The sequence below is a fragment of the Meiothermus taiwanensis WR-220 genome, from assembly GCF_003568585.1.
GTDB classification, from domain to species: domain Bacteria; phylum Deinococcota; class Deinococci; order Deinococcales; family Thermaceae; genus Meiothermus; species Meiothermus taiwanensis.
On the sequence record NZ_CP021130.1, the window covers coordinates 2454660 to 2509820 of the forward strand.

Genomic DNA, 55161 nt, shown 5'->3' on the forward strand with positions numbered 1-55161 from the left:
TGTTAAGTGCTATGTTGATCGAGGCCGCATCGGTCTGCAAACGTTACGGGCGGGACTGGGTGCTGCGCAACCTGGATTTTCAACTGGCTAAACACGAAGTTGTCGCCTTGGTAGGCCCCAACGGCGTGGGCAAAACCACCTTGCTAAGGGTGCTGGCTGGGTTGGTACGGCCCACCCAGGGTTCGGTCAAGCTAAATGGAAGGGTGGGTTTTTTAGCCAATCCACCGGCTTTCCACCGCCACTTCACCGGAGCCGAAAACCTGCACTACGCGCTCCGGCTCGATGGAAAATCCGGCAGTCGCAAGGAAATTCGCGCTGCACTGGCCCAATTTGGCCTCCCCTACGACAAACCCGTACTCAGCTACAGCAGCGGTATGAAAAAACGCCTGGCCATGGCCAGGTTGCACCTGCAAAACCCCGATATCTGGCTGCTGGACGAGCCCGAAGCGGCCCTGGATGCACAAGGGCGGGGTTTGCTGGAACACCTGGTACAGCAAGCGCGCTCCAGAGGTGGTGTGGTGATCGCCACGCACGACAAAAGCTGGCTCTCCCTGGTAGACCGGGTGGTCGAGCTACAAAGCCCATGAGGCCAGCTCTGCGGCCTCATAGCAGATTCGGTCGGTTCACCGCCGGAAAGCAGCGAGCCCACCCGACCGAAGTTATCCGCGTAGCGGAGGGCCCTACCGCCCCTTGGAAGGGAAGGCCCTAGGATGCAAAAAGATAGCCCCTGGGGGTCTTTTGGGATCCGTATCGCTCTACAAAAACGCGCATCCTTCCCAGCCCCCTAAAGCAATCCCCGGACGGCCCCGCCTTCCACCATGATGGCCTGGCCGGTCAGGTAGCTGGCCCGGGCCGAGAGCAGAAAAACCGCCACATCGGCAATTTCCTGGGGGTGGGCCATCCGGCCAGCCGGTATCTGGGCAGTTTGCTGGGCGTACGCGGCTTCCAGGCTGATACCCTGCTGTTGAGCCCGGAAAGCAAATACCTCCTCCACCCGCTCCGTGCGGGTATAGCCCGGCCCCAGGGTGTTGACCGTGATACCAAAGGGCGCCACCTCCCTGGCCAGAGTTTTGGCATAACCGGTCAGGCCTGCCCGCAGGGCGTTGGACAGGGCCAGGTTCTCGATGGGCTCCTTCACTGCCAGCGAGGTGATGAACAGAATTCGGCCAAACTGCCTAGACTGCATGCCGGGAAGCAGCGCACTGACCAAAGCCACCATCGGATACCAAAGCTGCTCTGCGGCCGCCCGAATGTCCTGCACCTTCAAATCCCGAGCCGCCCCGGGCCGGGGCCCCGCTGTGTTGCCCAGAAAAAGCTCCACGGTACCTAGCTTTTGCGTCTCCACCACCAGGTGCTCGAGCGCACGGTCTTGCGTGAGGTCGGCTGCTATGGCGTGGGCCTCCCCCCCAGCAGCCCTAATTTCGCGCACCAGCTCCTCGAGCTTCTCACGGTTGCGGGCTGTTACCACCACTCGAGCCCCCTCCTGGGCCAGGGTGGTCGCGATGGCCCGTCCGATCCCCTGCGAAGCACCCGTCACCAGGGCCAGCTTGCCGGCAATACCAAGCTGCATGGACGTGCCCCCAACATCTACTTTAGATACTTTACATACCAGCTTAGGGTCGGGCCGCTGTCGCGCAGATGTTCAAAACCCACCCGTTCCCAGAAGCGCTTGGCCTGCTCGTTGTTGCCATACACCACGGCATATAACCGATCCATCCGGCCACTCAACTGGGCCTCGAGCTGCTCCACAGCGGCCTTGCCCAAGCCCTGGCCCTGCAGCTTTTCCTCGATTAATAGCAGGCTGATGGTAGCTGAGTGCAGATCGGGGTGGGCCACCTTATAGTCCAGGAAACCCACGGCACGACCCTCCTGCATAAGCAGCACCGCCTGACGCCGGGTGTCGTGACGGAGGGTCTCGAGCTCACGCTGGATATCGTTGAGGGTGGGCATATCCCCCCCAATCAGGGCAATGTAGGTGGGGCAATTCAAGTACAGGTTGTGCACAATTACAGCCGAATCGGTGGTCACAGGCAGGAAAGCGAGGCGTGTAGAAACTTTCATACTGTTCAACCAGATTGTAAGCAATAAGGCTGGGTTGCGTTGTAATTTTCAACCTGCCAGGGCCGTGCTTTCAACGATCAGCCGACTTTATGCCCAGGGCTTCCAGGGCTTTTTCAAAGGGCAGGTCGCGTCCGGTGTTGGCGAGCTGCTCGAGGGAGCTCTCTACCACAAAGTCTGGGATGGCCCGGGGCGGATAGGGTGTACCGTCGGCGAAAAAGGCCCGGTTGTAGGAGATGCTCAAAGCCCCACCATTGATCAGATTGAAGGGGCGGGTGGTGGTGTTGCCGATGCCCAGGGTGGCCACCCCAACCAGCGGCCCTACTCTGGCCCGCTGGATGGCCGAGGCCAGGTACTCCCCCCCTGAGGCGGTGTTCCCATCAATCAGCACCACCAGCGGCCCGCGCCAGCGAGCCAGGAAAGGGAGGTTGGCGGTCTCGGTCTGGCCGTTGCGGGTGATGGTGAGCCGCCCATCGCGGATGCGAAACTCGGTGCGCTCGGTATTGTAGCGGTCTACCAGGGCCACATAGGCATCGTCCAGGAAAGCGGCCGCCGTCAGTATCATCTCGTTGAGCAGGCCACCGCTGTTACCGCGCAACTCCAGCACCAGGGCCCGCACATTTTTCTGCTGGGCTTCACGCACCAACTCATGCACCCGGCGGCCCACCTGGCCCTGTGCATCAAAGTTGGGGATTTTGAGCACACCCACGCCATCGGGTCGTATTTTGAGGGAGGGGAAGCGGGCCAGGTTAATCTCGCGTCCGGTCAGGGTGATCTCGAGGCGCTGGCGCTCAGGGCCGCGCAGAATGGTTAAAACCACCGGACGCCCCGACTGCACCGACTGCGTCAAGAACTGAACGACCTGGTTATCGTCGGGGAACTCGCTCAGAAGCCGACCGTTAATGGCGATGATACGGTCGCCATAGGCCAGCCCGGCCTCGTCAGCTGGCCCCCCCTCCACCACATCCACAATGAGGCGGTCGCGGGAACCGGGTATGGGCAGGTGGCTTACACCAATGCGCAGCGTGCGGGAAGGAGCGTTACCCTGACGGCTTTCGCGGGAGCCCCGCAATTCCTCGGGACTCAGGTAGTAGGTGTGGTTGTCGTTGAGTTCCCCTAGCATCTGCTCGATGACGGGGACGGCTTGCTCGTAGGGGCAGGTGTCTTTCTGGGGTGCACAGGCACGATCCAGTGCGCTCTGGTAGCGCGCTGTCAGCTCTTTGAGGTTGAGCGTAGCCGGGCCGTTGTAATAAAACTCCAGATAAAAACTGGCCTGATCGAAGAGATCCTGGGCCGGTGAGGCCAGGGAAAGCGAGCCCAGCAGCAGGGCCAGGGTGGCAAACAGTTGGCGCATAGCATTCACCTATCGCAGCATTTCCAGGGCGCGTTCCAGCACCGGATCACGCCCAGCAACAAGGGCCTCGAGGTCGTCCTCCACCAGCACATCGGGGCTGACTTTGAGGGGGAAGGGCGAGCCATCCAGGTTGCGCATTCTAAGTGAAGAAACCGCGATAAAATCGCCGTTGATAAGGGGGCCCTCGGCGCTACCCGACATCCCCAGGGCACCAGCGGTGGGCTCACCCACCACCTTGGCCCGACCTGCCGCCTGCAGGAAGTAGGCCAGCATCTCGGCAGAGTTATAGGTATGGCGATTAACCAGCACCACCACCGGGATGCGGGCCAGGTAAGGCCGCTCGAGAGCGCTCTGCTCCTCCTTTTCGCCTCCCTCGGGTTGTACGTAGAGCCTGCCGTTTTCCACGGTGTGGGTCTCGTCCAGCCCCTGGAAGCGGCGGTCGTAAATGAACCCCCCCTTGCCAGTAAAGGCCGCCGCCGCCAGCAAGGCTTCCGAGTCGTAACCGGTCAGGGCATCGCGCAGGTCGATCACCATCCCACGAGCCCCGGCCTGCTCCGCCCGGCGCGCGGCCTCGTGGATGCGCTGGGCGGTGGAGTAGCTGTCCGAGCTGTAAAGGTGATAGATGCGCAGATAGGCGATGTTGTTGTTGATCTCCAGCCTGGGCTGCATGGTGGCCTCGGCCACCCGTGGGGTGAGGGTCGCGCTGCGGGCCGTACCCTGCCGGCTATAACGCAGGCTAAAGGGGCTGCGGGCTGCTTCAGCCGCACTCAGCCGGGCCAGGGTCGCGGGCTGGTCTGCAATCTGGGTAATCAGGTCGCCCCGGCGCAGCCCGGCCTCGTAGGCGGGCTCACCGGGAAAGGCCTCGCTCACCACCAGCCCCCTGGGAGTCTCGCGTACCCAGACCCCTATCCTGGGGGCCGCGGGCCCCAGGCCGGCCCCATAGCGCTCGTCATCGATGAGCTGATCTCGCGTGACCAAGACCGTAAACGGATCGGCAATATCCCGCACAATGCGCTCGATAACCTGTTTGGCTTTATCAAAACCGCAGCGGCTGCCTTCAGAAGCGCAGAGCCGATCGAGTTCCGGCTGGTACTGCCGCCGCAGCTCCCTGAAGGGGGGAACCTTGGCCGGGCCGTTGTAGTAAAAACCGATTAAGAAGGTGGCCTGGTCGAAAAGATCCTGGGCAGGCGAAGCCACCGCTGAACCCACCAGGGCGAAGGCTGCCATACCGCTTAATAGCGCATGTCGTAGGGCCATATTTCCTCAATGATACGCTAAAAAATGATAAGCGAATGGCAGCCGGGCCTGGCCTGTAATACCAGATTCGGTTAGTTCGGCGCCGGAAGGCAGCGAACCAGCCCGACCAAAGGGCATGCTCGCGAAGGGCCTGGATAATTATGAGTCCGGTATAACAACGAACCCCCGGCCTCGGCGATCCGCCAAAGCCTTCTGTAGGAGGCCCTGCCAATCGGGCCTGCCCGGCTAGACCCGCTTAAAGAGCAGGGTGGCGTTCATGCCCCCAAAGGCGAATGAGTTGGAGAGGGCGTAGTCTACCTGCCTGGCTCGAGGGGTGTTAGGCACATAATCGAGGTCGAGCTCGGGGTCGGGATCCTCGAGGTTGATGGTGGGCGGTAGAATGCCGCTGGCCAGCGCCTGCACGGTAGCCACAGCCTCGATGGCCCCCGCCGCGCCCAGCAGGTGGCCAATCATGCTCTTGGTGGAGGAGACCGCGAGCTTATAGGCATGGTCGCCGAAAACCTTTTTGATGGCCAGGGTCTCGGCCTTGTCCCCAACCGGCGTGGAGGTGCCGTGGGCGTTGATGTAGCCGACCTGCTCGGGGTCGGTTTTAGCGTCCTTGAGGGCCGCCCGCATGGCCAGGGCTGCACCCGCGCCCTCGGGGTGGGGCTCGGTGATGTGGTGTGCATCGGCGCTACGGCCAAAACCCACCAGCTCGGCGTAGATTTTGGCGCCACGGGCTTTGGCCCGCTCGTACTCCTCCAGCACCAGCACCGCCGCCCCTTCCGAGAGCACAAAGCCATCGCGGCTTTTGCTGAAAGGACGGCTGGCCTTCTCGGGTTCGTGGTTGCGGGTGGAGAGGGCCCGCATCACCCCAAAGCTGCCAATGGCCATCTCGGTGACCACCGCCTCGGTGCCGCCGGTGAGCATCACATCGGCCTCCCCCATCTGGATCACCCGGAAGGCGTTGCCGATGGCATCCGAGCCGGTCGCACAAGCGGTCACCACTGTGGAGGAGGGCCCCATGAAGCCATATTTCATGGCTAGTTGGGCCGAGGCCATGTTGGCGATCATCATGGGGATGAAGAAGGGCGATAGACGGGTGCCGCCCTTCTCGAAGAGCACCTTGCTCTGCTCCTGCCAGGTAATCATGCCCCCGATGCCGGTTCCAATCAGGGTACCGACGCGGGTGGGGTCTTCTTTCTCAACCTCCAGCCCTGCATCCTGCAAGGCCAGATGCCCGGCAATCAGGGCCAGTTGGGTGAAACGATCCAGGCGGCGCAGCTCGCGCTTGTCTATGTATTCCTCGGGGTTGACGTCCACCTCGCCCGCAATCTGCACAGGGTAGCTCGAGGCATCGAACTGGGTGATGCGGCGGATGCCCGACCGGCCCTCGAGCTGGGCTTTATGGAAGGCTTCGGCTCCGATGCCGTTGGGGGCCACCGGGCCAATTCCGGTAACGACGACGCGACGCATAAAGGTCATTATAGACCACTGCTGCAATTGTTCTAAGTCCAAGCGCTAAAGGCCTGTTGCAGACAAAACAGCTACCCAAGGGCAAACTGCTTTCCCTGGTGGGGGCTGACGTATACTAAGGAACGGTGATGTATGGCTGGTCATAGCAAATGGGCACAAATTAAGCGCAAAAAAGCCGCCAACGACCTAAAGAAGGGTAAAATCGTCAGCAAATACCTGCGTCTGATTGCCGCCGCGGCCAGGGCCGGGGGCAGCACCGACCCCGCGGCCAATGTTAACCTGCGCAACCTGATCGAAGCCGCCCGGGACGCCGATGTACCCAACGACAACATCGAGCGCCTTTTGAAGCGACTGGCCGGTGGCGACGACGAGGGGAGCAACTACGAAGAGATCGTTTACGAGGGGTACGCGCCGGGTGGGGTGGCCATCATCGTGCAGGCCCTCTCCGACAACCGCAACCGCACCGCCTCGGAGGTGCGCCACATCTTCAACAAGCACGGGGGCAGCCTGGGGGCTACCGGGTCGGTCTCGTGGCAGTTTGAGCGCCGGGGCTACATCTGGCTCGAGCCCAACACCGAGGCCGCGCAGGAAGCCGCCATCGAGGCCGGGGCGATTGATCTTCAGGAGAGTGAAGAAGGTCTGGAGATCTACACCGACCCCCAGGAAGTCTACGCTGTAGCCAACGCCCTCAAGGCCAAAGGCTTCAAGCCCGAGGACACCGAGATCACCATGGTGCCGCAAAACACCATGAGCCTGAGCCAGGAAGAGGCCGAGAAGGTGCTGCGCATGGTGGAGGCCCTGGAGGAGCTCGACGACGTGCAGAACGTGTACACCAACCTGAACCTCGAGAACGTCTCGATTGGGGCTTAGCTAAACCAATAGGCTATCGGCTCACAGCCGCCCTGCCCCAGGTGCATTAATCTTGGGTACTTAGAAGCTGACCTCTTGCTGCATAGTGTCGGCTGTGGGTTCAGGCCATGCTGCAAATCATCGAACGTTTTAGAGAAGATATCCAGGCCGTGCTCGAGCGGGATCCAGCGGCTCGCGGGCCTCTGGAGGCCTTTTTGTTCAGTCCAGGCATGCACGCCTTGTGGATGCACCGGCTCAACCACTGGCTCTGGCGGGCCAATTTCAAGTTGCTGGCCCGCATTCTGGCCCACTTTACCCGCCTGCTCACCGGGGTCGAGATTCACCCCGGCGCCCGCATTGGCCGCCGGGTGGTGATTGACCACGGCATGGGCATCGTGATTGGCGAGACCGCCGAGGTGGGCGACGATGTGCTGATGTACCACGGGGTGACCCTGGGCGGCACCGGCTTCACCCGCGAGAAGCGCCACCCCACCATCGGCAAGGGGGTGCTGCTGGGGGCCCATGCGGTGGTGCTGGGGCCAATTGTGGTGGGCGATGGGGCCAAGATTGGGGCCGGGGCGGTGGTCACCAAACCCGTGCCCCCCGGCGCAACCGCCATCGGGAACCCGGCGCAGATTATCGTTCGGGAAGAGGCGCTCGAGGCGCTCGAAGTCTAAAGGATCAGCATGGCATCGCCCAGGCTATAAAACCGGTAGCGTTCGGCCACCGCGGTCTGATAGGCCTGTTTCATCAGCCCGTGCCCCATAAAGGCCGAGACCAGCATCAGCAGGGTGGATTTGGGCAGATGAAAGTTGGTAATCAGAGCGTCTATCACGTTAAACCGGAACCCTGGGCGAATGAATAGCTGGGTCTCGCCGCTGCCCGCTCGCACCCCGCTTAGCTCGGCACTGTAGGCGGTCTCGAGGGTGCGCACCACTGTGGTGCCCACCGCGATCACCCGCCGCCCTTCGGCCTTGGCGCGGTTGATGGCCTCGGCGGTTTGGGGCGAAACCTCGTAGGGCTCCAAATGCATCACGTGCCGGTCGGGGTCGTCGTGGACGGGCTTGAAGGTGCCGGGGCCCACGTGCAGGGTGACGTAGTGAATATCCACCCCCAGCCCCCGCACCCTGTCCAGCAGTTCGGGGGTGAAGTGCAGCCCCGCCGTGGGGGCCGCCACCGAGCCGGGGGTCTTGGCGTACACGGTCTGGTAGCGGGCCGGGTCTACCGAGGCGTGGATGTAGGGCGGTAGCGGCATCTTCCCAATGTTTTCCAGGTGTTCCCAGACATTGCCGGAAAACCTGAGCAGCCGGGTTCCGTCTGCTTCGATGGCCTCCACGGTAGCGAAGAGCCCATCGGGAAAGGTCAGCCTGGAGCCTACCTTGGCCCGCTTGGCGGGTTTGAGCAGGGCCTCCCACAGCCCAGGGCTGGAGGGAATTTCCCGCACCAGCAGTACCTCGAGCGCCGTTCCGTGCGGATTGGTGGCAAAGGTGCGGGCCGGAATCACCTTGCTCTGGTTGAGTACCAGCACATCCCCCGCCCGCAGGTACTGGGGCAGGTCGCGGAAGATGCGGTGGGCCATCTGGCCGCTGCTGCGCTCAATCACCATCAGCCGCGAGGTGTCGCGGGGCTCGGCACCGCTCTGGGCTATGAGTTCGGGGGGTAGAGGGTAATCGAAGTCCTCGAGGTTCATGGAATGAGGGTTAGGACTCGCTGCGCGGTATGAGGGTTCGCTCCCGATCTTTGCTGGGCACAAAGGCATTCTCGATCTCGGGCAGGTGGATGAAGCGGTCTACCGCATCGATCAGCTTTTGCGAGGTGGTCTCCTTGAAGGCGATCACCTCAACCCGGATGCCGCGTTCCATCAGCACCTCCACGATGTCCACAAAGTCGCCGTCGCCACTGCCCAGCACCACCACGTCCAGGGTGTGCATAAGCCGCACCATATCGGCGGCGATGCCCATATCCCAGTTGCCTTCGTAGATGGGCTTGCCCTCGTCGGTGGTCTCCTTGAGGGTCAGGTTCATGCGGCGCACCCGGAAGCCAATGGTGGAGAGCTTATAGATAAAGGGCCAGGCCGAGGTGTCGTGTTCGCGCTCGACCACGTAGGCGGTGGCCCGCACCAGTTGGCGGTTGGCCACCGCATAGCGCATCAGGCTTTCGAAGTTGACGTTCTGCCCGTAGTAGTCGCGGGCCGAGTGGTAGAGGTTCTGGGTATCTACGAACAGGCCCACACGCTGATGGGGGCTCCAACCGGGGATACGGCTAAAAGGGTCGTTCATCAAAGCTCCTTTTAAAAATCGAGAACTGCAAAAGGGGGTTAGCCCGTGTGAAATTGTACCAAATCGTCTTCAAAAAAATGCGCGGGGCCCGGTTTTGCAAGGTTGTACAGGCCCCGCCTCGCTTTTTGAGTCCTAGAGCACTCCCTTACCTGGTATGAAAGGGATCCAGGCGCGGGGCTGCACAGAAGCAGCCCTCGAGCAAGCCCTAGCGCAAGGCCGCCAACTCGCGCCGGGCGCGCTCGAGGTCGAAGCGGTCGGCGGCGGTCTTGGGGGCAATGGCCAAAGCAGCCTCGTACTGCTTGCGGGCCTCTTCTTTCTTACCCTGGGCCGCCAGCACCCCGGCCAGCTCCACCTTGTGGATGATGGTCTGGGGCTCGAGCTGGATGGCCTCGTTGAACAGCGGCATAATCTGGTTGCCGTTGGCCCCGTACAGCCAGCCCACGTTCTTGGAGATGAGCGAATGGTGCCATAGGGCCAGCGCGACCCTGGCCCCGGCATGGCGGGGGTTCAGGCGCAGGGCCCTATCCAGGTTCTCTTTGATGCTGCTAGCCAGGCCCAGGCTTTCCAGAATGCCCCGGTACTGCGAAAGGCGGCCCTGGGCTCGAGCCAGCTCAAAATAGGCCTCGGCGTTATCCGCATCGGCCTGGATGGCCCGACGGGCGGCGGCTTCGGCCCGACCAAACCAGTCGGCTTTCTCGTTGTCTTTAGCCAGGTAGCCTGCAAAATAGCTGGCCGCCTTGGCCGCCAGCACAAGGCCCTCCGCATTACCCAGGCGTAAACCAGCCTCGTACGCTTCCTGAAACTTGCCGTCGTCCACCAGCTTCTCAACCGCTGCGACATTTTGGGCCAAAGCCAGCGACCAAAGCACCATCAAAACCAGCACCAGACTCCTCACAGTTTCCTCCCTGTATAACGGCACACAACCTACCACAAAGTCGCACGGATTGTACCGGATGTGCATCTGTGGGCGGCAACCCTGGATGTGCATGTTACACTACCCCCATGGTAGCGTTACGAGCGGTTCCTTTTGCCGTGGGAATCGCCCTATTTGCGTTTACGGCCTTGGCCCAGCTTGGCGCCGAAGGCTACTACACCCAGTGCAAGGCCCTATACGACCAGGGGGTGCGGGATAGCGCCAAGGCAACCTGTCAGCTCGCGCTGGTGGACAACCCCAATCACCTGCCCAGCATCAAACTGCTGGGACGCATCTACCTGGAGGAAAACAACCTGGGTGCGGCCCAGCCCTTCCTTCAGCAAATGAAGCAACTGGGCCCCCAAGACCCCGAGGTGGCCCTGCTGGAGGCTCGCTTTTTGCTGTTGGAGGGGCGGCCATCCGAGGCGCTCGAGCGCCTGCCCCGGGGGCTCAACACCGAAGCAGTGCTGCTGAGAGCCCAGGTACTCGAGGCCCTGGGCCGCTACGAGGAGGCCTACGCCACTTACCTCCGAATAACCGCCTCGGCAGAGGCTCGCTTAGGAGCCGCCCGGCTTGCAGAGCGTCTGGGACGGCCCCAAGAAGCCCTGGGCTTGCTGGGGAGCAGTCCTAAAGAACAGCTAGCGCAAGCCCGCTTAATGTGGCTTTCTGGCAATTCCCGCGCAGCAGCAGAGGCCCTTGAAGAAGTCCTACCCCGCCTGGGCCCCCTGGAAAAGGACTACATCCAGACCTTGGGTCTGCTGGCAATGGTCTATTACGGCCTGGGGGAGTTCGAAAAAGGCGCCCTGGTTTTGCGACAGCTGTCCTCGAGGGTCAGCCTGCCCAGCAGCCTGCTCAGCAAGGTCTGGCCGTGGCTGGCTGTATTTTTGGTTTACCTGGCGCTGGTGCTCTACGGTGAAAGCCGTATTGAACCGATGCGCACCGTGGAAATGGGCAACGAGCGGCGCTTTGGGCCCGGCTCGGTTCACCTGTGGCTCCTGCTGGCCATTGCTTTAGCGGGCTTGTCCAGTATAGGCATCGGACAGGTGCTTTATCAGAACTTACTGGCCCTGTTTACCCCTTTCCAGGGACAGGTTGTGCGCCCGGTGTTTTACTTCTTAATGGGTGCTTTCGCGCTGCTCATCGCCTATCGAATGGTAGGGCAGCCGGGCCTGATCCAGGCCCTTGGGCCGCGCTCGAGCTGGATAGAAGGCACCTGGGCGGGGTTGGTCTTGCTGGCCTTGCTGGGCTTGTACGCTTACATCGCCAAGCCCCTAGGCCTGAGCGGGCTTGGCACCATGTATCCCATTTTCTTCGGGCTGGCCTTTCTAGAGGTGGTGATTCGCGGGGTGGGGTATCCGATCTTTAAGGAGCGCTATAAGGAGCTAAGCGGCTTGATGATCCCGGCGCTGTATGCCCTGGCGATCCCCGGGCCCACGATTTTCTTCCTGATATCCAGCCTCTTTCTGGGCTGGCTTTACCTGCGTACCAAGGGGGCGCTGGCTGGGGCCACAGCCTGGGTTCTGGCCGGATTAATTCTGACCCTGGTTGCCAACCTACCTTGGGTGCGCACACTGCTCGTCTACTGATAGCGGATTCAAAAAGGTCGTCATCCACCTCCAGAGGCTATCTTTTTGAATCCCAGAGCACACCCCTCGCTACGCAGCCTATCCCTTCCAAGGGGCGGTATCGCCCTCCGCTACGCGGATAACTTCGGTCGGGATAGTTCACCGCCATTCGGTGACGAACGATCCGAATGCGCCTGCCTGCCCCCGGCTCGAGCTTTGGGAAGTGGCTGTGCAGGGCATTCTTTATTGTATAGACTTCGTGGGGATGCAGGAAATATTCTTTCTCTCCGATTTTGGCCTGGCCGACCCCTACGCTGCGGTGGTCAAGGCAGTCATGCGGCAAACAGCGCCGGGGGTGGTTGTTCACGACCTGGCCCACAACCTACCACCCGGCGACCTGAACCGGGCCAGTTACATTTTGTACGAATCGGTGCCGTACCTGCCCAAACACTCGGTGGTGCTGGCGGTGGTTGATCCGGGGGTGGGCTCCGCTCGCCGGGCCGTCCTGGTAATCGGCGAGCGCCTTTGTTATGTGGCCCCCGACAATGGCCTGCTCACCCTGGCCTACCTGCAAGACCCCCCGCGCCGAGCCTACCTGCTGGAGAACCCCACCTACCACCTGCCCCGCAAATCGGCCACCTTTCACGGGCGCGACGTGTTTGGGCCGGTCGCGGCCCACCTGGCCTCGGGGGTTGAACCGGCCCGCTTCGGCCCAGAGCTGCCGGTCGCCGAGCTGGTGCGCCTGCCCATTCATCTGAACTTTGGCAACCACGGCGAGATACTCACATTTGACCGCTTTGGCAATGCCATCACCACCCTGCTGGCCACCCCCGCCCAGATCCGTGGCAAAAAGGTGCGCATCCGCTACCACCACATTCCGGTAGCCTCCCATTATGCCGAGGTTCCGGTAGGAAGCGCCCTGGCCTATGTGGGCAGCGCCGGGCTTTTAGAGGTGGCCATCCATCTGGGTAATGCCCAGGAGCAGCTGGGCCTAAAGCAGGGGGATCGGGTGGAGCTTTTGGGTTGACCTTTTGAGCTTCAGCCTGTAGATTGGAGAACGGTTTGCCGAGCGCAACCCCACCCAGGGGTTGGTATTCCCAAAGGAAGTGACCCAAGATGGCCAAGCACCCAGTACCCAAGAAAAAAGTCTCCAAGTCCCGCCGGGATATCCGCCGGGCTGCGGTTTCCACCCTCACGGCTCCCACCCTCATCAAGTGCGCCAACTGCGGGGCTTTGATCCCACCCCACAGCGTCTGTGATAGCTGCGGCTACTACGCCGGCAAGAAAGTACTGGAAGTCCAAGCCTAAATCTGGCTGCAAAAATCCCCAGACCGGCACGATCCGTCGGCTGGGTTTGCTTTTTTCCCTTGCCGTGGCCATATCCGCCGGGCCTGCCGTCTAGACTTGGTTCAAACTGCATTCCGGCACAAGGGGGGGTCGGGGTGTTATCTTTGTTGAAGTGCCCTATGCTTTTGGGGCAGCTTTAGGAGGCAACGTTGAACATTGGTATCCTTGCCCTAGGCACCTACGCCCCCGAGCGGGTGATGACCAATCACGATTTTGAGAAGATCCTGGATACATCCGACGAGTGGATCGTCAGCCGCACGGGAATCCGTGAGCGGCGGCTGGCCGCCGAGGGGGAGTTCACCTCACACCTGGCTTTCCGAGCTGTAGAAGACCTCATACGCCGTCATGGGCGTAGCGCGCTGGAAGGGGTGGATCTGGTCATCGTGGCCACCAACACCCCCGACGCCCTTTTCCCGGCCACGGCTGCCCTGGTGCAGGATCGCTTTGGTTTGAGCGCCGGCGCCTACGACCTGCTGGCGGGCTGCCCGGGCTGGGGTTATGCCATTGCCCAGGCCCATGCCATGGTAAAAAGCGGGCTGGCCCGCAAGGTGCTGACCATTGGCTCTGAGACCCTCTCCAAAATCCTCGACTACACCGACCGCTCCACGGCGGTGCTGTTTGGCGATGGGGCCGGGGCAGCGGTCATCGGCCCGGTGCCAGAAGGGTACGGCTTCAAGTCGTTTGTGCTGGGGGCCGACGGTTCGGGGGGTAAAGAGCTGATGCTGCGCTGCATCGCCGACAAGCTGCCCGACGGCAGCCCCATGCGCCAGTACGCCTACATGAACGGGCGCGAGGTCTTCAAGTTTGCGGTGCGGGTGATGAACACCGCTACGCTCGAGGCCATCGAAAAAGCCGGGCTGAAACCCGAGGACATCAAGTACCTGATCCCCCACCAGGCCAATGCCCGCATCATCGAGGCGGCCCGCGAGCGCCTGGGGTTGCCCCCGGAGCAGGTCTGGGTCAACGTAGACCGCTACGGCAACACCTCCACGGCCTCCATGCCCATCGCGCTGCAGGAGGCCCTGGACGCAGGTAAGATCCACAACGGCGACCACATCCTCTTTGTGACCTTTGGCGCGGGCCTCACCTGGGCCGCCAGCGTGATGACCTGGTGGCAGCCGGACTAGGGCAGGCGCATTTGCAACACGCTGGAGGTGCAGCATGATGGCAGCTTTGTTCCCCGGACAGGGGTCGCAGGAAATTGGCATGGGCCGGGCGCTTTATGAAGGCTCGAGGGCGGCCCGCGAGGCCCTGGAGCGGGCCGAGGCCGCTTTGCCCGGTTTGCTTAAGTTGATGTGGGAAGGCCCGGAGGAGGAACTCAAACTAACCGCCAACCAGCAGCCGGCCCTCCTGGCGGTGGGCTACGCGGCCTTCCAGGCCTATCTGGAAATGGGCGGTGCGCTACCCAGCTTCGCAGCGGGGCACAGCCTGGGCGAGTGGACGGCCCATGTGGCCGCCGGCACCCTGAGCCTGGAGGACGGCCTGCGCCTGGTGCGCAGGCGCGGCGAGTACATGCAGGAAGCCGTGCCGGTGGGGGCGGGGGCCATGGCCGCCGTTTTGAAGGTTCCCGCCCAGACCATCCAGGAGCTGACCGCCGGCATTGCTGGGGTGGAGATCGCCAACTACAACTCGCCCGAGCAAACCGTCATCTCCGGCACGGCCGCGGGGGTTGCAGAGGCCGCTGAAGTGTTGAAAAGCCAACGGGCTCGAGTCATACCCCTGCCGGTCTCGGCCCCATTTCACTCCTCGCTGATGCGGCCTGCTCGGGAGCGTCTGGCCGCCGACCTGGCCCAGGTGGAGCTCTCCACCCCCCGCTTCCCGGTGTACTCCAACGTGCTGGCCCAGCCCGAGACCCGCCCCCCGGTAATTCGGGAGCTGCTGCTGGAACAGATCACCCATGCGGTGCGCTGGGTGGAGATTCTGCAGCACCTGAAAGAGCAAGGGGTGAGGGTGTACCTCGAGTTCGGCTCGGGTAAAGTACTCACCGGCCTGGTGGGGCGCACCCTGGAAGGGGTGGAGGCACGTGCGCTAACCAACCCACAAGAAATCGCCGAGAGCCTGGCCGTGTTGGGGCAAGGCTAACATCTGGAGGAAGTATGCGAAAAGCGCTGGTAACAGGTTCGTCGCGTGGAATCGGGAAAGCCATTGCCCTGGAGCTGGCCCGGCGGGGCTATGCCCTGGCGGTGCACTATGCCGGCAACCAGGCCGCCGCCGAGGCCACCGCCGCCGAGGCCCGGGCCCTGGGGGCCAGCCAGGTGGTGGTGCTGGGGGCCGACCTGAGCAGCGCACAAGCGGCTCAGAAGCTGGTGGCCGACGCCAACGCCGCCCTGGGTGGACTGGAGGTGCTGGTCAACAACGCCGGCATCACCCGCGACACCCTTCTGATCCGCATGAAGGACGAGGACTGGGATACGGTGATCGCCACCAACCTGAGCGCCATCTTCCACACCACCCGCGAGGCCATCAAGCTGATGATGCGGGCCAGATGGGGCCGGGTCATCAACATCAGCAGCGTGGTGGGCCTTCTGGGCAACCCCGGCCAGGCCAACTACGTGGCGGCCAAGGCGGGCCTGATTGGCTTCACCAGGTCGGTGGCCAAGGAGTACGCCGCCCGGGGCATCACCGTCAACGCCGTGGCGCCAGGGTTTATTGAGTCGGACATGACCGCCAAACTGCCCGAGCAGGTTGTGGCCGAGTACCTCAAGCAGATCCCCGCCGGGCGCTTCGGTAAGCCCGAGGAAGTGGCCAAGGCCGTGGCTTTTCTGGCCTCGGACGACGCCGCCTACATCACCGGACAGACCCTGTGTGTGGACGGCGGCATGACCCCGCACTAGAATGCTCGAGCCCCGCCTGGCCCCGAGGCCGGTTTTGATGTGGTAGAATCCCGCACGGTAGAATAAACCCTAACCTATGGAGGTTAAAACATGGCAATCCTGGACGATGTAAGAGAGGTAATTGTGGACAAACTCGGCGTGGATGCCGACAAGGTAGTGCCCGAAGCCCGCTTTATCGAAGACCTGGGCGCCGATAGCCTCGATACCGTGGAGCTGATCATGGGCCTGGAGGATAAGTTCGGTTTGGAGATCTCCGACGAAGAAGCGGAAAAAATCCGCACCGTACAGGACGCCATCGATTTCATCCAGAGCAAGCAAGCTTAGAAAAATTTAGTGCGGCGCGGCCCGGTTCTGCTCCAGGCGAACCAAGACGGTATTGCTTGCTTAAAGCAACGAGCCGGCCCACAAAGAGCGAGGGAGGGGCCGGGGCCCCTCCCTCCAGGTTGGTTACCTTTAGAAACGCTTGGCCGGCTCAACCACGCTCACATTTGCAGCCTGAGGCCCCTTGCCGTTCTTTCCAGGCTCAATCTCGAAGGTTACCACATCGCCTTCGTTCAGGGTGCGAAAACCGCGAGACTGAATGGCGCTGTAGTGCACAAATACGTCCGGCTCACCCTCCTCGCGCTGGATAAAGCCATAGCCCTTCTCTGCATTGAACCACTTGACCTTACCTTTTTGCATACTGCTCCTTACCGCGGGCAACTGCAAAGTAACCCGGCCCGGGACCAAGGCGCTGAACTACCCAAACATCATCCGACCACCCCTGGCCACAGAAAATCCCCCCATCGCCAGGCCGTGGACAAAACAACATGGGCCACCTCAGAAAACTCCCAGACGCCTCAAGATAGCACTACTCAGCGAACTATGTCTACTCAAGTAATACCAGATCCGGAAGGCGGCGAGCTAACCCGACCGAAGTTATCCGCGTAGCGGAGGGCGATACCGCCCCTTGGAAGGGAGCGCTTTAGGCTTAAAAAAGCCAGCCTCTGGAGATCTTTGCTTTGGATGACTATCTTTTTGAATCCGGTATAAAACGCCCGCCGTTGCCGGCGAGCGTTTATCGGCCCACCTTGGCTGCTAGGGCTGCCAGACCGGTACCGTGGTGGGATCGATGCCCCATTCCTTGGCCAAATAGGTCTGAGAGAGTTTTTTGAGGACGCCTTCTTTTTCCAGGGCCTCCAAAATCTTGTCAACCTGGGCCCGGTTGGGGTTGCCCTTGGTAAATAACGCCCCGTAATTCTCACCGGTTCTGAACTGCCCCACCACCACCAGCGCCCCGCCCGACTTGGCCGCCTCCGAGAGCACGATGGAGGTATCCACGATGAAGGCGTCAATCTGACCGGCCCGCAGTGCGGTAAAGCCTGCGGCCACATCCGGGAAGACCCGGGTCAGGTTCTGGGGGTGCTTGAGGGTCTCGCTCAGGAACTTGGCCGCCGTGGTGGCCTGCTGCACCCCCAGGCGGGCGGTCTTGAGGCTGGCTGGAGAGTTAAATTTGGCCCTGTCGGCGGCCCGCACCAGCACACCTATATCCGAGGAGAAGTAGGGCCTCGAGAAGTCCACCACCCGCTTGCGGGCCTCGGTGATGGTGATCTGCGAGAGGGCAAAGTCGAAGTTGCGGGTCTGGCCGGCAATCAGGGCGTCCCAGGCCACGTTCTGCACCACCACCTTGTCCAGCCCCGCGCGGTGGGCAATGTTGGCGGCCAGGCAGTACTCGAAGCCGTCTTTGATGGTGGCGGGGCTGTCGCCATTCCAGAAGCCCGGCCCCGGCAGGTTGGTCTGCACCGTGAGCTGGCCGGCCACCGCCGGGCGGATGGGAAACTGGCCTTTGGGGCCGGTTACTTCGCAGTTGCCGATCTTGGTCTGGGCCATCCCCAGCGAGGCCAAAACCGCCAATCCTAGAATCCCGATTCTTTTCATGGAAACCTCCTTAGCCACCCATCTATGCGTTCTGCTCAACTTTACAGAACCCTGAAGAGGGCGTCAATGCAGAAAGTATGTACCGCAGACCTTCGTACACCAAGGACGGCGCCAGGCCCACGTAGCCCTCGAGGTGAAGGTCTTATGTCTTTACCTGGTGCCCAAAGCCCACACTGTCGTACTATTAACAGATAACAGAGGTTCGGGCAAGGCCCCAATTGTCAGGCTGATTGACTTGAGCAGAGAAAAAACCATGAGACCGAAGCTTGTGCTTTTCCTCTGTTCGCTCTTGCTTGGAGCCTGTAGCTTCGTTTACACAGGATCCACCGTTACACCACAACCCATCACCATCACCGAGACCGTTCTGTCCTCGCGCTATGGCCTGATCGCACTGAACGCTACCATTTTGGAAAGAGATCAGGAAGCCGGGTGGGAACGGGTGGTTTTTCGTTTACAGCCCAACCACCCACTCCCGCTGGCAAACATAGGGGATCTGGGCCGCTACCTCCGGGCCCAGCTCGAGATTCGACAGTGGCGCTTGCAATGCGAGACCTCGAATTCCCTACCCATCTTCGGCGGGCCTCATTACACCCTGCGGGTGGTTCGCGGGACGGAGGGAGCAGGCCTCTTCCTCAAACCAGCAGGGGAACCCGGCACCTACAGGCTGGAGGTGGGCGCCACCAGCCCCGACCCGCCCCCCTTTTCCTGCCCAGTCCGCTAGGCAGCCCCGCCCACCCAGCGCCCTTCCGCAACTACAGACTTTCCCGCGGCATCGGCTACAATGAATAGGCTGTGCAGGAACGGATTCGCAATTTTTCCATCATCGCGCACGTAGACCACGGCAAGTCTACGCTGGCCGACCGCATTCTGCAGATGACCAAAGCGGTCTCGGATCGAGAGATGCGCGAGCAGTTTTTGGACTCGCTGGAGCTCGAGCGCGAGCGCGGCATCACCATCAAGGCCAGCGCGGTGCGGCTGTTTTACCAGAGCAAAGCCGGAGAAACCTACATCTTCAACCTGATCGATACCCCCGGCCACGTGGACTTTGGCTACGAGGTGAGCCGGGCTTTGGCCGCGGTGGAAGGGGTGTTGCTGGTGGTGGATGCTTCGCAGGGGGTGGAGGCCCAGACCATCGCCAACTTCTACCTGGCCATGGAGCACGAGCACACCATCATCCCGGTGATCAACAAGATCGACCTGCCCGGCGCCCAGCCCCTGGAGGTGGCGCTGGAAGTGGAAGAGGTGCTGGGGATTCCCGCCGATGAGTGCATTTTTGCCTCGGGCAAAACCGGCCAGGGGGTGGACGAGATCCTCGAGGCCATCGTGGCCCGCATCCCGGCCCCCAAGGGCCATCCAGAGCACCCCCTCCAGGCCCTGATCTTCGACTCCATCTTCGACGCCTACCAGGGGGTGATTCCCTACGTGCGGGTAATGGATGGCAGCATCCAGCCCGGCGACCGCATCCGCATCTGGTCCACCGGCAAGGTCTTCGAGGTGGACAAGGTGGGGGTCTTCCGGCCCGGGGCCTTGGAGCCCGTCGCCCGGCTGGGGCCCGGCGAGGTGGGCTGGATTACCGCCGCCATCCGCGAGATCGGCGATGCCCAGGTGGGCGATACCATCACCCTGGCCCAGAACCCCTGCGACGCCCCCTACCCAGGCTTCCAGCCGGCCAAGCCGGTGGTGTTTGCCGGCCTCTACCCCACCGACACCCAGGACTACAACCGCCTGCGCGAGGCCCTGGAGAAGCTCAAGCTCAACGATGCGGCGCTTTCCTTTGAGCCGGAGACTTCGGAGGCGCTGGGCTTTGGCTTTCGCTGCGGCTTTCTGGGGCTGCTGCACGCCGAGATTGTGCAGGAGCGGCTCGAGCGCGAGTTCGACCTCGACCTCATCTCCACCGCCCCCAGCGTGATTTATCGGGTCAAGCTCACCAACGGGGAGGAGATCGAGATTCACAACCCCTCCGAGCTGCCCAACCCCGACAAAATCGAGGCCATCTACGAGCCTTACGTCAAGCTCACGGTATACACCCCCGAGGAATACGTGGGCTCCATCATGCAGCTCTTGCAGGAAAAGCGCGGCAAGATGGGCAACATGCACTACGTCGGCAAGCGGGTGGAGATGGTGTACGAGGTGCCCTTCGGCGAGATCCTCTACGACTTCCACGACCGCCTGAAGTCCCTTAGCCGGGGCTACGCCTCCATGGACTACGAACAGGCAGGCTACCAGGAAGGCGAGCTGGTCAAGGTGAGCATCCTGGTCAACGAGGAGCCGGTGGATGCCCTGGCCTTTATCGCCCACAAAGACAAAGCCTATGGCATCGGGCGCGAGATTGTGGACAAGCTGGCCGAGGTCATCCCCCGCCAGCAGTTCGCGGTGCCCATCCAGGCCGCCATCGGGGGCAAGATTATCGCCCGCGCCACCGTCAAGGCCCTGCGCAAGGATGTGCTGGCCAAGTGCTACGGCGGCGATATCACCCGCAAGAAAAAGCTACTGGAGAAGCAAAAAGAGGGCAAAAAGCGCATGAAGGCCATCGGCAAGGTGGACGTACCGCAGGAGGCTTTCCTGGCGGTGCTGTCGGCGGGGCGGGATTAGTTCAGGCTGATCTCGCTGAGCCGCAGGGGCAGGTTGCGGGGGGCCGCTTCGAAACGCAGAGGGCTGGCCGGCACGCGGGCATCGCGCCCACCCTGCCTTATCTCGCCCTGCAGCGAAAAACGCATCTGCGCTGCGCTGTGCTCGGCCCGGAGCGGCGCAGGGGGCGTGGCAGGGCAAGGCACCGGCCTCGCCAAGCCCTCCTCGTCGAAACCCAGGCAGTTGGCAAAACTCACCACAAAACCGCCCGGCTGCACATAATCGGCCAGCAGGTTGCCGCTGCTGCCCGGTATGGTGGTGGGGATGATGGCGGGTAGCCCATTGGGCAGACGGTTGCTGTCCACCACCAGGTTGCGCTCGTAAATGTACAGCAGCCACTTATCGTTGTTGGCGGGATCTGGGCCGGGGTTCTCGGCCCCGGTGGCCCGCGCGACCACCCAGCCTCGGTTGAGGGGGTAGATCATCACGAATTTCACCACTTCCATCCCATTCTCCACTCGAGGAGGCTGGAGCAGGGCAATCACCGGATCTTGACCTGTCCGCCAGGTGTTGTCGCCGGTGCGCGGATTGCGCACGCTATAGCCGCTTGGGCTGCCTATGCTAAGGGTCACGCCGGGGGGGTACACAAAAGCCGCCGACGAGAGATAATCGCTCACCAGGTTGCCGGCGTTGCGCAGGTCTTCGGTGAGAAGCTGGGCGTTTTGTACAAAACGCAGGCTATCGCTGCTGCTGCGCAGCCCGGCGGCAATTAAGGTCAGAACGGCCACCCCAACAACGGCGGCAATCAGCATTTCGACGAGGCTAAGACCGTTTTTGCGCATAACGCCTCTACTGGGGTGGCCCCGCCACCTCGGTGACGAAACGGTAAGCCCGGTTTTGCGGGCCGGTGAATTGAATGGTCACCCGACGCAGCACCACCTGGGTTCCGATGGTTTGAAGATCCTCGGTGGTAACGGTGAGGTTTCTAAAGCCGCTGGGAAGCGCTACGGAGGGGGGTGTTCCCGCGGTAAAAGCCACCCTTGTCGACCAGCTGGCCCGCAGGGTGTCGAAGTAGCTGCGAGCAAAAGCCTGGGCCTGGGTATCGATCTGGGCGTTGCGGGTGAGGGCAAAGCTCGAGCCAAAGTAGCTCAAAATCAAGATGGTGATGGAAAGGATGGCCAGGGCCACCATCACCTCTACCAGGGAAAAAGCCTTACGGCGCACGCACCACCACCTTTCCGGTACTGCCTACAACGTGCACGTTCAGCACCCGATTGCCCGGCCCGCGGAGGGTAAAAGTGCGGTTGGCCGCGTCAACAACGCCGTATGGGGCCAGGAAGGTAACCCTGCCCCCACCAGCAGGGACATGCTGGAAGATCACCCCCGGTGGCAGCGGTTTGCCGGCCTGCAAGGCCAGCTCCCGGGTGGGGCCCACTTTGTAGGTATTACCGCCTTCCGCGGCCTGAAAGGAAAAGTTGAGCGACTGGCGGCGGGCTTGTTGGCGGATCCGCTGCAGCTCGGTCGCGACCTGGGTGGCCGCCTCGCGGATAACCAGGCTTTGTCGGTAAGCGCTCAGCGAGACAAAACCCACCCCCAGCAGGATGCCCAGCACCGCCAGCCCAATCAGCAACTCCAGCAGGCTGATACCCTTTTGTGAATGCGCCTTCACTGACCCACCACTTCCCATATGCCCCTTCTAAGCTGGGCTTGCTGACCCCCCGGCACCCGGGGACGCAGGCGGCTGTCGTGGTAAATGGTCAGGCCCGAAGAGCCATCCCCGGGCCCCGGCACCAGAATGCCGGTATCGGCGGCCACCAGGGCCCCGCGCAAATCCCAACGCCCGCCCAGTTTGGTATATTTGCGCTGAGCAAGGCCAAAAATGGCGTTGGCCGAATACAGCAGTCCATCGGTGCGGAGTGGGCCCACACCTCGAGCGTTCATGGAACTGGCCCAGAGGTTCTTAAGAACGGCGTTGTTGAAGATGCTCGAGGTCACCTCGTAGCGGGCCGCACGGGCCAGAATGCTCCGGGCTTGTTCGGCCGTGAGGGTGGTGCTGCTCAACTCCGTGTCGCCGCGGCAGAAAGAAACTCGAGCCCCCGCTGCAATGGTGCTGTATTCTCCATATCGTTGTGGTTGATGACTACAGCCGGTGGCGAAGTAGATGCGATCCTCAGCAAATGTATAAAGGCGCGGCCGGTAAGTATTGTCGCGTAGGTAGTGTTGCAGCTCCCGCCGGTTGAAGTTGGCTATCTCGGTAAGGGCCAGGTTGGGCCGCGGGCGCTCTTCTGGGTAGCAGGCGGCATCGCTGGGGTTTTCCCTGCAGAAGCCGATGGTGGGTTGGTTGGAACGGGTGCTGAGCATCTGCTCTTCGGTTAGGCTTTCAATGTCGCTTTGAACGCTCATAAAGTCGCCCACCAGCAAATTGCCACCGGCTATTAGGTTGAGCTGGGGTAGGCGGCTGGGGTTGCTGTAGTCGCAGGGGATCGGGGTATTCCCCGTGCCGCAATCGTAGGTCAGATCACCCATCACGTAGAGGTTGCCACGGGCTAGCAGGGTGCCATGGCCCCGAACAAGCCCCCTGAGCACCACGTCCCCGTTCACAAAAACCGTACCGCTCAGCTCAATCGGGGTGACCGAACCATCCAGAAGCAGATGGGTCGGGTTCTGGCCCAGATCCGCCGAGGTTCGGGTCTGCACCGCGCTCCCGCCCGGCCAGGCAACGCGGCCGGCGGGGTTGAGGATCATGGCGGCCGTGATGGTGCCTGCGCTGTAGCTCTCGTTGGTTCCGGCCAGGCTCGAGCGCACCTCAGCCTCCCACTCGGCATCGTCGATGAGGCGGTTGTGGTTGGTATCCGGAATGGGCAAGGGGAAACGATCGGGCAGCTCACCATCGGGAAAGCGGTTGCCAAACGCCGCCAGGTTATTGCTGTCGGGGTAGTTGTAGTAGAGGTTTTGCGGGGTGGTGCAGTTGCTGGGGGTGGAGCAGTCGGCCGGGGTGGCGCTGATGGGGGTGGTTGAGCGAATGCGGGTGTCACCCGGGTTCATGGTGGTGTAGTAGCGGTTGGAAGGGCCTATGGCACCGCTGTACTGCCGGAAGATGGTGCCTCGAGTCACCAGCGAGCCGTGCACCACACCCGCTTCTTCCTCGTCGCGCATAATCAGGCTTTCCAGCACCCCCACCTTGGCCCGCCGCCACCAGGTGCTGGGGTCGCTGGGGTTGGGGTTACCCCGCAGGGCATCCAGGCTTTTCACATCCAGATGGCAGAAAATGCACTCGGCGTTGTTGGTCAGCAGGGCATAGTCGAATGGAAAATAGGCCCGGTCTACCCGGAAAACCTGCCGCAGGCGGCGGGTGGTTCCATCGGGCAGGGTGCCGGTGGAGGTCACAGTCAGCACGATGGCGTCGGGGTCGGGGCGGGTGTCATCCTGGCGCGAGACCTGCACCACGAAGCTCGAGCCATCCCCCAGGCTCTGCGGAGGGCCAAACAGGCTGGCTATGGTGGTGCCGTTGGTCAGCCCCATCCGGTCTAACTCGATGCCATAGGCTGTTACGCTGCGGGAGGTCGCGCCGGCCAGCACCTGGTGCCACAGCCGGGCCACGGCCCGCTCGAGCCCCGCCTCGGCGGCAAACTGGGCCTGCGAGGTGCGCAGGGCATCCTGGGCGTTGCGGCGGTTGCTAAGGGAGGACAGCGTGGCAATGCTAACCAGCACAATAACGATGAACATAAACACCAGTGTTGAAACCAATGCAAGGCCCCTCGTGTCTGACATAAACCCCCTCCCCAACTACAAGGTGAAAAATCCGAATGCCTACAATTTCGGTTCAGATTATAAACCCTGCACGAGGCGAGCACCCATCCACGAAGCTTTACCTATATGCTCAACAACCCCAGGCTACGAGCCCGCTCGAGCGCCTCCACACGGTTGCGGGCCTCGAGCTTTTCATAAAGCCGCGCCAGATGATCCTTCACCGTATCGGGCGAGATATTAAGCCGGCGGGCAATTTCTTTGGTGGAAAGCCCCTGGGCCATCCACTGCAACACCTCCTGCTCGCGGGCGGTTAACCTGGGCAGCTCGGGGGCCCGCAGGCGGGGCTCCAGCCCCAGGCCCAGCCTTCGCAGGCGCTCTGCCAAGGCCTCCGGGGGCAACTCTTTCGACCAGTAGGCGTCGGCACCGGCGTAGGCGGCTTGCTGAACCAGCACAGGTTCGTTGAAGGTAGTTAGCAGGGCAATGAGCCCGTTGTAGCGCTGTTCTCGCAGTAGCCGGGTAGCCGTGATGCCATCCATCTGGGGCATGCGCACATCCAACAGCACCCCATCGGGCAACAATGCCAGGCCCAGCTTAACGGCTTCCTGACCATCGCCCGCCTCGGCCACCACCGCAAAACCCTCGCGCTCGAGGGCCGCACGCAGGCCCATGCGAAACAAAGGGTGGTCGTCGGCGATCAGCAGGCGCATCTAGCCTCTAGATTAGCAGGTCGCAATAAAAAGTCTTCCACAGCCCCTTAGCTGGGGCTGTGGAAGGAAAGCAGGGCTAATACACCTGTTCGCGCTGGCCAAAGCTGAGGGGGGTGGCCACGCTTACCTGCACCACCCCGGTGGTGGGGAAGAAGGGCGGGGCCCGATCCTGCATCCGGGGGTCGTAGGTGAACTGGCGGGCATAGCCCTGAATCATCTGGCCTGTGGAGCTGTTAAACTGCCCGAAGGCCCCATAGGTGTACTGGATAATACCCCCCTGCAAGCGGATCGCACCGCGCGGAGCGATGCTGTTGTAGTTCTGCACCGCCACCTCGCCCCTCGAGGTCATCAACACCCCATGAATGGTCAGGTCTTGCAAGGAGGTGTTGGTGCCGTTGCCCAGCAGGATATCCCCATCCTGGCTATACACCCCCAGGATATTGTCGGCCGAAAGGTTGTTGCAGGTAGCCCGCGTCACCGTGCCACCGTTGCGGGTCGGCGTACCGCTGCAGGCCGGGCTCTGATACTTGAGGTCGCCCTGGATGCGAATGTTCTCACCGCTGCCCGCGTTGGCTACGGTAATCTGCGCAAAGCTGGCCAGCGCTGGGGGTGCGGTGTTGGGGTTACTGGCATCGGAACGGGCCGGGCCGGTGAGGTTATCGATGCTTCCATCGGCAAAGATCATGCCGTTGAAACCTACCCGCACCAACACGCCGGGCCAGCTGCCATTGAAGCGGTAGAGCGTCCCGCTGGCATCGTAACGGTACAGCTGCCGGTTGGTTCCGGTGCAGGCTGCTGTTAAGCAGACTTCAATGTACTGATAGGGTGAGGTGGCCGGTGTACAAACCCCCGAGGCGTTGCAGGTGGGGGGTGTCCCGCTGGCATCCCCTGCGTACAGGGTGATCCGGGCGATATCGGAGTTGAAGTACAGACCCCCCGTCTGCGCCGCATTGCGCTGGTTCTGGTTGTTATCCGGCATGGGGATAAACGGTTCCTGCCAGTTCACCCGGGGGTTGCCCTCAAAAATCGGGGCGTGAGTAATCCCATTGCTGGTCCAGGAAGGGGCGTTGGGGTTGGTCATCTGACTGGGGGATAAGAAGGTGGTGTTGTTGCCCGAACCAAAAAATGCACCAGGGCTGATGGAGCCGGCACAACTGCTGGCCCCAGCATTGGTGCAGCCCGCACTGGTCACATAACCGCCGAACCAGGGATTAAAGGAGAAGTTAAAGCGCTCGTTGGTGTGCACCGGCCCATCAAACAGGGTGTTGCTGGTAAACCAGACCGAGCTATTGGAGCGGGTACGATGCCGGTTGGTAAACAGCGCGTAACGAGCAAAGCTGCCGTTTGTTAGCAGGAAGCGGTACTCACCCTGCACCATCACGTTGCGCTGGTAGGGGGTTCCAGGAGAGGCCGTGACCACCATCACGTAGGGCAGCGCGTACCCCTGCACCTGGCGGGTCAAGGGCGTGGCCGGGTTGTTGTCGTCGTCTACCACATACCCGGAAGGAAGCTGGGCCGAAGCAGGAAAGGCCTGGCCGCAGGCCGGGGCAGTGGTAAAGTGCACGCGCACCTGCACCGTGGCGCCCGAACCATCCGGCGCAAAGTTCCGGTTGCAGATGGCCGCATTAAGGCTGGTCTGGAGGGTGTTGGCCAGCAAAGCCAGCCGGGCCGCTACCGTGGAGGCGATGGGCTGGGTGGCGTTGCCACCGTAATACCAGATATCGCTGGTGCTGATACCCCCCAGGCTGGGGTCTGCCGATCGTACGATGCCCTCAAGGCTGGCCCGCACCTCGCTGGACATCAGGGCCGTGGCCGCCACCGCCCCGCCCCGGGCCAGGTTGATGGCCTGCGCCATGGCCGTGTTATCCCGGCTGGTACGCAGATCGTTGATGGAACGTGTGAACATTAAGGTGCTTACCACGCTCAGCAGCAGAATTACGGTCAGGGCTACCACAATCGCGATGCCCTGGCGATCTCTCATGGGTTGCATATGCTCACCACCTTGGCCTGATAGTAGAGGTTGTTAATCATGTCCACCTGTCCGGTGTAGGTTCGTTCCACGTTGCGCCCACGTAAGGGTAGTTGAACCCCCAGGGTGAATTGCAGCCGCCGCAGGGTAAATTCCGATCCACTGCTGGTAAAGTAGGGCTGCACCCGACCGCTCACCAGATAGCCGCTGGGGTTGCGCTCTTCGCTCACCGAAGAACCATTGCGCCGCTGATAGACATAGTCAATGCGGAAATTACTCACATCGTAGGCCACATCGGTAGAAGCTGCGTCACCCAGGGCCTGGTAGATCAGCTTGCGGTTGGTCGCATCGTAGCTATAGCCCAGCAAGCTAATCACCGAGGCCAGGGTCTGGGAGGTAGCAGCAACCGGCAGGTTGTTGCAGGTAGTGGGGATGGTGTAGGTATTGACACCGCTCAGCACGGGCAGCCCAGTGGTGCGGGTTAGCACTGCGTTACCGTTGCCGTCGATCACAACCAGCCGGCTGCCCACCGGAATCTCGGTAGCGATGGTGGGGGAGTTGCTCACAATCGTCAGGCTGTTACCAGCCACAGCGCTAACGGCATAACCTGCTCCCCCTGCCACCTGGGCAAAAGAGATGCTGGTGGTGTTGCTGTTGAAGGGGGTATGGGTCACGATGGCAAACGCCGCCGTGCGCAAATCCTGGCTCAGCACCTCCAGCACCCGTCGGGCTTTGTTCTGGGCCGAGCTCACCGCCTCGTTGGACTGGTTAAGCTGCAATCCCTGGATGCTGGTGTTGAAAGCCAGTGCCATCACGATCACCAGCACCAAGAGGGCCAGCAGCAATTCCAGGACTGTAAAACCTCGAGGACGCAAAGCAACCTCCTTTAGTTGATACCGCTGTTAATCCCGGCTCCCACCCGCGCTGGGGAAGGGCCGATGATACTCTGGTTGACGCACTGCTCCCCCTCCGGACTGCGCCAGCAAATCTCGATGCGGTACTGGCTGATCTGCCAGCTGCTACTGGCCCAGGAGGGGGCTCCCTGGTTGGTTACGCTGGCACGATAGAGGGCCAGGTTAGCGAACTGCTGCTCGCTGGTAAGGCTGGGGAAGCCGCTGGTGGCGTTGGCCAACTGGCCATAACCCCAGGTGAGACTCTCGCCCTCGTCAGGGACGGCCCGTTCATCGGCCTCGATGATCTGCCGGCCTAAAAAAAGCCCCAGCTGATTGGCCTGGGCCCGCCCCCCTACAACGCTGGTCTGGCGCATGCTGCCCACCAGCAGGGTGGTAAAGATTCCCAGTACAATCGCCAGCGCGCCCGCGGCCACTATCACCTCGATAAGGGTCAACCCTCGGTTTCTCATTGCCGTCGCACCTCCCCAATCAGGGTGGCCGTCAGGGTAAAGGTCTGTCCGGCCGCTGTTACGGTGAACTGACGATTGGCCGGAAAGCTGCTAGAAAAAATTACTTTCCCAGGAGAAGTAAAGGTGGCCAGTGTACCATTGCTTAGGCTACAGCTCACCCCGTTCGGCAGGGTCACGCTGCGCAGCACGCTTCCATCCACCTGGGACTGCACCTGCAGGGTGTTGCCGCTGCGCACCAGCAAGAAGTTGGTGCCGCCCCGGCTGGCTGCCGCAGTCGCACCCTGCCAGAAAAGCTGGCGGATTTGATCCACCGTTGCCAGAGCCTGTTGCCGCTGCCCGATGTTGCGTATCTGGGCGATACCGAGGCCGGCGGCCACCCCCAGGATGGCCATCACCACAATGAGCTCCAGTAGGGTAAAGCCCCCCGGCGTTTTTATCTGCTTATAGGCCTGCGCGCACCTCGCCATACCGCCTCGAGTTTGGACGGGCCGTTTGAATTCAAGTACCCCCAGATGGGGGTTGATGCGTTACGTTAATCAGGTCGCTGATGCGCCGCGCGGAACTGCTTTAAGCGATCCTTTATTCGTGCTGGAGAAGGTTACTCGCTTCTTTTCAGGATACTCGCCGCCCATGGTCAAATATCACACGTTGGTTTGTGCAGCATGCCGGCTGCAAAAACCGGTTGCTGCGAGGAGCCTTTATCGCGTTCCTGGCCCACGGTGGCAGGCAATTTACCCAGTGCAGCGTATTTTGCTGCGCTGGGTATTCGTGGAAAACGCTCTAAGACAACTGGACGCGCAACCGGGTTCCCCCTCCCGGCAAAGCCAGGTTTTCCAGCTGCCCGCCGTGCACCTCAGCCACCCGTCGGGCCACGTACAGCCCCAACCCCGCGCTGCCCGCCCGCACCCCGCGCAGGCGCTGGCTGCGGAAAGGCTGGGTAAGGTTTTCCAGACTGTCGGGCAATCCCGGGCCGTCGTCCTCGACCTCGAGCCAGCCATCCCCCGCCCGCAGCACCACCCGGCTTTTGGCATGGCGCAGGGCGTTCTCGACCAGATTGGCCAGCGCCCGCTCGAGCAAGAGCCGCTCGGCCCTGGCCTGCCCAGCCCCCTCAATCTCCAAGCGCAGACCGCGCTTTTGAGCCTGCTGGGCATAGCGCAGGCGGAAGTCTTCCAGAACGGAGCGCAGGTTGAGGTTTTCTGGCTGGATGCGCCGGGCCTCGAGGCGGCTGGCGGTGAGCAGGTTTTCCACCAACAGGTAGCTCCGGTTCAGTTCTTCCCGCAAGCTACGCAGCAGCTCTTTTCGCTTTTCCGGCCCAATTTTGTCGGCTTCTTCCAGATACTCCAGCGTTCGCAGGCTTGCCAGCAAGGGCGTTTTAAGATCGTGGGTTAGGGCTGCATAGGTGGCTTCACGCGCTTCCAACAGCTCACGCAGGTGATCGAGCACTTCTTCAAAGCCCTCGCGCAACTGGGCTATCTCGGCGGGGGGTGGCTGCTTGGGCGAGGGAAGCGAAAGCTCGGCCAGGGTGCGACCGGTTCCCCGCAGGTAGTAGAGGCTACGGGTTAGCTCGTCGATTGGGTGCAGAAGGGTATTGGCCAGGAAATACCCCACCCCAGCCGCAGCCAGGGCCAGCACCGACAACCAGACCAGCAAAAATAGCGAGGTTTCCAGCGATCTTCCTTGAAAAGAAGCCCAGAAAACCAGAACTATAACCAGGTTGGGAATAAAGGCCAGCAGTCCGATCACCCAGGCCAGTTGGCGCTTGAGCGGCATAATTTCAGTCTACTGGCCCATTCATGGTAGATGGAAATCCCGCTTGAGACCTGCGGCTTACCAGAAGATCGCAAAAACAAAACTGCCTTGGGTGTTTTGGTGCTACACAGCCACCCCCCATTGGGAGTGCCCAAATTCAGAGCCTTGGGCCTTGCAAAGCGTTTGACAAACCAACCCGCAAACCCGCTACGCTAAACCTCATGAACTATGGCGACTGGGCTTTGCTACAAGACCGGCGGGGCCGTGTCTATTTGTTTCGCTTACAACAAGGCGGTACATTCAACTACCACCGGGGCTCCATCCGTCACGAGGCCATTATCCAGGCCGGGGTCGGCCGGTTTGTGGCCACCCCCCAAGGCGAACGCTTCAGCATCCACCGCCCCACCCTGGAAGACTACGTGCTCCAGATGCCCCGCGAAGCCACCCCCACCTACCCCAAAGACGCCGCTACTATCTGCTTTCTGCTCGACCTGGCCCCAGGGATGCGGGTGCTGGAGGCAGGCTCGGGCTCGGGCGGCCTGACCCTGTACCTGGCGCGGGCGGTGGGGCCTACGGGCCAGGTCTGGAGCTATGAGTCCCGCCCCCGACACCTCGAGCGGGCCAGACGCAACCTGAGCGAATTTGAGGATTGGGGCAACGTTACCTTTGTCCAGGGCGACTTGGCCCAGGCCGAGTTACCACCCAACTCCTTTGACGGCATTGCGCTAGATCTGATGGAACCCTGGAAAGCGCTGAACAACATTGCACCGGCACTGAAAACAGACCGCTTTCTGGTCTGCTACCTGCCCAACCTGACCCAGGTAATTACACTGCTCGAGCAAATCAAAACCCTACAACTGCCGTTTTTGCACGAGCGTACCCTGGAGGTGCAGCACCGGGAGTGGGATGTGCGACCCCCCATCGCCCACCCCAAGTTTCAGCAGGTGGGGCATACGGCGTTTTTGGTGCAGCTCCGCCGGGTTGGGGGGGGCTAACGGCTCGCATCTGCTGCGTGGCGGGTGAACCGAGGCTGCTCCGCTCAAGGGTACGCTGTGGCCGGTACACAAAAAGGAGCGAATCAAGGAGACCTGCGGTGGCTTTTGCCCCGCAAGTTCTTGAGGCATTGCGCGGGAGACCAGACGGCGATCGGCGAACCCTCGTAGTCGTCCGGGTCTCGGGTCACAATCGCATCCAACCCGTTCAACTCAGCACAGGCTATCTGGACATTATCCTCGTAATCCGACCCGCTCAAGACTAGAGCTCGCTCGAGCACAAATCGATCGACAGCGCACACATGGAAGGCATCCAAGCACACCTGCACCGACCGTCGCGCCCGAACAAGGTCCGTCAGTTTCCGGGCAACGTAGTAGATATCGGTGATAGCCGAAGCCGGCACATACGCGACAACCTGCCCCTCATCGACCGCCTGCCAGATGGCCGATGCCTCAGCCTGCCACGGCTCTCGCCCAAGAAGCACATCGAGTACAACATTTGTATCCAGGAGAATTCGCATCGCGGTTGGTCTCGAATAACGAACCTACTTGCGCATTCGCCGCTCTGCCAGAATATCCCGGATCGCTTCATCCGAAGGCGCCGGCTTTCCAGCAACCGACAGTAACCCACGGGCCTGATCCAGCGTGCGCCGTGGCCGCTCAGCCCCTCCAGCCTGCTCATCCAGCCGAATGAGATAGGCCAGATACTCTGCCAGCTGAGACTGACGCCCACGCCCAACCAGGTAACCGCGACGCCGGGCTGCTCGAACCAACCTGGCCTTCAGTTGATCGGGCAGGTATATGGAACCCATGTGTCACCTCCACGAAATCTATATATTATTCTAGAGATTAATCCGAGCCTGTCAAGGCTGCCTGATCTTTTATCGCAACGACCAGCCTTTACGGAAACTCTCTACATGTGCAAACCCACGGGCTCAATTAGGGTGGGCATGGGGTCGAGAGTCCGCTAGACTCCTGAGCGTGGAAGGCTTGCTGATTCATGCGGTGGTGCGCGGGCTGGCGGGGAGGTTGCCCTTGCGCAGCCTGGGCTGGGCTTTCCCCGACGAGGGCACCGCCGCCCTGCTCCTGGAAGGACTGGGCAATCTACTGTTGCGCTACCGCCCGCCCCATCCCCTTCTGGCACTGGAAGCGGATCGTGTGGTGGGCGAGGCCAAGACTCCCTTCCAGCGCCTTTTGGAGGCCCGCTGCAAGGGGCGTTTGCTAAAAATTGAACAGCTCAAGCTCGACCGGGTGGTGTTTTTGCAGTTCGAAGGGGAGAAGGGCTTTGTGGACACCGCCCCCACCCGGCTGGTCTTCGAGCTCACGGGCCGCAACGCCAACCTGATGGTTTGTGACCTCGAGGGCCGGATTATCGGCATAGACCGCCCGGTTACGCCCGCCATCAACCGCTACCGCGAACTGCGGAGCGGGCTTTTTTACACCCCGCCCCCACCCTACCACAAGCTCGACCCCCGCACCCTGCAGGAGGACGAACTGAAGCCCTTTGTGGGCCAGCCCCTCGCGCAGCTCATCAAAAACCTGGACGGGGTGGGTAAAGCCCTGGGGGCCGAACTCTGCCGACGCGCACACCTGAGCCCGGAAACTCGGCTCAGCCACGAACATCTACCACTTATCCACAGGGTTATCCACAGCCTGGTCGAGCAGCCCAGCCTGCAAACCACCCCTCCTGACCTCCAGGCCGCCTGGGCGCAGGAAGAGGCCGAGGCCCTGCGCAAACCCCTGCGCGAGGCCCTCCAGCGGCAGATGCGAACCCTGCAAGCCCGCCTGGAGGATGCCCACAACGCCCTGGAGCGCCTGGAGGAGGCCCAGCGCCTGCGGGGCTGGGGCGATCTGCTAATGGCCTACGGCCACCAGCTTCCGCCAGGGCGGAAGGCCACGCTGGAGGATTTTTCCGGCCAGATGGTGGAAATTCCGCTGGAAGCCGGGCTCTCCCCCATCCAGAACGCCAGCCGCTTCTACGCCCGGGCCAAGCGCCTCGAGGCCAATGCCGAGCGGGCCCTGGAGCAGATACCGGCCCTGGAGGCCCAGATCGCCGGGCTAAAGCAGGAACTCGCCTGGCTCGAGCAGCGCTCCCGCCAGGAGTTGCAGGCCCTGGGCCGCAAAAGCCGTGAGAAAGGCCCCCAGGTGGGCCTGCGCCTGGTGAGTCCCAGCGGCCTCGAGGTCTGGGTGGGGCGCAACAGCAAAGAAAACGACCTCCTGACCCGCATGGCCCACTCCGAAGACCTCTGGTTCCACGCCCAGGGCCTCCCCGGTTCGCACGTGATTCTGCGCACCCAGGGCCGCCCCGCACCCCTGCCCGACCTGCTCTATGCCGCACAGCTCGCGGCCCACCACTCCAAGGCCCGGGGCGAGAAAAACGTACCGGTGGACTATACCGCCAAAAAACACGTCTGGCGGCCCCGCAAAGCGGCCCCCGGCCAGGTGCTGTACACCCAGGCCAAGACCCTCTTTGTGGATGCTGAGCTTCCCCCGAGTTGAAGAAGCACCCCCACAGGCTAGCGGCTACCTACTGCTTCGGGAAGCGGTGAGGCCACCGCTTCATCCTCGGCGCGCACCCGCAACCAGCGGGCGGCCAGGGGTAGGGTGGTTCCTTGCACCAGCACCGAAAACAGCACCACGAAGAAGGTCACATTGAATATCTTTTGCGCCGATTCGACCCCAGCCAGCAAAGGAAAGGTCGCCAGCACGATGGGGATGGCCCCCCGCAAGCCCACCCAGGAAACAAAGAGTTTCTCGTTGAGGGCAAAGCGACGATTGGGCAGGCTCAGGAAAATCGCCACAGGTCGGGCCACCAGCATCAGAAAAAGCGCCAGCAGAATAGCCCCTACCGCCACCGAGGGAAGCTGCGAGGGGAAGACCAGCAGGCCCAGGGTGAGGAACATCCCAATCTCCATCAGCCAGGTGTTGCCCTCATGAAAGGCCAGCAGCGCCGTCTTGCGGGGAAAGTCGCTGTTGCCCACCACCACCCCCGCCACATAAGCCGCCACAAATCCACTGCCGCCCAGCACGGCGGTAAGGGAAAACACCAAAAGCATTAAGGTAACCGACAAAACCGCATACAACCCATCGAAGCTGAGCCGGATGTTTTGCAAAATCCAGGCCACCGCCCGCCCCAGGCTATAACCCAGCAGTAAGCCCAGTAGCATCTGCTGGACGAACATGGGCAGAATCTGCCAGGCGCTCATCTCGGGGCGGGTCAGGAGGGCGGTCAGGCCAACGGTCAGAAACACCGCCATGGGGTCGTTGGTGCCGGATTCGAACTCGAGCAAAGGCCGCAGGTGCTTGCGCAGGCGCACGGCCCGCTCGCGCAATACCCCAAACACCGCGCTGGCGTCGGTGCTGGAGACTATGGCACCCAGCAAGAAGGCCTCGAGCCAGCCCAGATCCAACACCCAGTGAGCGAATACGCCCGTCAGGAGCATGGTAAATAACACGCCAAAAGTGGCCAGCGACAGGCCAGCCCCCAGCACCGGGCGCACCGTATTCCAGCGGGTAAAAAGGCCACCCGAATAGAGGATGAAGACAAGGGCCACCGTGCCTATGAACTGGGTCACGTAGTAGTTGTCAAACCAGATACCCCCCGGCCCATCGCTGCCAGCCAGCATCCCGATGAGCAAAAATAAGAGCAGCCCAGGCACCCCCAGCCGCCCACCCAGCTTGGTGGCCAGCACGCTGAGAAGCAGCAGGATACTAGTGATCAGCAGAAGGGTCTCCGGTCTCGGCAAATACACCTCCCCATCCCCCGGCAAAACTGCCAGGCAACTTTGTACTCTGGTGCGCGAAGCACCCCAGGTTCAGTATGCTGCCAAATCGGGCCTAAAGCAGCGGTTTAGTTTCCAATTCGGGTGTGCAGGTCGCCAATGCCCTCGATGGCGACCTCCACGTGGTCGCCGGGCTTGAGCTCGCCCACCCCCTCGGGGGTGCCGGTCAGTACCACATCGCCGGGCTCGAGGGTCATAAAGCTGCTGATGTAGGAGAGAATTTTAGCCACCGGGAAGATCATCAGGCTGGTGTGGGCCTCCTGGCGCAGCTCGCCGTTGACGTAGGTGCGCAGGGTGGTGTTTTGTGGGTCGAGCGAGGTCACCAGCCAGGGCCCCAGGGGGCAGAACTTGTCGGCGGACTTGGCCCGCACCCACTGCAGGTCGGTTTTCTGTTTGTCGCGGGCGGTCACGTCCAGGGCGCAGGTGTAGCCCAGCACGTGCTCGAGCGCCTCGCTCTCGGGTACGTTTTTCATGCGGCTTTCAATCACCACCGCCAGCTCCCCTTCGTAGTGCAGCAGGTTGGTGAAGCTGGGGTAGGGCACCACATCGCCCGAGCGCTCGGGGCGGGCCGGGTTGGCCGGGTGGGCCAGGGTGTTGGGGCCTTTCAGGAACAGGCCGGGCTCCTTGGGCAGATCGCCCCCGAAGTCGTGGCCCATCTCGCGGATATGGTCGAGGTAATTGCGCCCCACGCAGACAATCTTGGTGGGGGTGGCCGGGGCCAGCAGGGTCACGCCCCCCAGGTCAAAATGACGGCCCGTGGGGTTGCCCGCCGGGCCATCGGTTTCGTGAATGGTCTCGCCTTCCAGTACCCCCCATTGACCTGCGTCGAACCGTACGAGCTTCATAGTGGCTCGAGTATACCGTTGCCCTAAGACCTTGGCTGGCCCCGCAACCAGGGTTACACCATGCCCTAGCAGGTGGGTGTTAGAGTCTAAGCAGGTGTCGGAGCCAACCCCACCTCGAGCAATCTACGAAAGGAGCTGACATGAACGCGCTTTTACTCTGGATTCTGGGCATTCTGGGTGTGCTTATTACACTCTGGGGCCTCACCCGCCTACCGCGCGGTGGACTGGCCTGGATGGGATTTGGTTTGGTGCTGGGCCTGGCTGGGCTGGGCGGGGCCTGGCTGCACCAGCAGTACGGCACAACCGTCTTCTGGGGGCTGGGCATCCTGGGGGTGCTGTTGCTGGTCTGGGCCCTGTTGAACCTCCGCAGCCGCCTGGCTGGCTGGAGCACCGGTCTGGCCGTGCTACTGGCACTTACCGGCTTTGGCAGCATCGTGCTCCTGAACAGCAGCAGCCCCAACCTGCTCACCTCAGGCACCATCCCCAACCCGCTCAACAACTTCCAAACCGACCCCGCCACACCCCCCGCGCCGGATAGCCCCACCCCCACGCCGCCGGCCGAACCCGCCCCCACCCCCCCCGAGGCCGGCCCATCCCAGCCCACGCCCGAACCCTCGCCGCCCACTGCCGAGCCAACCACCCCAACCCCATCCGTTGCTTCGGGCAGTGTGCGCGAGGTCGATCCGGCCTGCCCCTGCCTCCTCAACGTAACCGTGAACGCCCCCGAACCCACCATCCGCATTTTGCAAGGCACCACTGAGATTGCCAGTAGCCGCCAGGGACGCTCGAGCTTCCTGCTCGAGGCCGGCGACTACACCCTGCAGGTTGAAGCACCCGGCTACCGCACCTTGAGCACCCTGATTAATGTGCCCAAAAATAAGAACCTGGAAGTAGAGCTGGCGCAATAAAATCTACAAATTTACTTGCGCACTACACTACACCCCAGTATGGTGTAGATATTGTGGGTGAAGTGAGTACACTCTGGCAGGTTCACCTCGAGACCCTTCGACCTCACCTGAGCGGACGGGATCACCGCGGCAAAAAAGGCAGTCTGCGCTGGCTGGAAGCCGCTGTGGCCGAACGCGGTGGAAGGGCCGGGACGGTGCGCAACATCCTGTACAAAGATCTGGGTAGCCCCGAGGAAAAACTGCGACTATTCGAGGTCATCTGCGACCTGTACAGCGAATCGGGGCTGGAACCCCCCAGCCTCCCCTCAGAGCTGGCCCTGGAATCGGCCCGGCGGGCCTTGGGACGCGACAAACGCCGGCTGTTTCGCCGCTTTGTGCGAGCCCTGGAGCAGGGTGAAAAACCCCAGATGGTGGTGGTGGGGGGCGCGGCCACCGGCAAGGGTGTGCTGCTGGCCGCAGTGGAGCGGGCTGTGCCGGGCTGCCTGATGGTCAACCTGGGGGGGGAGCTGGCCCAGCACCTCCACCCCCTGGCGGAAAAACTGGGGCTGGAGCTCGAGGGCATCCTTTCGCAGCTCTCCCCCACCCAGCCCTATGCCCTGCAGGCCGCTCTGCAGGATGAGCTGCGCAGCGAGCTGGCCGGCGCCCTCAACGCCTGCGGGAAACCCCTGCTCTTGCGGGCCGAAAAGGAGGGGCAGATCGGTGGCCTGAGCCTGCGCGATACCCAGGGCAACCCGGTGGGGCTGGCGGCCTGGATTGAGCCGCTGCTGCGCCGGCTGACCATTCCTTTTCTGGCCGGGCTTTCCGAGCCCCCGCCCAACCTGGCCTGGCATCCGCTCTCGCCCCCCAGCCGGGCCGAGGCCCGCCGCTACGTGAAAGACCGCCTGCCCGACCTGCCGCCCGAGCGGGTAGAAGCCCTGGTCAACCAGGCCGGGCGCAACTTCGCCGAGCTATCGCGGCTGGTGTTGCTGGAGGCCGCCCAAACCCAGGGCAGCCCCCCCGCGGCCCTGGCCGGCTACAACCTGGCCCAGGACACCGCCCTGCGCCCCATCCTGTACGCGCTGGCCGTTCTTTCGCCCGAGGCCGACCCTGGCATCCCGGTTCCCCTACTGGAAAAGGCCATCGGCAAAAGCCTCGAGCACCTCTCGCAGGCCGAGCGGGCGCTGCTGGCCCCCATGGGTGAGGGCAAGGTACGCCCAGCCCTGCGCAGCCTGCTGCCCCAGGTGCCAGAAAAAGAAGCCCGCAGGCTGCACACCCTGGCCCTGGATTTTTTTAGGGGTGACCTGTTCCGTCAATTGCACCACGCACGCGGCGCCCAGCGGCTGGATAAGCTGCTCGAGCTGCTCTCACAAGACCCCAGCCGGCTCGCGCTGCTGCCCACCCTGTGGGCTGATTCACAGTCCTGGCCCACCCTCGAGCGGGAAAAGCTGGCCATGGCAGTGGTACGCTACCGCGCCGTGCTGGGCCAGTACGCCCACCCCGAGGCCCTGGAGGCCCTCGAGCTACTCTTCCACTCCACCGATCCCGCGGTGCAGGCCTGGGCCAGGGTCAAGGCCGCCGAAGCCCGGGTAGACGCCGGGGATTTCCCCGCCGCCCTGCAGCTGCTGCCCCCGCCCGAGACCCTTTCAGGCGAGATCGGGGCCGAAGGACTGCTGGTCTGGGCCGCTGTGGAGCGCTGGCAAGGCGACTACGCCCAGGCCGAAGCCTATGTCCAGCAGGCCCTCTCACTACCCATTCAGCCCTTTCTGGCCGACCGGGTGCGGCTGTGGCAGGGCCTGGTTGCCAAAGACGCCGGCCGCTTTGAGGAGGCCCTGGAAGCCCTACGGCAGGTCTCGCACGATCCCCTCTTGGTCGGACGGGCCCGTTACCAGTCGGGCGACCTGCTTCTGCGCACCGGACGGGTCTACGAGGCCGAGGCCCAGATGCGCCAGGGTCTGCAAGCCCTGGAAGCTTCAGGGGCGCCCCCCGAAGAGATAGCAAGGGTGCGGGCCCGCTTCGGTACAGCCCTGCGGCGCATCGGCAACTTCGAAGAAGCCGAGCGCTACTTGTACCAGTCCATCCGCGAGGCCTCCGACGAGTTCATCCGGGCCCGGGCCATGAGCGAGGCCAGCGTGCTCGAGCTAGCTCGAGGCCGCCCCCTGGAGGCCCTGGCCCTTCTGGCCGAGGCCGAGGCCTACCTGCGCGAGGTGCGCGAACGCCCCGAGGAGGCCCACTACCGCCACCGCCGCACCCTGTACCGCATTGCCGTGGCCTACTGGGTACGGGCCAGCGGACTGCCCTACCTACCGCCCTATGTGGGCGGTCAAAAAGCCCCCGAAAGCGTGAAAATCCTGCGCGAGCTGCACGAAGAGCTGCTCAGCAAAAAACTCCCCGGCGACCGCTACATCGCCTTGTCCATCGATGTGGCCCTGAAACTCTCCCTGCTGATGCCGGCCCCCAAGGCCGAGGCCATGATGCAGGGCTGCTTGCAGCAAAGCGATCCCTATTTCCAGGCCCAGGCCCGCCTGGGCTACGCCGAGACCCTGGCGAGGCAGGAGAAGTGGGCCGAGGCGCTGGCCCAGGTGGTGCAGATTGGTGATCTGCAAGACCCAGGGGTGCAGAGCTGGAAGCTGGGCCTGGAGACCCAGGCACTGCTGGGGCTGGGGCAGGAGGAAGCCGCCTGGAAAAAACTCCAGACCTGTGCGGGCCTGCCGGCCCCCTACCGCGCCCAACTGGGCCGGGTGCTGGGCAAAATCTGGCCTGCTGAAGCCCTGCGCGCGCGGCTCAACACCCGTTCGCCCCTGGCCCTGGACGACTGCCTGGCCCTGCACCTGAGCCAGGCCAGCCCCGCTCAGTGAAGTTCGGCCAAGAAGCCCCGCAGGGCTGTGTTGAAGGCTTTGGGGTTCTCCAGGTTCGAGAGGTGCCCTGCCTCGGGCAGGATCAGCATCCGGCTGTCGGGAATCTGGGCGGCCATCTGCCGGGCCTCGGAGGGCGGGGTGAGGGTATCCTCCTCGCCCACCAGCACCAGGGCCGGCACCGAGATGCTGGGGAGCAGCGGCAGCGAGTCGGGCCGGTGGGCCAGGGCCTCGAGGCTCCTGGCTACCCGGCCGGGGTCGGCCTCGAGCTGGGCCTGCCGCACCTGGGCCACCAGTTCGGGGCGGCGGGCATGGGTGGTAGCCCCCAGGTGCCCCTTGAGGGTGGCCTCCGGGAAGAACTGCATCCCTTCCCGGCGGATGCGCTCGGCCTGCTCTAAGCGCAGGCGGGCCCCCTCGGGGGTGTCCGGGGTGGCGCGGGTGTCGGCCAGCACCATCCCCGCGAAGCGCTCGGGCTCGAGGTTCCACAATCTGAAAATCACATAGCCCCCCATGGAAAGCCCCACAAACACCGCTCTTTGCCAGCCCAGGTCGTCCAGCTCGACCAGCACGTGGGCAGCCGCGCTTTCCAGGCTCTCGAACCCCAGGATGTCGGGGTTCAGCACCGGATGCCCCTCGACGGCCTCGAGCTGCCCTGCCCACATGGCCGGGCTGTAGGGGAAAGCGTGCAGAAAGACCACAGGAACCGACATATCCCCAGCATAGCCTAAAAAATAGGGTCAGGCTTCCCCCTTCAAAGCCCCCAGGGCCACCTGGTAGAGCTTCTCCAGGTCGGTCTCGCCGGTCTCGAGCTGCCACTCGTAGGCAGCTTTGAGCATCCGGCCAAAGGCCTTCCCCGGCTTATGACCCCGTTCGACCAGATGACGGCCCAGCAGCACCGGCTGCACCGGCACCGGCTGGGGCTCGAAAAACTGCCAGGCCTCCTTGGGCCGGCGCCCGGCCCCATCGGCCTCGAACAGGGCTTTTAGGGCCATCAGGTGCGGGCCGGCCTGGGCCTGGAACCTGCGGATGGCCGCAGGGGTGGGCTTGGTAAAGACCGGCACCATGTGCAGAGCGGTGGTCACCACCAGCTCATCCCGCAGATGGTTGGGCAGGCGCAGGTCGCGGGCGATGCGGGGTATCAGCGCGGCACCCACCCGCTCGTGCCCGTAAAAGCTATACCAACCCTCGGGCCTCCAGCGCGCGGTATCCTTCTTGCCGATGTCGTGCAGCAGGGCGTGCCAGCGGTAGGGCGGCGGGGCGCGATCCACCACCTGCAAGACATGGGTCAGCACATCCCCCTCGGGGTGCCAGCGGGGGTTTTGCAAGAGCAGGTGGGTGTCTTCAAACTCGGGGATCAGCCGTTGCAGGATTTCCAGGTCGTAGAGGTAGCGCAGAAAACGGCTGGGGGTGCCGTTCTGAAAGGCTTTGTCAAACTCGGCGGTCACCCGCTCGACGGCCACGTGCGCGAGCACCTCCGGGGCCGCTTCCTGCGCAGCTTGCAGGGTTGTTGGCTCGATCTCGAAGCCGTAGCGCGCGGCAAAGCGGCCCGCCCGGATCACCCGCAGGTAGTCTTCCCGGAAGCGCTGGGCCGGGTCGCCCACCGCCCGCAAGACGCCGGCCTCGAGATCCCGCTGCCCGCCGTAGGGGTCGATCACCTGCCCCGAGGCATCCATGGCGATGGCCCCGATGGTGAAATCGCGCCGGGCCAGGTCTTCTTCGATGGACCGACCCCAGGCCACCCTGGCCTTTCGTCCATAGGTCTCCACGTCGCGGCGAAAGGTGGTGACCTCGTAGGGGTGGTGGTCGATCAGGATGGTGACGGTACCGTGCTCGAGGCCGGTGGGAACCGCCCCCAGGCCCTGGGCTTTAGCCAGACGCATCACCTCCTCCGGGGGCGCCGAGGTGGCAAAGTCCAGGTCTTCGGGCGTCTGGCCCAGCAGAATGTCGCGCACCGCCCCGCCCACCAGGTAGAGATCGGGCAGGAAGGAAAGCCGTTGCAGAACTTGGCGGTAATCCATCATGGCAGGCAGGCAACCGAAGTCTGAGGTTAGCACTCGCAGCGCCAAATTCCTAGCGTGCATTGATTTTTTACAAAGACAATGTTACTGTTGTCTTAGGCTTTTTGGGTTGAGTGAACCAAAAAAAGTCAGACCAAGAGAACCAAGTGAAAACCCACAAGCCGGAAAAGGAGATCTATGATTCCGGACTTCAACAAAGGAGGGAGTCTTCCTCCGGGTATCCACTTGGCAACTTGGCAAGAAGTAGAACTTAAGTTTGGCTGGAACGAGCACCGCAGAGCGCTTCTTGGGGGTCTAAGAATGGCGCTTTTGAACCTCCAACAAGCTGGCTGCAAAAGAGTGTATCTGAATGGAAGTTTTGTAACGACCAAAGACCAACCCGCCGATTTTGACGCCTGCTGGGAACCGAGCGGTGTAGATTTCAATAAACTAGATCCTGTTCTGCTCGACTTCTCCAACCGTCGCGCTGCTCAAAAAGCCAAGTACGGTGGGGAGTTTTTCCCGGCCAGTGCGGATGCCAAAGGGGATGGTACGCCCTTTCTCGATTTTTTTCAGTCGGATAGGAACGGCAGCCGCAAGGGCATTGTGGCCATTGATTTGGGAAAGGGGTTTCCATGAGGATCGAGAACGAGCGCGAGTACAGAATCAGCGGGGCCTGGCTCAGGCGCTTCGAGCAAAGCCTGGAGCAGCTGCAACGTGCACCCTTAGGAAACGAGCATCCTAAGCTGCGGCAGGCCCGGCTCGAGGCGCTGCAAAGCCAGATTGAAGACTTGCGTGAACAGATGGCCCAGTACGAGGCCCTCCGCCGTCGAGAAGTTCGCTCCGTCCAGGTATCTTCCTTGGAAGATTTACCTGAAGCCCTCATCAAGGCGCGGATCGCAGCGGGCCTTACCCAGGAGCAGCTTGCAAAACGATTGAAGCTCAAAAAGCAACAGATTCAGCGTTATGAAGCCACACACTATGCCTCGGCCAGTCTCGAGCGGCTCATCGAAATTGCCAGGGCGCTCAACGTCCAGATCAAGGCCGAGGTAGTATTCGGCCGGTAATCTTGCTGTGGACTGCGCCAGTTAAAACCCGGCCAGCAAATCGTTCACCGGCATGGCCGGAAAAGAACCCCGCAGCCCGCCCAGCACGAAGGTCTCCTCTTCCAGCAGGCCCGGCCAGTCCAGGAGCACCTGGGCAAAGTTCTCCTCAGGCCCGGCCTGCGAAGCATGGGCCAGCACCGCCGCCCGGATGGTCGGGGCTAAGGGGCGCACGTCCACCCGCACCGCCACCGAGCAGGGCGAGACCCCATAGCGCGCGGGGTCGAACTTGGTCTGGGCCACCCGCTCCTGGGTGCGTACCGGAAAGAAAAGCCGCTTGGGCGGTTCGGGCATCACATTGCCGGCCCGCCAGAAGGCCCCCAGGGTGGCCCGGTGCAGGTGGATGTGGTCGGCATGGCCGTAGTAGCCCTGCGGGTCGAACCCGATGACCACCTGGGGCTTTAGCTGGGCCATGTACCCCAGCAGGACATCCTCAATCTGCTGCAAGTCCTGGTGCATGAAGCCCCTGGGGTTGGCTAAGGCGACCTCGAGCGGATACCCCGAGTCCTGGTAGCCCAGAAAGATGGGTGGGCGCAGGCCCAGAATGGCGCAGGCGGCCTCGAGCTCCTTTTCGCGCAGCTTACCCAAAGCCTCACCCTTGGGATAAAGCGAGGCATCGAGGGCCGGATGCCGGATCCGGCCCTGCTCCCCGCGCGTGGCGCAGATCAGGTACACTTCGTGCCCCAAAGCCGCATACTTGGCTAAGGTTCCGGCGCAGAAAAACGACTCGTCGTCGGGGTGGGCGAAGATGGCAAGTAGGCGCATACGGGCTTAGTCTAACCGGTTACCCGCACCAGCCTCGGCGCTTAGCCCCAGCTTCAGCGGTAAAAAGCCCCCAACTTCAGGTTCTCGAGGCCTCCATATCGCAACCAAGACCCCTTACCTGCAATCGGCAGCCTGGCAAACTGACCTTCCACATCAGATTTTGCAGCTGACGAAACCGTCCTGGGCGCGGTCAGGGCTGGAAGGCTTTCCCCTACCCAAGAAGGGTCGAGGACGGTTTTGCCTGGATGGCTCGTTGTCGCTGCCTAGCCCGTGATGACGCACGTATTGCCAATACCAGATTCAAAAGTCATCGTACAGCGTATTTTGCTGTACTGGATAAACTGCCTGCCAGCGTGGGGCAGGCAATTGTGAAACGCGATAAGCTATAGGCCATGGTTCGGGCCAAGCAACTCTCCGACGGGGCCCCTTGCGGCCTGCTAGAAACCCAGGTCTGGGTGGATGTCGAAACCCCCACGCCCGAGGAACTAGCGCTCATCGGGAAGCAGTACCCCCTCAACCCCCTGGCCCTAGCCGACGCCCAGGAGATCGGACACTGGAGCCGCTTCGAGGAGTACCCCAAGCACCTTTTCCTGATCTTTCGTACCCTCGAGTCCCCCCACAACGCCCACAGCCGCACCGAGCGGGTCTCGTACTTCTATTTCCCCGAGGCCCAGGTGCTGCTCACCTACCGCAACGAGCCGGTAGACTACCTCGAGCAAATCTGGAACAGCTTCCGTGGGGGTTCGTGCCTGCGCTTGTGGCAGCGCCTGCTCGACCAGGGCGTGCAAACTTTTTTCGAGTACACCGATGCCCTCACCGACCGGGTCGAAGACCTGGAAGAGCTGGCCCTGAATGGCGACAACACCCCCGAGATCCCCCGCCGGGTGTTTTCCGCCCGCCGCGAGGTGCTGCGCACCCGCCGCCTAGTTTCCCAGGCCCGCGAGGCCTTGCTGCACCTGGAACGCCTCCCCCTCCTGGGCGGTGAGGCCTACCTATTCCGCGACCTCACCGACCGCATGGGTCGGGTATACGAGGGGCTGGATGCCGCTCGAGACGAGCTATCCAACGTGCTGGAGGTGTACCTCTCGGCCCAGAACAATCGGCTCAACCGGGTGGTTCAGGCCCTGACGGTCATCTCGGTGCTGTTCCTGCCCATGACCCTGTGGGCCGGCATCTACGGCACCAACTTCGAGGCCTTTACCGAGTACCATTGGCCCGCAGGAAGAATCTACTTCTGGAGCGGACTGTTGCTGATCGGCGGCAGTCTGGCGTTCTGGATGAAACGCCGGGGCTGGTGGTAAAGCCCGCCCACATCCAGGCCCCTGAGCCCCTGCGTATAGCAGGGTAGCAGGCCGGTATTGCGCATTTTTCCAAAATATGTAATCTCACTCACCTCAAATAAATCAACATGATTGTTTACAAAATAACCCCGGCCTGCTATATTCGGTTTTGAGGAGTGATGAAGCCATGCAAACCAGCATCCTTGATACCCTAACCTTCGATCCTGGCGAGATCATCCTCTATCCGGGCGAGCCCAGCCCCAAGGATCAGCTCTACCGGGTACGGGAAGGTCTGGTACGGCTCCAGAGCGTGGACGATGAGGGCAACGCCCTGACGTTACGTTTCGTGCGCCCCGGTGAGTATTTTGGCGAAGAGGTCATCTCCGGCGCCGAGCGCACCTACTTCGCCGAGGCTGTGACCGAAACCAAAATCGATGCCCTGGCACCCGGGCAGCTTTCTGCGCAGGAGATGCACGAGCTGGTACAGGGCCTGGTGCGGGCCCTTAGCCAGACCTACCAGACTATTCAACGCATCTCCGGCCAGCGCCTTAAGAACCGCATCGCGGCCACCCTGCTCGAGCTATCCCGCACGCCGGTGGCCTTTATGGAGAAAAACGGCCGGATTGGGGTGCGGGCCACCCACGACGAGATTGCCTCGGCGGTGGGTTCGGTGCGCGAGACTGTGACCAAAGTCATCGGCGAGCTGACCCGCGAGGGCTACATCCGCTCCGGCTACGGCAAGCTGGTGCTGGAGAACCCCAGCGGCCTCGAGCGGCTATCCAAAGAGGCGGCCTAGGGCTTCTGTCCAGGATTGTAACCCAGGCCACCCGCTCCCAGGGACGGGTGGCCGCGCCGATTTTCTACAGCATCTCGATTAAGACATAGGCATCCGGGGAGATGGGGTATTGGGTTATACTCAAAAGGGGTTGGATAAGGCGCTTCAACCTCAATCCACCACAGCACAGCCCTTCGCCGGACTGCCAGCGATAAACCGGCCATTCACACCTCTCGGAGCGCATTAGGGTGAAGCCATGGATTCAGAGCGTCAAGCCCAGATAGAAGCCGAGGCGTTGTCACGCCGTGTATTGGTTCACGATATTCTGCGCCGCCTGCGCGGCCAGCCCAACGATCTGCTGCCCTACAGCGCGGTTTCCAGTCTGCGCCCCCGGGGTGAGTCGTACAAAGGACTACAAACCATAGAGGTGGATAAAATTATCGGCTCGGTGGATCGCTATGGCGATTTCGACGCCGAGTTCATGCCCAAAGAACCCTTCACCCTAGATCGCTGGACCAAGCTCCGGCAAGCCCAGCTCGAGGGTGTGGAGTTTCCCCCTATTCACGTTTACAAGGTTGGCGATGCCTACTTCGTAAAAGACGGCAACCACCGCACCGCTTTAGCCAAAGCCCAGGGCCAGCACTACATAGACGCCTACGTGATCGAGCTCGAGGTACCGGTAGACCTCGAGCCCCACGACACCATCAAGGATGTGATTCTCAAAGGGGAGTACGCCGCGTTTCTGGAGCAGACCCGGCTGCCCGAGCTGCGCCCCAACCACGAACCCATCCTGTTCAGCCGGCCCGGCCGCTACGACGTGCTGCTCGATCACATCCGCACCCATCAGTATTTCATGGGCCTCGACCAGAAGCGTTCGATTAGCTGGGAAGAGGCGGTTGTCGACTGGTACGACAACCTCTACCTGCCCACCATTCTGGAGATTCGCGAGAACGGCGTTTTGAAAAACTTTCCGGGCCGCACCGAGGCCGACCTGTACCTATGGATCTCCGACCACCGCTACTTCTTGTCCCAGGCCATCGGGCACGATGTGGGCCCCGAAGAGGCGGCCCTTTCGGTACAGCGCAGCGTGCAGAAAGGCCCCATCAGCCGATTCCTGGACTGGCTGGGCCGGTTTTTCATTCGGCAGAGCCCCCAGCCTGGCTAGACAGCACCTTGCGTCCGGCGGGGGTCTGGATGAGGGCCCAGAGCCCCGGCTGGGGGGCCACCTCCAGGGGAGGCTCGAGGCCCAGTTGTCGCAGCACCGGGGCCACGGCCCCGGGCTGGGGGTGGTGCAGCCCCCATGCCAGCAGGCGGCAGCCTGCGTCCGGCAGGGTATCGGTGGGGTGGCGCTGGCCCCACTGGATCAGGTAGGGCACCACCCCACCCCAGTGCAGGCGCCCGTCCTCGGGGAGGGTGATGAGCCACTCGAGGTCGCCCCGGCTGGCCTTGGTCACCGGGCCCAGCCCCAGCGCCGCGTAGCGCTCGAGGGCCTCGCTGCGGGCCACCCAGGTCAAAAGGCGCGGCGGCCCCGCGAAGCGATCCAGCTCGAACCAGCGCGGGCGGCTTGGCGCCGGGGCCTGGGCATCAACGGCGATGATCTCCAGATAAACGCCGCCCCCCAGGTTCAGCAAGCGGTTGTGTGTGCCCATCAAGGGGTGCTGGCCCCCCGCCGGTGGGAGCACCACCTCCAGGGTGTCCTGGACGTACTCCACCCCCTCTTGCAGGGTCTGGGCGGCCAGCACCAGGTGATCCAGCCGGTTCATCCGATTTTGTTGCCCTTTTCGTCGTAGCGGTAGAAACCCCGCCCGCTCTTGCGGCCCAGGAGCCCGGCCTGCACCATCTTGCGCAGCAGGGGCGAGGGCCGGTATTTGTCGTCACCCAGCCCCCGGTGCAGCACCTCCATAATGGATAAACAGGTGTCCAGGCCGATGAAGTCGGCTAAGGTGAGGGGGCCCATGGGGTGGTTCATGCCCAGCTTCATCACCTGGTCAATGGCCTCCGGCGTAGCCACCCCCTCCATCACGCACTGGATGGCCTCGTTGAGCATGGGCAGCAGGATGCGGTTGGAGACGAAACCGGGGTAGTCGTTGACCTCCACCGGGGTCTTGCCCATCCGGCGGGCCACCTGCAGCACGGTCTGGGTGGTGGCCTCGTCGGTCAGGTAGCCCCGGATGACCTCCACCAGCTCCATCAGGGGCACCGGGTTCATAAAGTGCATCCCGATGAAGCGCTCCGGCCGGCGGGTGGCCGAGGCCAGGCGGGTGATGGGGATCGAGGAGGTGTTGGAGGCCAGGATGGCCGCAGGCTGGACAAGGGCGTCGAGCTCGCGGAAAAGCTCGAGCTTGGCGGGCTCGTGCTCCACAATGGCCTCGATCACCAGGTCGCAGTCCGCCAGGTCGGATAGCTGGGTGGTGGTGGTAATACGGGCCAGGGCCCCGTCGTGGGCCTGCTGGTCAAGCTTGCCTTTTTCCAGCAGCTTGCCGATGGAACGCCGAATGCTGCCAAGGCCGCGCTCGAGGAAGGTCTGCTCGAGGTCGCGCAACACCACCTGATACCCCGCCTGGGCCGCCACCTGGGCGATGCCCGCCCCCATCTGCCCTGCACCAACTACACCAATCTTGCGAATTTCCATAGCTGTATCCTACCCAACTCAGCGCGTGCGGGTCACCTTGGACAGGTGGCGCGGGGCATCGGGGTTAAAGCCCCGGGCCACCGAGAGTTCGGCGGCAAATGGGTAGAAAGCCTGGGCCAGCAGAATGGAGTCCAGCACCGGATGAAGCCGGGTGGGGAGCGGCAATGGCGTATGAGCCAGTTCCAGCGCCTCGCTTTCGGAGGAGGCCACCAACAGGTGTCCGCCTTTACCGCGCAGGTTTTCCAGCAGGCTCAGCAGGCCGGGCAGGGGTTTGTCCTTGGGAACCAGTACCAGCAGGGGAAAGTCGGGTTCCACCAGGGCCACCGGGCCGTGCAAAAGTTCTGCGCCCGACATGGCCTCGGCGTGAAAGGCGCTGGTCTCCTTGAGCTTGAGGGCCAGCTCGTGGGCCACCGCAAAGGCATAACCGCGTCCCACCACCAGGCCGTTTTCCGCTTCCACCAGCGGCTCCAGTCCGGCCTGCCAGCTGGCCTCTGCGGCTTTGTACATGGCTTCGGGCAGCATGGCCAGGGCTTCTTTGAGGGGTTTATCCTCGGCCCAGGCTGCGACCAGCTGGGTCAGCAAGGCCAGGGTGGCCAGGTAGCTTTTGGTGGCTGCCACCGCTTCCTCGGGGCCGGCCCAGAGCGGCAGCACCACCTCGGCGGTCTGGGCCAGGGGGGAGTGCTCCTGGTTGACCAGGGCCAGGGTCAGGGCCCCATCGCGCCGGGCCTGGCGGGTGACCTCGATCAGATCCGGGCTCTGGCCCGACTGCGAGATGGCGATCACCAAAGCCCGGTTGAGGGCCAGGCGCTGCCCGTAAACCGTGTGCACCGAGGGGATGGCCGAGGAGCAGACCAGGCCCAGCAAGCTTTCGATCAGATACTTGCCGTACAGGGCGGCATGGTCGGAGCTGCCTCGAGCCACCGTCAGCGCGAAGGGCGGGGTATGGCGGCGCAAGAAGGTGCCCAGCAGCTCCATCTCGCTCTTGTTTTCTCGCAGGGCCTGCTCCACCACCGCGGGGGCCTGCTGAGCCTCTTGGAACATCTTGGTTTCGACCGCTCTCATGCAGAAACCTCCACTTTCTGGCCTCGCACATACACCTCCACAAGCCGCAGCTGCTCGTCCAGCACCACCAGGTCGGCGGGCCTGCCCACCTCCAGTCCATGCGGCATGCCCAGGTACTGGGCGGCCCGGCTCGAGGTCAGGTGAAGGATGTCCTGCAGGCCGTAGCCCCAACGGCCCAGGTTCTGGACGGCCTGGTTCATGGTGAGGGCGCTGCCGGCCAGGGTGCCATCGGCCAGGAAGACCCCCTGGCCTTTCTTGTAAACCGTATGCCGGCCCAGCGGATACGCCCCCTCGGGCATCCCGGCGGCCGCCACCGCATCGGTAACGGCATAGGTCTGGGGGATGGCTCGAACCATGGCCCGGAGGGCCGCCGGGTGCACGTGCAGTCCGTCGGGGATGACCTCGGCCCAGCGGGCGCGCTCGAGGCCCAGCCCCACCACCCCCGGCTCGCGGTGGTGCAGGGGGGTCATGGCGTTGAAAAAGTGGGTGAAGCCCTGGGCCCCGGCCTCAAAACCCGCCAGGGCCTGGGCATAGCTAGCCGCTGTGTGGCCCTGCTGCACCCGCACCCCCTGCTCGCCCAGGAAGCGGATTAGCTCGAGCGCCCCCGGCAGCTCGGGGGCCAGCGTCACCACTCGAACGGGGGCCAGGGAAAGCAGGCGGCGCATGGCCGCGAGGCTGGGCTGGAGGGCGTAGGGCGGCTGGGCCCCCAGCCTCTCCGGGCTGATAAACGGCCCCTCCAGATGCACCCCCAGCACCCGCGCCTCCCCAGGGCCGGGGTTCTGCGCCACCGCGGCGATGCCCCGCAAAGCGGCCTCGAGCTCCTCCAGCGGCGCCGTGACGGTGGTGGCGAGCAGGGCGGTGGTGCCATGCCGGGCGTGAAAGCGGGCCATCCGCCGCACGGCCTGCTCCCCATCCATGCAGTCGGCCCCATCGCCCCCATGCACGTGCAGGTCTATAAAACCCGGCAAAATATAAGGCCCCGGATCCTCCCGATCGGCCTCCAGCGGCTCGAGGGCCTCGATGCGCTCAGAAAATACCAGGCGAGCCGGATAAGAGCGGTTGGGGGTTATCAGTGTTCCGACAAGTTGCGTCATCTGCAGTTCCTATCCCGGAGCGGTGGCCTGATGGTTTTTTCTCCGCAGGCCCTTGCCGTGGGCCATTTCCAGGCCGTCCGGAGCTCGTCCGCCGGTATCATATCCCCCGGGCAGGGGTTCCGAGGCCCACAAGAACCACCCGCTAGCAACCTGGCAACGGCGGCTGGACTGCCGGGTGTGCTCATCTGGTCGAGCATCTCCAGCAACGCCTGAGCCCATCTGCAACCCCGCCGCTGGGGCCGCTCGAGGGTTGCAGACTGGGTGTCGACAGGCAGAACAGGCTTCATAGGTCGGGTGAAAATCTGCGCCTCAATCTATGCAAACCGCACAGACATCCTACAGAAATACTAAACCCCGGGGTGTGCACCCACACATCCCGGCCCCACCGCAAACTGTTTCCGGCCCGGAACCAGCAGCTCTCATCGCTTTACCAGCCTCCTCGGCCTCAGGGTCATACAATGCAGAGGTAACCATGGAAAACCTATACCTAGCCACCAGCCTGATGATGATCGATCTCCCCGGCCCCACCCTGGATGCCGCCAGCCGCGCCCACCTCGAGCGCTACCGCTTTGGGGGGGTGTGCTTGTTTCGCAAAAACATCCAGCACCCCGAGCAGGTTCGCAAGCTGGTGGCCGATATTCGCTCAGTGCTGGGGCCACAGGCCTGGATTGCCATCGACCAGGAGGGCGGAGCGGTGCAGCGGGTACTGGAGTTTGCCCTGGCCCCTTCTCCCATGGCCCTGGGTGCGGTGGGGGACATCAAGACAGCCGAAGCGGTGGGGGCGGCGGTGGGCCGCACCCTCATCTCGCTGGGCATCAACTGGAACTTTGCCCCCTCAGTGGACGTGAACACCAACCCCCAAAACCCGGTGATCGGCGACCGCAGCTTTGGCTCCGACCCCAAAAAAGTAGCCCGGCTGGCGCTGGCCTGGGCCCGGGGCCTCGAGCGCTCCGGGGTAATGGCCGCGGTCAAGCACTTCCCCGGACACGGCGACACCTTCCTGGACTCGCACCTCGAGCTGCCGGTGGTGGATAAAACGCTGGAGGAGCTCGAGCGCACCGAGCTCTACCCCTTCCGCAAAGCCGTGGAAGCCCAGATCAGCTCGATTATGAGCGCCCACATCCGCTTCCCCGCCCTGGACAAACAGCACCCGGCCACCCTCTCTCAAAAAATCCTCTCCGGGTTCTTGCGGAAAAAACTGGGCTTTCAAGGCATCATCGTCACCGATGCGCTGGATATGAAAGCCATCAGCAAAAACTACCCCATCGGCGAGGCGGCCGTAAAAAGCCTGCAGGCCGGGGCCGATATGATTCTGTCGCTGGGCCTGCCCGAGGTGCACATCGCCCAGGCCACCGCCATCCAGCAAGCCCTGGAAAACGGCTCGCTTCCCGAGGAGCAGGCCCGGCAAAGCCAGCTGCGCTTGCTGGAGGCAGCCCATCGCTTCCCCGGCCAGGCCCAGCCCTACCCCGCAGCCCAGCAGAAGCGCGACCAGGCCCTCATGGAGCAGGTGGCCCTGCGGAGCATTACCGCCTACCGCCGGCCGCCGCGCCCCCGGCGCTCGGATGGGATCTTGGTGATCTCGGCGGGCAGCGCCTCCGAGGCCGGCCCTTACGGCGAGACCCTCGCGGTTCAGGACTTTGTCGAACTGCTCAAGACCCGCTTCGCCAGGGTCAGCCAGTTTGTCTACGACCCCCAACAGGCCGATGCCTTCCAAAGCGGGCTGGAACAGGCCGCTGCCAGGGCCGACTACCTGCTGGTGGTCTCGGTCGGTCGTGGCAGCCTGGGCGAGGCGGAGACCCGGCTCCTCAAGCATGCTTTCACCCTGGGCAAACGGGCCGCGCACATTGCTTTGTGGAACCCCTACCACATCCTGCGCCTGCGCAAACCGGCCTTCGTGACCTATGGTTTCCGCGCCCCCACCCTGCGGGCTCTGGTCAAGGTGCTGGGCGGCGCTCCGGCCCGGGGCTCTTTACCGTTCAAGCTGCGGCAAAATCGGGTTAATCTATAGCTATGAAAGCCATCCGCGTACACCAACCCGGCGGCCTCGAGGCCCTGCAGCTAGAGGATATTCCCGTTCCGACCCCCGGCGAAGGCCAGGCCCTGGTACGGCTTCAGGCCATCGGGGTCAACTTCATCGACACCTACAAGCGCGCTGGCCTGTACAGCGTTCCCACCCCCTTCACGGTGGGCGAGGAAGGGGCCGGTGTGGTTGAAGCAGTCGGGCCAGGGGTGACCCGCGTAAAGCCCGGCGACCGGGTGGTCTACTCCAATGTGCAGGGCAGCTACGCCGAGTACGCGGTGGTGCCTGCCGACAAGCTGGTGCACATACCCGCGGGCCTGGACCCCAAAATTGCTGTGGCCGGCATGCTGCAGGGCATGACCGCCCACTACCTGGTGTACAGCACCTATCCCCTCAAGACCGGTGAGACCTGCCTCGTGCACGCCGGGGCTGGCGGGGTGGGGCTCCTCCTAATCCAGATGGCCAAGCGGATTGGGGCCACCGTCATCGCCACCGCCTCCTCGGAGGAAAAGCGGGCCCTGGCCAGGGAAGCCGGGGCCGATTACGCCCTGCCCTACGAAGGCTTCGAGCAAAAAGCCCGCGAAATCACCGGCGGCAAAGGGGTGGACGTGGTCTACGACGGGGTGGGGCAGTCTACCTGGGAGGGTAGCCTGAACAGCCTGCGCATCCGGGGCATGCTGGTGCTGTACGGGCAGAGCAGCGGGCCGGTGCCCCCCTTCAACCCACAGGTTCTCAACCAGAAAGGCGGCCTCTACCTGACCCGGCCCTCCCTGTGGCACTACACCCAGACCCGCGAGGAGCTGGAGTGGCGGGCCGGGGATGTGATGCGCTGGGCCCTGGAAGGCCAGCTCAAAATCCGAATCGGAGCCGAGTTCCCGCTGGCCCAGGCTGCCCAGGCCCACCGGGCGCTGCAAGGACGCGAGACCACCGGCAAGGTGCTGCTGATCCCCTAGCCCCCCGGCACGCCCCGCATCGAGGGCAGCCAGCTGCTCAGGCTGGGGAAGGCGATCACCAGTACCAGGACGAGAAGCTGGACAAGGATGAAGGGCACCACCCCTTTGTAGATATCGGTGGTCTTGACCTCCGGCGGGGCCACCCCGCGCAGGTAGAAGAGGGCAAAGCCAAAGGGTGGGGTGAGGAAGCTGGTCTGCAGATTCATGGCCAGCACAATGCCAAACCACAATAGCTTTTGCTGCACAAAAGCCTCGGTGGAAAGGTCGTAGTTACCGGCCATCTGCAAGGCCTCGGCCTGGGCTGTCCAGATGGCGGTGGCCGCTGGCAGAATCAGGGGCACAACGATGAAGCAAATTTCGAAGAAATCGATAAAAAAGCCCAGCACGAAGACCAGCACCATCACAAAAACGATGAACCCTATTTCTCCGCCAGGTAGTGCCACCAGGATGTCTTTCACCAGTTTGTCGCCCTCGAGGCCCCTAAAAATCAGGCTGAAGGCGGTCGCCCCAATCAGGATGAAGATCACCATGCTGGTGAAGCGCGCCGTCTCGACCACGGCATCACGAAACACCTTCCAGCTCAAGCGACGGTAGCCAGCCGCCATCAACAGCGCAGCAATAGAGCCCACCGCTCCGGCCTCCGTAGGGGTGGCGATGCCAAAGAAAATGCTGCCCAGCACAAACAAAATCAACAGCACCGGTGGCACCAGGGCCACCAAAGCCCGCCGGATTAGCTCCCAGCCCTGGTAGGGGCGGGCCTCCGGTGGCAAGGCGGGGGCCAGCTTAGGCCGGAAAAGGGCCACCAAAGCCACCAACAGAATCAGCCCACCCGAGAGGATCAACCCCGGTATCAGCGCTCCCAAGAACAGATCACCCACGCTAATCCCTAGTTGGTCGCCCAGCACTACCAGCACGATGCTGGGCGGAATGATCTGGCCCAGGGTGCCCGAGGCCGCAATTACCCCCGTGGCCAGGGGCCTGCTGTAGCCGTACTTGAGCATCACCGGCAAGGAGATGAGGCCCATCGCCACCACAGTGGCCGCTACCACGCCGGTTGTGGCCGCCAGCAGCGTACCCACCAGCACCACCGCAATAGCCACCCCACCCCGGATAGGCCCAAAAAGCTGCCCCACCGTGTCTAAAAGCTGCTCGGCCAGCTTGGATTTTTCCAGAATGAGCCCCAGGAAAATAAAGTATGGAATGGCCAGCAGGGTGTAGTTCGACATAATGCCAAAGATGCGCTGGGGCAGGCTCCCCACGAAGCGAAGGTCGAACTCACCAATGGCAATACCCACTGCCCCAAAGATGAGGGATACCCCACCGAGGGCAAAGGCCACCGGGTAGCCGGTAAAGATCAGCACCAGGGCTGCAATAAACATCGCCCCGCCCAGAAGCTCGACCCCTCCGCCAGAAAGTACCATCTAGGCCACCTCCCCTTCAGCCTCATGAGGTGGCCTGGACAGGGCCCCGCGCAGATACGCCAGGTTCTTGATGAACTCGGAAAAGCCCTGTAGAGCCAGCAGTATAAAGGCTGGAAGCAGCATTAGCTTCAGGGGCCAGCGGGGTAGCCCGCCCGCGTCTGAGGAGACTTCCCGCACCTGTACCGAGAAGGCTACCAGCGGCAGGGACACATAGAAGAGGATCAAGGCAAAAGGCACCACGAACAAAATAGACCCGAGCATATTGACCCAGGCCCGGCCCCGGTCGTCCAGGCGCGCATAGATCACATCCACCCGGATATGGCCGTTGTGCTTGAGCACGTACCCCACCATCAACAAAAAAATCAGGGAGAAAAGGTACCACTGCAGCTCGAAGTAGGTATTGGAGGCCAGCCGGGTTCCTATGCTTTTATCGAGGCTGCGGCCGATGGCGTTGTATGCACCAATGGCAATCATAGGTACCACCAGCCACAACACCACCCGCCCCACCCATTCGTTGAGGCCATCAATTAACCTAGAAACGAGGAGTAGCCCCTTCAAACCCGACCTCCCCTAGGTAAAAGTGCCTTTCGTGCATCTTACCAACTCCTTTTTGATCCTGCCCATCGTAACGAGCAGAATGGCTTCCGTCAACAAACGCATAAAAGCAACGACCTCTGGATGCCCCGCGCTTGGGCGGGTTGCGTAAAAATACCCCCTACAGCAGCGCTGTAGGGGTTCGAAGAAGCCTAGGTTAGCGCAAAGTGCGG

At 62.7% G+C, this 55161-nt stretch carries 56 protein-coding genes (1 of these 56 cut by a window edge); 23 read left to right on the forward strand and 33 right to left on the reverse strand.

Translation table 11 applies throughout. The annotated features are described in order from the left end of the window. Positions 1-11: 11 nt before the first annotated feature. On the forward strand, positions 12-587 hold the full coding sequence (gene ccmA / locus MTAI_RS12095) for a heme ABC exporter ATP-binding protein CcmA (protein ID WP_027887024.1): 576 nt from the start codon (positions 12-14) through the stop codon (positions 585-587). A 197-nt stretch (positions 588-784) separates the two neighbouring features. On the opposite strand, the gene MTAI_RS12100 is transcribed toward ccmA, so the two are convergent. The 5 genes from MTAI_RS12100 to fabF form a co-directional block, all read right to left on the reverse strand. Continuing rightward, the gene (locus MTAI_RS12100; protein WP_027887023.1) at positions 785-1570 is read right to left on the reverse strand and encodes an SDR family oxidoreductase; all 786 of its coding nucleotides are present in this window, start codon (positions 1568-1570) and stop codon (positions 785-787) included. A gap of 17 nt (positions 1571-1587) precedes the next feature. Next, on the reverse strand, positions 1588-2061 hold the full coding sequence (locus MTAI_RS12105; RefSeq protein ID WP_027887022.1) for a GNAT family N-acetyltransferase: 474 nt from the start codon (positions 2059-2061) through the stop codon (positions 1588-1590). Positions 2062-2131: 70 nt separating this feature from the next. Next, positions 2132-3412, reverse strand: a complete 1281-nt coding sequence (locus MTAI_RS12110; protein WP_027887021.1) for a S41 family peptidase — start codon at positions 3410-3412, stop codon at positions 2132-2134. A 9-nt stretch (positions 3413-3421) separates the two neighbouring features. Beyond that, positions 3422-4669, reverse strand: coding sequence for a S41 family peptidase (locus MTAI_RS12115; protein WP_223299584.1), 1248 nt, complete (start codon positions 4667-4669; stop codon positions 3422-3424). A gap of 225 nt (positions 4670-4894) precedes the next feature. Beyond that, positions 4895-6124 carry a beta-ketoacyl-ACP synthase II gene (fabF, locus tag MTAI_RS12120; protein WP_027887019.1) on the reverse strand — a complete coding sequence of 410 codons (1230 nt, stop codon included), beginning with the start codon at positions 6122-6124 and terminating at the stop codon, positions 4895-4897. 132 nt (positions 6125-6256) lie between these two features. Here fabF and MTAI_RS12125 point away from each other — a divergent pair, with 132 nt between their 5' ends. Beyond that, positions 6257-6994, forward strand: coding sequence for a YebC/PmpR family DNA-binding transcriptional regulator (locus tag MTAI_RS12125; protein WP_027887018.1), 738 nt, complete (start codon positions 6257-6259; stop codon positions 6992-6994). Positions 6995-7101: 107 nt separating this feature from the next. Next, positions 7102-7650, forward strand: coding sequence for a serine O-acetyltransferase (gene cysE / locus MTAI_RS12130; protein ID WP_119361433.1), 549 nt, complete (start codon positions 7102-7104; stop codon positions 7648-7650). Here the strand turns inward: cysE and queA are convergent. The 3 genes from queA to MTAI_RS12145 all read right to left on the reverse strand — a co-directional run bounded on the left by queA (position 7647) and on the right by MTAI_RS12145 (position 10123). Continuing rightward, entirely contained in the window at positions 7647-8663 is a 1017-nt protein-coding gene (gene queA, locus MTAI_RS12135) for a tRNA preQ1(34) S-adenosylmethionine ribosyltransferase-isomerase QueA (protein WP_027887017.1), read from the reverse strand. The two genes, cysE and queA, sit on opposite strands and share 4 nt — an antisense overlap. 10 nt (positions 8664-8673) lie before the next feature. Then, positions 8674-9252: a LabA-like NYN domain-containing protein gene (locus tag MTAI_RS12140; protein WP_027887016.1), complete on the reverse strand. Its 579-nt coding sequence runs from the start codon at positions 9250-9252 to the stop codon at positions 8674-8676. Positions 9253-9457: 205 nt separating this feature from the next. Beyond that, positions 9458-10123 carry a hypothetical protein gene (locus MTAI_RS12145; protein WP_036196873.1) on the reverse strand — a complete coding sequence of 222 codons (666 nt, stop codon included), beginning with the start codon at positions 10121-10123 and terminating at the stop codon, positions 9458-9460. A gap of 131 nt (positions 10124-10254) precedes the next feature. Between MTAI_RS12145 and MTAI_RS12150 the strand changes: the two genes are divergently transcribed. The 7 genes from MTAI_RS12150 to acpP all read left to right on the forward strand — a co-directional run bounded on the left by MTAI_RS12150 (position 10255) and on the right by acpP (position 16235). Next, the gene (locus MTAI_RS12150) at positions 10255-11751 is read left to right on the forward strand and encodes a tetratricopeptide repeat protein (protein WP_027887014.1); all 1497 of its coding nucleotides are present in this window, start codon (positions 10255-10257) and stop codon (positions 11749-11751) included. A 244-nt stretch (positions 11752-11995) separates the two neighbouring features. Beyond that, positions 11996-12757: an SAM hydrolase/SAM-dependent halogenase family protein gene (locus MTAI_RS12155; protein ID WP_027887013.1), complete on the forward strand. Its 762-nt coding sequence runs from the start codon at positions 11996-11998 to the stop codon at positions 12755-12757. 89 nt (positions 12758-12846) lie between these two features. Further along, positions 12847-13038, forward strand: coding sequence for a 50S ribosomal protein L32 (rpmF, locus tag MTAI_RS12160; RefSeq protein WP_081698354.1), 192 nt, complete (start codon positions 12847-12849; stop codon positions 13036-13038). A gap of 188 nt (positions 13039-13226) precedes the next feature. After that, a complete protein-coding gene (locus MTAI_RS12165; protein ID WP_027887012.1) occupies positions 13227-14204 on the forward strand; it encodes a beta-ketoacyl-ACP synthase III in 978 nt (325 codons plus the stop codon). A 34-nt stretch (positions 14205-14238) separates the two neighbouring features. After that, positions 14239-15159 (forward strand): ACP S-malonyltransferase, encoded by a 921-nt coding sequence (gene fabD / locus MTAI_RS12170; RefSeq protein WP_027887011.1) that lies wholly within the window; start codon positions 14239-14241, stop codon positions 15157-15159. A gap of 14 nt (positions 15160-15173) precedes the next feature. Beyond that, positions 15174-15911 (forward strand): 3-oxoacyl-[acyl-carrier-protein] reductase, encoded by a 738-nt coding sequence (gene fabG, locus MTAI_RS12175; RefSeq protein ID WP_027887010.1) that lies wholly within the window; start codon positions 15174-15176, stop codon positions 15909-15911. A gap of 90 nt (positions 15912-16001) precedes the next feature. Further along, positions 16002-16235 carry an acyl carrier protein gene (gene acpP / locus MTAI_RS12180; RefSeq protein WP_027887009.1) on the forward strand — a complete coding sequence of 78 codons (234 nt, stop codon included), beginning with the start codon at positions 16002-16004 and terminating at the stop codon, positions 16233-16235. A gap of 129 nt (positions 16236-16364) precedes the next feature. Here the strand turns inward: acpP and MTAI_RS12185 are convergent, their stop codons facing one another. Further along, complete coding sequence (locus MTAI_RS12185) at positions 16365-16592, reverse strand: cold-shock protein (RefSeq protein WP_013012948.1); 228 nt, start codon at positions 16590-16592, stop codon at positions 16365-16367. Between the two features lie 396 nt (positions 16593-16988). Further along, entirely contained in the window at positions 16989-17828 is an 840-nt protein-coding gene (locus MTAI_RS12190; RefSeq protein ID WP_027887008.1) for an ABC transporter substrate-binding protein, read from the reverse strand. Positions 17829-18081: 253 nt separating this feature from the next. On the opposite strand from MTAI_RS12190, the gene MTAI_RS12195 reads away from it, so the two are divergent. After that, positions 18082-18549, forward strand: coding sequence for a hypothetical protein (locus MTAI_RS12195; protein WP_131455670.1), 468 nt, complete (start codon positions 18082-18084; stop codon positions 18547-18549). A 71-nt stretch (positions 18550-18620) separates the two neighbouring features. Continuing rightward, positions 18621-20420 (forward strand): translation elongation factor 4, encoded by a 1800-nt coding sequence (gene lepA / locus MTAI_RS12200; RefSeq protein ID WP_027887006.1) that lies wholly within the window; start codon positions 18621-18623, stop codon positions 20418-20420. On the opposite strand, the gene MTAI_RS12205 is transcribed toward lepA, so the two are convergent. The 10 genes from MTAI_RS12205 to MTAI_RS12250 form a co-directional block, all read right to left on the reverse strand. After that, the gene (locus tag MTAI_RS12205; protein ID WP_027887005.1) at positions 20417-21238 is read right to left on the reverse strand and encodes a PilW family protein; all 822 of its coding nucleotides are present in this window, start codon (positions 21236-21238) and stop codon (positions 20417-20419) included. The two genes, lepA and MTAI_RS12205, sit on opposite strands and share 4 nt — an antisense overlap. A 7-nt stretch (positions 21239-21245) precedes the next feature. Continuing rightward, positions 21246-21620: a type IV pilus modification PilV family protein gene (locus tag MTAI_RS12210; RefSeq protein WP_027887004.1), complete on the reverse strand. Its 375-nt coding sequence runs from the start codon at positions 21618-21620 to the stop codon at positions 21246-21248. Continuing rightward, positions 21610-22065, reverse strand: a complete 456-nt coding sequence (locus MTAI_RS12215; protein WP_027887003.1) for a pilus assembly FimT family protein — start codon at positions 22063-22065, stop codon at positions 21610-21612. The genes MTAI_RS12210 and MTAI_RS12215 overlap by 11 nt, the downstream gene beginning before the upstream one ends. Further along, the gene (locus tag MTAI_RS12220) at positions 22062-24122 is read right to left on the reverse strand and encodes a pilus assembly PilX N-terminal domain-containing protein (protein ID WP_241768733.1); all 2061 of its coding nucleotides are present in this window, start codon (positions 24120-24122) and stop codon (positions 22062-22064) included. Before MTAI_RS12220 ends, MTAI_RS12215 begins: the two co-directional genes overlap by 4 nt. A 146-nt stretch (positions 24123-24268) precedes the next feature. Further along, the gene (locus MTAI_RS12225) at positions 24269-24853 is read right to left on the reverse strand and encodes a response regulator transcription factor (protein WP_027887001.1); all 585 of its coding nucleotides are present in this window, start codon (positions 24851-24853) and stop codon (positions 24269-24271) included. Between the two features lie 76 nt (positions 24854-24929). Next, positions 24930-26843: a DUF4900 domain-containing protein gene (locus tag MTAI_RS12230; protein ID WP_051349794.1), complete on the reverse strand. Its 1914-nt coding sequence runs from the start codon at positions 26841-26843 to the stop codon at positions 24930-24932. After that, positions 26831-27697 (reverse strand): prepilin-type N-terminal cleavage/methylation domain-containing protein, encoded by an 867-nt coding sequence (locus MTAI_RS12235; protein ID WP_027886999.1) that lies wholly within the window; start codon positions 27695-27697, stop codon positions 26831-26833. The genes MTAI_RS12230 and MTAI_RS12235 overlap by 13 nt, the downstream gene beginning before the upstream one ends. An 11-nt stretch (positions 27698-27708) precedes the next feature. Further along, the gene (locus MTAI_RS12240) at positions 27709-28185 is read right to left on the reverse strand and encodes a type II secretion system protein (RefSeq protein ID WP_027886998.1); all 477 of its coding nucleotides are present in this window, start codon (positions 28183-28185) and stop codon (positions 27709-27711) included. Then, positions 28182-28652 (reverse strand): type II secretion system protein, encoded by a 471-nt coding sequence (locus MTAI_RS12245; RefSeq protein ID WP_027886997.1) that lies wholly within the window; start codon positions 28650-28652, stop codon positions 28182-28184. The genes MTAI_RS12240 and MTAI_RS12245 overlap by 4 nt, the downstream gene beginning before the upstream one ends. A 313-nt stretch (positions 28653-28965) precedes the next feature. Next, entirely contained in the window at positions 28966-29955 is a 990-nt protein-coding gene (locus MTAI_RS12250) for a sensor histidine kinase (protein ID WP_027886996.1), read from the reverse strand. A 200-nt stretch (positions 29956-30155) separates the two neighbouring features. Between MTAI_RS12250 and MTAI_RS12255 the strand changes: the two genes are divergently transcribed. Beyond that, positions 30156-30929 carry a tRNA (adenine-N1)-methyltransferase gene (locus tag MTAI_RS12255; protein ID WP_027886995.1) on the forward strand — a complete coding sequence of 258 codons (774 nt, stop codon included), beginning with the start codon at positions 30156-30158 and terminating at the stop codon, positions 30927-30929. 83 nt (positions 30930-31012) lie between these two features. Here the strand turns inward: MTAI_RS12255 and MTAI_RS12260 are convergent, their stop codons facing one another. After that, complete coding sequence (locus tag MTAI_RS12260; RefSeq protein WP_027886994.1) at positions 31013-31447, reverse strand: type II toxin-antitoxin system VapC family toxin; 435 nt, start codon at positions 31445-31447, stop codon at positions 31013-31015. A gap of 460 nt (positions 31448-31907) precedes the next feature. On the opposite strand from MTAI_RS12260, the gene MTAI_RS12265 reads away from it, so the two are divergent. Further along, positions 31908-33425: an Rqc2 family fibronectin-binding protein gene (locus MTAI_RS12265; RefSeq protein WP_027886992.1), complete on the forward strand. Its 1518-nt coding sequence runs from the start codon at positions 31908-31910 to the stop codon at positions 33423-33425. Between the two features lie 17 nt (positions 33426-33442). Here the strand turns inward: MTAI_RS12265 and MTAI_RS12270 are convergent, their stop codons facing one another. Further along, complete coding sequence (locus MTAI_RS12270; protein WP_036196870.1) at positions 33443-34678, reverse strand: potassium/proton antiporter; 1236 nt, start codon at positions 34676-34678, stop codon at positions 33443-33445. 98 nt (positions 34679-34776) lie between these two features. After that, on the reverse strand, positions 34777-35553 hold the full coding sequence (locus MTAI_RS12275; RefSeq protein ID WP_027886991.1) for a fumarylacetoacetate hydrolase family protein: 777 nt from the start codon (positions 35551-35553) through the stop codon (positions 34777-34779). 140 nt (positions 35554-35693) lie between these two features. On the opposite strand from MTAI_RS12275, the gene MTAI_RS15625 reads away from it, so the two are divergent. Continuing rightward, the gene (locus MTAI_RS15625; protein WP_187388553.1) at positions 35694-36461 is read left to right on the forward strand and encodes a PEGA domain-containing protein; all 768 of its coding nucleotides are present in this window, start codon (positions 35694-35696) and stop codon (positions 36459-36461) included. A gap of 53 nt (positions 36462-36514) precedes the next feature. Continuing rightward, positions 36515-39295: a tetratricopeptide repeat protein gene (locus MTAI_RS12285; protein WP_043983276.1), complete on the forward strand. Its 2781-nt coding sequence runs from the start codon at positions 36515-36517 to the stop codon at positions 39293-39295. Here MTAI_RS12285 and MTAI_RS12290 read toward each other — a convergent pair. Both MTAI_RS12290 and MTAI_RS12295 read right to left on the reverse strand, forming a co-directional pair. Continuing rightward, the gene (locus MTAI_RS12290; protein ID WP_027886988.1) at positions 39289-40002 is read right to left on the reverse strand and encodes an alpha/beta fold hydrolase; all 714 of its coding nucleotides are present in this window, start codon (positions 40000-40002) and stop codon (positions 39289-39291) included. The genes MTAI_RS12285 and MTAI_RS12290 overlap by 7 nt on opposite strands. Before the next feature lie 27 nt (positions 40003-40029). Next, positions 40030-41313 (reverse strand): CCA tRNA nucleotidyltransferase, encoded by a 1284-nt coding sequence (locus MTAI_RS12295; protein ID WP_027886987.1) that lies wholly within the window; start codon positions 41311-41313, stop codon positions 40030-40032. Positions 41314-41487: 174 nt separating this feature from the next. Here MTAI_RS12295 and MTAI_RS12300 point away from each other — a divergent pair, with 174 nt between their 5' ends. Beyond that, a complete protein-coding gene (locus tag MTAI_RS12300) occupies positions 41488-41928 on the forward strand; it encodes a DUF6932 family protein (protein ID WP_027886986.1) in 441 nt (146 codons plus the stop codon). After that, positions 41925-42356: a helix-turn-helix transcriptional regulator gene (locus tag MTAI_RS12305; RefSeq protein WP_027886985.1), complete on the forward strand. Its 432-nt coding sequence runs from the start codon at positions 41925-41927 to the stop codon at positions 42354-42356. Before MTAI_RS12300 ends, MTAI_RS12305 begins: the two co-directional genes overlap by 4 nt. 21 nt (positions 42357-42377) lie before the next feature. Here the strand turns inward: MTAI_RS12305 and MTAI_RS12310 are convergent, their stop codons facing one another. Then, positions 42378-43157, reverse strand: coding sequence for a PIG-L deacetylase family protein (locus tag MTAI_RS12310; protein WP_027886984.1), 780 nt, complete (start codon positions 43155-43157; stop codon positions 42378-42380). A 392-nt stretch (positions 43158-43549) separates the two neighbouring features. On the opposite strand from MTAI_RS12310, the gene MTAI_RS12315 reads away from it, so the two are divergent. From MTAI_RS12315 to MTAI_RS12325, 3 genes are all read left to right on the forward strand, one after another. Then, a complete protein-coding gene (locus MTAI_RS12315) occupies positions 43550-44458 on the forward strand; it encodes a magnesium transporter CorA family protein (protein ID WP_027886983.1) in 909 nt (302 codons plus the stop codon). Between the two features lie 166 nt (positions 44459-44624). Then, positions 44625-45233: a helix-turn-helix domain-containing protein gene (locus tag MTAI_RS12320; protein ID WP_027886982.1), complete on the forward strand. Its 609-nt coding sequence runs from the start codon at positions 44625-44627 to the stop codon at positions 45231-45233. Positions 45234-45468: 235 nt separating this feature from the next. Continuing rightward, positions 45469-46377 (forward strand): DUF4032 domain-containing protein, encoded by a 909-nt coding sequence (locus tag MTAI_RS12325; protein WP_027886981.1) that lies wholly within the window; start codon positions 45469-45471, stop codon positions 46375-46377. Here the strand turns inward: MTAI_RS12325 and MTAI_RS12330 are convergent. Genes MTAI_RS12330 through nagA form a run of 4 tightly spaced genes read right to left on the reverse strand, consistent with a single transcriptional unit; the run spans position 46349 to position 50000 of the window. Continuing rightward, positions 46349-46975, reverse strand: a complete 627-nt coding sequence (locus tag MTAI_RS12330) for a VOC family protein (protein ID WP_027886980.1) — start codon at positions 46973-46975, stop codon at positions 46349-46351. The two genes, MTAI_RS12325 and MTAI_RS12330, sit on opposite strands and share 29 nt — an antisense overlap. Further along, entirely contained in the window at positions 46972-47844 is an 873-nt protein-coding gene (locus MTAI_RS12335; protein ID WP_027886979.1) for a 3-hydroxybutyryl-CoA dehydrogenase, read from the reverse strand. The genes MTAI_RS12330 and MTAI_RS12335 overlap by 4 nt, the downstream gene beginning before the upstream one ends. A gap of 18 nt (positions 47845-47862) precedes the next feature. Next, complete coding sequence (locus tag MTAI_RS12340; RefSeq protein WP_027886978.1) at positions 47863-48906, reverse strand: SIS domain-containing protein; 1044 nt, start codon at positions 48904-48906, stop codon at positions 47863-47865. Further along, the gene (gene nagA, locus MTAI_RS12345) at positions 48903-50000 is read right to left on the reverse strand and encodes an N-acetylglucosamine-6-phosphate deacetylase (protein ID WP_027886977.1); all 1098 of its coding nucleotides are present in this window, start codon (positions 49998-50000) and stop codon (positions 48903-48905) included. The genes MTAI_RS12340 and nagA overlap by 4 nt, the downstream gene beginning before the upstream one ends. A gap of 472 nt (positions 50001-50472) precedes the next feature. Here nagA and nagZ point away from each other — a divergent pair, with 472 nt between their 5' ends. Both nagZ and MTAI_RS12355 read left to right on the forward strand, forming a co-directional pair. After that, on the forward strand, positions 50473-52008 hold the full coding sequence (gene nagZ, locus MTAI_RS12350) for a beta-N-acetylhexosaminidase (protein ID WP_027886976.1): 1536 nt from the start codon (positions 50473-50475) through the stop codon (positions 52006-52008). Between the two features lie 2 nt (positions 52009-52010). Continuing rightward, entirely contained in the window at positions 52011-52973 is a 963-nt protein-coding gene (locus tag MTAI_RS12355) for a quinone oxidoreductase family protein (RefSeq protein ID WP_027886975.1), read from the forward strand. On the opposite strand, the gene MTAI_RS12360 is transcribed toward MTAI_RS12355, so the two are convergent. From MTAI_RS12360 to MTAI_RS12370, 3 genes are all read right to left on the reverse strand, one after another. Further along, entirely contained in the window at positions 52970-54394 is a 1425-nt protein-coding gene (locus MTAI_RS12360) for a TRAP transporter large permease (protein ID WP_027886974.1), read from the reverse strand. The genes MTAI_RS12355 and MTAI_RS12360 overlap by 4 nt on opposite strands. After that, positions 54395-54952, reverse strand: coding sequence for a TRAP transporter small permease subunit (locus tag MTAI_RS12365; protein ID WP_027886973.1), 558 nt, complete (start codon positions 54950-54952; stop codon positions 54395-54397). A 193-nt stretch (positions 54953-55145) separates the two neighbouring features. After that, on the reverse strand, positions 55146-55161 hold the final stretch of the coding sequence (locus MTAI_RS12370) for a TRAP transporter substrate-binding protein (protein WP_027886972.1). Its footprint extends 1067 nt past the window's final position; the window shows 16 of its 1083 coding nt (coding positions 1068-1083); its start codon lies off the right edge, out of view; it ends in the stop codon at positions 55146-55148.

Coding starts and splice junctions, on each gene's coding strand:
- MTAI_RS12305 (WP_027886985.1), top strand. CDS start 41,925: ATGAGGATCGAGAACGAGCGCGAGTACAGAATCAGCGGGGCCTGGCTC.
- MTAI_RS12250 (WP_027886996.1), bottom strand. CDS start 29,955: ATGCCGCTCAAGCGCCAACTGGCCTGGGTGATCGGACTGCTGGCCTTT.
- fabD (WP_027887011.1), top strand. CDS start 14,239: ATGATGGCAGCTTTGTTCCCCGGACAGGGGTCGCAGGAAATTGGCATG.
- MTAI_RS12125 (WP_027887018.1), top strand. CDS start 6,257: ATGGCTGGTCATAGCAAATGGGCACAAATTAAGCGCAAAAAAGCCGCC.
- MTAI_RS12150 (WP_027887014.1), top strand. CDS start 10,255: ATGGTAGCGTTACGAGCGGTTCCTTTTGCCGTGGGAATCGCCCTATTT.
- MTAI_RS12315 (WP_027886983.1), top strand. CDS start 43,550: ATGGTTCGGGCCAAGCAACTCTCCGACGGGGCCCCTTGCGGCCTGCTA.
- MTAI_RS12290 (WP_027886988.1), bottom strand. CDS start 40,002: ATGTCGGTTCCTGTGGTCTTTCTGCACGCTTTCCCCTACAGCCCGGCC.
- MTAI_RS12240 (WP_027886998.1), bottom strand. CDS start 28,185: ATGAGAAACCGAGGGTTGACCCTTATCGAGGTGATAGTGGCCGCGGGC.
- MTAI_RS12360 (WP_027886974.1), bottom strand. CDS start 54,394: ATGGTACTTTCTGGCGGAGGGGTCGAGCTTCTGGGCGGGGCGATGTTT.
- MTAI_RS12100 (WP_027887023.1), bottom strand. CDS start 1,570: ATGCAGCTTGGTATTGCCGGCAAGCTGGCCCTGGTGACGGGTGCTTCG.
- MTAI_RS12260 (WP_027886994.1), bottom strand. CDS start 31,447: ATGCGAATTCTCCTGGATACAAATGTTGTACTCGATGTGCTTCTTGGG.
- acpP (WP_027887009.1), top strand. CDS start 16,002: ATGGCAATCCTGGACGATGTAAGAGAGGTAATTGTGGACAAACTCGGC.
- MTAI_RS12255 (WP_027886995.1), top strand. CDS start 30,156: ATGAACTATGGCGACTGGGCTTTGCTACAAGACCGGCGGGGCCGTGTC.
- MTAI_RS12145 (WP_036196873.1), bottom strand. CDS start 10,123: ATGGTGCTTTGGTCGCTGGCTTTGGCCCAAAATGTCGCAGCGGTTGAG.
- MTAI_RS12245 (WP_027886997.1), bottom strand. CDS start 28,652: ATGGCGAGGTGCGCGCAGGCCTATAAGCAGATAAAAACGCCGGGGGGC.
- nagA (WP_027886977.1), bottom strand. CDS start 50,000: ATGACGCAACTTGTCGGAACACTGATAACCCCCAACCGCTCTTATCCG.
- MTAI_RS12185 (WP_013012948.1), bottom strand. CDS start 16,592: ATGCAAAAAGGTAAGGTCAAGTGGTTCAATGCAGAGAAGGGCTATGGC.
- cysE (WP_119361433.1), top strand. CDS start 7,102: ATGCTGCAAATCATCGAACGTTTTAGAGAAGATATCCAGGCCGTGCTC.
- MTAI_RS12335 (WP_027886979.1), bottom strand. CDS start 47,844: ATGGAAATTCGCAAGATTGGTGTAGTTGGTGCAGGGCAGATGGGGGCG.
- rpmF (WP_081698354.1), top strand. CDS start 12,847: ATGGCCAAGCACCCAGTACCCAAGAAAAAAGTCTCCAAGTCCCGCCGG.
- MTAI_RS12300 (WP_027886986.1), top strand. CDS start 41,488: ATGATTCCGGACTTCAACAAAGGAGGGAGTCTTCCTCCGGGTATCCAC.
- MTAI_RS15625 (WP_187388553.1), top strand. CDS start 35,694: ATGAACGCGCTTTTACTCTGGATTCTGGGCATTCTGGGTGTGCTTATT.
- nagZ (WP_027886976.1), top strand. CDS start 50,473: ATGGAAAACCTATACCTAGCCACCAGCCTGATGATGATCGATCTCCCC.
- MTAI_RS12115 (WP_223299584.1), bottom strand. CDS start 4,669: ATGGCCCTACGACATGCGCTATTAAGCGGTATGGCAGCCTTCGCCCTG.
- MTAI_RS12295 (WP_027886987.1), bottom strand. CDS start 41,313: ATGATGGATTACCGCCAAGTTCTGCAACGGCTTTCCTTCCTGCCCGAT.
- MTAI_RS12155 (WP_027887013.1), top strand. CDS start 11,996: ATGCAGGAAATATTCTTTCTCTCCGATTTTGGCCTGGCCGACCCCTAC.
- MTAI_RS12330 (WP_027886980.1), bottom strand. CDS start 46,975: ATGAACCGGCTGGATCACCTGGTGCTGGCCGCCCAGACCCTGCAAGAG.
- MTAI_RS12355 (WP_027886975.1), top strand. CDS start 52,011: ATGAAAGCCATCCGCGTACACCAACCCGGCGGCCTCGAGGCCCTGCAG.
- MTAI_RS12225 (WP_027887001.1), bottom strand. CDS start 24,853: ATGCGCCTGCTGATCGCCGACGACCACCCTTTGTTTCGCATGGGCCTG.
- MTAI_RS12190 (WP_027887008.1), bottom strand. CDS start 17,828: ATGAAAAGAATCGGGATTCTAGGATTGGCGGTTTTGGCCTCGCTGGGG.
- queA (WP_027887017.1), bottom strand. CDS start 8,663: ATGAACCTCGAGGACTTCGATTACCCTCTACCCCCCGAACTCATAGCC.
- fabF (WP_027887019.1), bottom strand. CDS start 6,124: ATGCGTCGCGTCGTCGTTACCGGAATTGGCCCGGTGGCCCCCAACGGC.
- MTAI_RS12325 (WP_027886981.1), top strand. CDS start 45,469: ATGGATTCAGAGCGTCAAGCCCAGATAGAAGCCGAGGCGTTGTCACGC.
- MTAI_RS12110 (WP_027887021.1), bottom strand. CDS start 3,412: ATGCGCCAACTGTTTGCCACCCTGGCCCTGCTGCTGGGCTCGCTTTCC.
- MTAI_RS12195 (WP_131455670.1), top strand. CDS start 18,082: ATGAGACCGAAGCTTGTGCTTTTCCTCTGTTCGCTCTTGCTTGGAGCC.
- MTAI_RS12205 (WP_027887005.1), bottom strand. CDS start 21,238: ATGCGCAAAAACGGTCTTAGCCTCGTCGAAATGCTGATTGCCGCCGTT.
- fabG (WP_027887010.1), top strand. CDS start 15,174: ATGCGAAAAGCGCTGGTAACAGGTTCGTCGCGTGGAATCGGGAAAGCC.
- MTAI_RS12220 (WP_241768733.1), bottom strand. CDS start 24,122: ATGTTCATCGTTATTGTGCTGGTTAGCATTGCCACGCTGTCCTCCCTT.
- MTAI_RS12140 (WP_027887016.1), bottom strand. CDS start 9,252: ATGAACGACCCTTTTAGCCGTATCCCCGGTTGGAGCCCCCATCAGCGT.
- MTAI_RS12320 (WP_027886982.1), top strand. CDS start 44,625: ATGCAAACCAGCATCCTTGATACCCTAACCTTCGATCCTGGCGAGATC.
- MTAI_RS12105 (WP_027887022.1), bottom strand. CDS start 2,061: ATGAAAGTTTCTACACGCCTCGCTTTCCTGCCTGTGACCACCGATTCG.
- ccmA (WP_027887024.1), top strand. CDS start 12: ATGTTGATCGAGGCCGCATCGGTCTGCAAACGTTACGGGCGGGACTGG.
- MTAI_RS12230 (WP_051349794.1), bottom strand. CDS start 26,843: ATGCAACCCATGAGAGATCGCCAGGGCATCGCGATTGTGGTAGCCCTG.
- MTAI_RS12275 (WP_027886991.1), bottom strand. CDS start 35,553: ATGAAGCTCGTACGGTTCGACGCAGGTCAATGGGGGGTACTGGAAGGC.
- MTAI_RS12310 (WP_027886984.1), bottom strand. CDS start 43,157: ATGCGCCTACTTGCCATCTTCGCCCACCCCGACGACGAGTCGTTTTTC.
- MTAI_RS12340 (WP_027886978.1), bottom strand. CDS start 48,906: ATGAGAGCGGTCGAAACCAAGATGTTCCAAGAGGCTCAGCAGGCCCCC.